Origin of the sequence: Peptoniphilus sp. DNF00840 (assembly GCF_001553125.1) — a bacterium.
Classification (GTDB): domain Bacteria; phylum Bacillota; class Clostridia; order Tissierellales; family Peptoniphilaceae; genus Peptoniphilus_A; species Peptoniphilus_A vaginalis.
Map to the genome: position 1 here is coordinate 57,672 of NZ_KQ960196.1, position 57,671 is coordinate 115,342.

General features: G+C 32.1%; 55 protein-coding genes and 2 other annotated features (2 of these 57 cut by a window edge). Of the genes, 6 read left to right on the top strand and 49 right to left on the bottom strand.

Annotated elements, in window-relative coordinates:
• From truB to HMPREF1864_RS02460, 28 genes are all read right to left on the bottom strand, one after another.
• A protein-coding gene (gene truB / locus HMPREF1864_RS02325; RefSeq protein WP_369817834.1) for a tRNA pseudouridine(55) synthase TruB crosses the window boundary here: on the bottom strand, nt 1-662 show its 5' portion. The gene continues 229 nt to the left of window position 1, outside the view; 662 of the gene's 891 nt are visible here — the first part of the coding sequence; the start codon lies at nt 660-662; its stop codon lies beyond the left edge, outside the window.
• A complete protein-coding gene (locus HMPREF1864_RS02330) occupies nt 659-1,633 on the bottom strand; it encodes a DHH family phosphoesterase (RefSeq protein WP_062571237.1) in 975 nt (324 codons plus the stop codon). The genes truB and HMPREF1864_RS02330 overlap by 4 nt, the downstream gene beginning before the upstream one ends.
• Nucleotides 1,626-1,979, bottom strand: a complete 354-nt coding sequence (rbfA, locus tag HMPREF1864_RS02335; RefSeq protein WP_062571238.1) for a 30S ribosome-binding factor RbfA — start codon at nt 1,977-1,979, stop codon at nt 1,626-1,628. The genes HMPREF1864_RS02330 and rbfA overlap by 8 nt, the downstream gene beginning before the upstream one ends.
• Nucleotides 1,979-4,243: a translation initiation factor IF-2 gene (infB, locus tag HMPREF1864_RS02340; protein ID WP_062571239.1), complete on the bottom strand. Its 2,265-nt coding sequence runs from the start codon at nt 4,241-4,243 to the stop codon at nt 1,979-1,981. The genes rbfA and infB overlap by 1 nt, the downstream gene beginning before the upstream one ends.
• Before the next feature lie 24 nt (nt 4,244-4,267).
• A complete protein-coding gene (gene rnpM, locus HMPREF1864_RS02345; RefSeq protein ID WP_062571240.1) occupies nt 4,268-4,531 on the bottom strand; it encodes an RNase P modulator RnpM in 264 nt (87 codons plus the stop codon).
• 25 nt (nt 4,532-4,556) lie between these two features.
• Nucleotides 4,557-5,795 carry a transcription termination factor NusA gene (gene nusA / locus HMPREF1864_RS02350; RefSeq protein WP_062571241.1) on the bottom strand — a complete coding sequence of 413 codons (1,239 nt, stop codon included), beginning with the start codon at nt 5,793-5,795 and terminating at the stop codon, nt 4,557-4,559.
• 11 nt (nt 5,796-5,806) lie between these two features.
• Nucleotides 5,807-6,268, bottom strand: a complete 462-nt coding sequence (rimP, locus tag HMPREF1864_RS02355; protein WP_062571242.1) for a ribosome maturation factor RimP — start codon at nt 6,266-6,268, stop codon at nt 5,807-5,809.
• A gap of 106 nt (nt 6,269-6,374) precedes the next feature.
• Nucleotides 6,375-10,634, bottom strand: a complete 4,260-nt coding sequence (locus tag HMPREF1864_RS02360) for a PolC-type DNA polymerase III (RefSeq protein WP_369817835.1) — start codon at nt 10,632-10,634, stop codon at nt 6,375-6,377.
• Nucleotides 10,627-11,682 (bottom strand): flavodoxin-dependent (E)-4-hydroxy-3-methylbut-2-enyl-diphosphate synthase, encoded by a 1,056-nt coding sequence (ispG, locus tag HMPREF1864_RS02365; RefSeq protein ID WP_082718898.1) that lies wholly within the window; start codon nt 11,680-11,682, stop codon nt 10,627-10,629. The genes HMPREF1864_RS02360 and ispG overlap by 8 nt, the downstream gene beginning before the upstream one ends.
• Nucleotides 11,679-12,689, bottom strand: a complete 1,011-nt coding sequence (rseP, locus tag HMPREF1864_RS02370; RefSeq protein WP_062571243.1) for an RIP metalloprotease RseP — start codon at nt 12,687-12,689, stop codon at nt 11,679-11,681. Before rseP ends, ispG begins: the two co-directional genes overlap by 4 nt.
• Nucleotides 12,690-12,698: 9 nt before the next feature.
• Nucleotides 12,699-13,487, bottom strand: a complete 789-nt coding sequence (locus tag HMPREF1864_RS02375; protein ID WP_231723493.1) for a phosphatidate cytidylyltransferase — start codon at nt 13,485-13,487, stop codon at nt 12,699-12,701.
• On the bottom strand, nt 13,484-14,209 hold the full coding sequence (locus HMPREF1864_RS02380; RefSeq protein ID WP_062571244.1) for an isoprenyl transferase: 726 nt from the start codon (nt 14,207-14,209) through the stop codon (nt 13,484-13,486). The genes HMPREF1864_RS02375 and HMPREF1864_RS02380 overlap by 4 nt, the downstream gene beginning before the upstream one ends.
• Nucleotides 14,210-14,254: 45 nt before the next feature.
• Entirely contained in the window at nt 14,255-14,812 is a 558-nt protein-coding gene (gene frr, locus HMPREF1864_RS02385; protein WP_062571245.1) for a ribosome recycling factor, read from the bottom strand.
• Between the two features lie 9 nt (nt 14,813-14,821).
• Entirely contained in the window at nt 14,822-15,526 is a 705-nt protein-coding gene (gene pyrH, locus HMPREF1864_RS02390) for a UMP kinase (RefSeq protein WP_062571246.1), read from the bottom strand.
• Between the two features lie 16 nt (nt 15,527-15,542).
• Entirely contained in the window at nt 15,543-16,187 is a 645-nt protein-coding gene (tsf, locus tag HMPREF1864_RS02395; RefSeq protein WP_062571247.1) for a translation elongation factor Ts, read from the bottom strand.
• Nucleotides 16,188-16,258: 71 nt separating this feature from the next.
• The gene (gene rpsB, locus HMPREF1864_RS02400) at nt 16,259-17,032 is read right to left on the bottom strand and encodes a 30S ribosomal protein S2 (RefSeq protein ID WP_062571248.1); all 774 of its coding nucleotides are present in this window, start codon (nt 17,030-17,032) and stop codon (nt 16,259-16,261) included.
• 244 nt (nt 17,033-17,276) lie between these two features.
• Nucleotides 17,277-17,819 (bottom strand): rubrerythrin family protein, encoded by a 543-nt coding sequence (locus HMPREF1864_RS02405; RefSeq protein ID WP_062571249.1) that lies wholly within the window; start codon nt 17,817-17,819, stop codon nt 17,277-17,279.
• A gap of 114 nt (nt 17,820-17,933) precedes the next feature.
• Nucleotides 17,934-19,001, bottom strand: a complete 1,068-nt coding sequence (prfA, locus tag HMPREF1864_RS02410; protein WP_062571250.1) for a peptide chain release factor 1 — start codon at nt 18,999-19,001, stop codon at nt 17,934-17,936.
• A gap of 8 nt (nt 19,002-19,009) precedes the next feature.
• Nucleotides 19,010-19,840, bottom strand: coding sequence for a peptide chain release factor N(5)-glutamine methyltransferase (gene prmC / locus HMPREF1864_RS02415; protein WP_062571251.1), 831 nt, complete (start codon nt 19,838-19,840; stop codon nt 19,010-19,012).
• Between the two features lie 42 nt (nt 19,841-19,882).
• A complete protein-coding gene (gene rpmE / locus HMPREF1864_RS02420) occupies nt 19,883-20,086 on the bottom strand; it encodes a 50S ribosomal protein L31 (protein ID WP_005956574.1) in 204 nt (67 codons plus the stop codon).
• 143 nt (nt 20,087-20,229) lie between these two features.
• Nucleotides 20,230-21,660 (bottom strand): transcription termination factor Rho, encoded by a 1,431-nt coding sequence (gene rho, locus HMPREF1864_RS02425; RefSeq protein ID WP_062571252.1) that lies wholly within the window; start codon nt 21,658-21,660, stop codon nt 20,230-20,232.
• 8 nt (nt 21,661-21,668) lie between these two features.
• Nucleotides 21,669-22,634, bottom strand: coding sequence for a class II fructose-bisphosphatase (glpX, locus tag HMPREF1864_RS02430; protein ID WP_062571253.1), 966 nt, complete (start codon nt 22,632-22,634; stop codon nt 21,669-21,671).
• A gap of 1 nt (nt 22,635) precedes the next feature.
• The gene (fsa, locus tag HMPREF1864_RS02435; protein WP_062571298.1) at nt 22,636-23,289 is read right to left on the bottom strand and encodes a fructose-6-phosphate aldolase; all 654 of its coding nucleotides are present in this window, start codon (nt 23,287-23,289) and stop codon (nt 22,636-22,638) included.
• A 4-nt stretch (nt 23,290-23,293) separates the two neighbouring features.
• Nucleotides 23,294-23,770, bottom strand: coding sequence for a 2-C-methyl-D-erythritol 2,4-cyclodiphosphate synthase (gene ispF, locus HMPREF1864_RS02440; RefSeq protein WP_062571254.1), 477 nt, complete (start codon nt 23,768-23,770; stop codon nt 23,294-23,296).
• On the bottom strand, nt 23,767-24,468 hold the full coding sequence (ispD, locus tag HMPREF1864_RS02445) for a 2-C-methyl-D-erythritol 4-phosphate cytidylyltransferase (protein WP_082718900.1): 702 nt from the start codon (nt 24,466-24,468) through the stop codon (nt 23,767-23,769). The genes ispF and ispD overlap by 4 nt, the downstream gene beginning before the upstream one ends.
• Before the next feature lie 4 nt (nt 24,469-24,472).
• Nucleotides 24,473-25,915 (bottom strand): peptidoglycan D,D-transpeptidase FtsI family protein, encoded by a 1,443-nt coding sequence (locus tag HMPREF1864_RS02450; protein WP_062571255.1) that lies wholly within the window; start codon nt 25,913-25,915, stop codon nt 24,473-24,475.
• Nucleotides 25,908-27,173, bottom strand: coding sequence for an FtsW/RodA/SpoVE family cell cycle protein (locus HMPREF1864_RS02455; protein ID WP_062571256.1), 1,266 nt, complete (start codon nt 27,171-27,173; stop codon nt 25,908-25,910). Before HMPREF1864_RS02455 ends, HMPREF1864_RS02450 begins: the two co-directional genes overlap by 8 nt.
• Nucleotides 27,174-27,177: 4 nt before the next feature.
• Entirely contained in the window at nt 27,178-27,618 is a 441-nt protein-coding gene (locus HMPREF1864_RS02460; protein ID WP_062571257.1) for an FHA domain-containing protein, read from the bottom strand.
• 128 nt (nt 27,619-27,746) lie between these two features.
• Here HMPREF1864_RS02460 and HMPREF1864_RS02465 point away from each other — a divergent pair, with 128 nt between their 5' ends.
• Both HMPREF1864_RS02465 and HMPREF1864_RS02470 read left to right on the top strand, forming a co-directional pair.
• On the top strand, nt 27,747-28,355 hold the full coding sequence (locus tag HMPREF1864_RS02465; RefSeq protein WP_062571258.1) for a regulatory protein RecX: 609 nt from the start codon (nt 27,747-27,749) through the stop codon (nt 28,353-28,355).
• On the top strand, nt 28,356-28,652 hold the full coding sequence (locus tag HMPREF1864_RS02470) for a GIY-YIG nuclease family protein (protein WP_062571259.1): 297 nt from the start codon (nt 28,356-28,358) through the stop codon (nt 28,650-28,652). It begins immediately after the preceding gene.
• A gap of 39 nt (nt 28,653-28,691) precedes the next feature.
• Here the strand turns inward: HMPREF1864_RS02470 and HMPREF1864_RS02475 are convergent, their stop codons facing one another.
• From HMPREF1864_RS02475 to HMPREF1864_RS02525, 11 genes are all read right to left on the bottom strand, one after another.
• The gene (locus tag HMPREF1864_RS02475; protein WP_062571260.1) at nt 28,692-30,524 is read right to left on the bottom strand and encodes an ATP-binding protein; all 1,833 of its coding nucleotides are present in this window, start codon (nt 30,522-30,524) and stop codon (nt 28,692-28,694) included.
• An 8-nt stretch (nt 30,525-30,532) separates the two neighbouring features.
• A complete protein-coding gene (locus tag HMPREF1864_RS02480) occupies nt 30,533-31,477 on the bottom strand; it encodes a DNA double-strand break repair nuclease NurA (protein ID WP_062571261.1) in 945 nt (314 codons plus the stop codon).
• Nucleotides 31,474-32,268 (bottom strand): 16S rRNA (cytidine(1402)-2'-O)-methyltransferase, encoded by a 795-nt coding sequence (rsmI, locus tag HMPREF1864_RS02485; RefSeq protein ID WP_062571262.1) that lies wholly within the window; start codon nt 32,266-32,268, stop codon nt 31,474-31,476. Before rsmI ends, HMPREF1864_RS02480 begins: the two co-directional genes overlap by 4 nt.
• The gene (locus HMPREF1864_RS02490) at nt 32,265-32,954 is read right to left on the bottom strand and encodes a tRNA1(Val) (adenine(37)-N6)-methyltransferase (RefSeq protein WP_062571263.1); all 690 of its coding nucleotides are present in this window, start codon (nt 32,952-32,954) and stop codon (nt 32,265-32,267) included. The genes rsmI and HMPREF1864_RS02490 overlap by 4 nt, the downstream gene beginning before the upstream one ends.
• On the bottom strand, nt 32,951-34,129 hold the full coding sequence (locus tag HMPREF1864_RS02495) for a CapA family protein (protein ID WP_062571264.1): 1,179 nt from the start codon (nt 34,127-34,129) through the stop codon (nt 32,951-32,953). The genes HMPREF1864_RS02490 and HMPREF1864_RS02495 overlap by 4 nt, the downstream gene beginning before the upstream one ends.
• On the bottom strand, nt 34,126-34,737 hold the full coding sequence (locus HMPREF1864_RS02500; RefSeq protein ID WP_062571265.1) for an epoxyqueuosine reductase QueH: 612 nt from the start codon (nt 34,735-34,737) through the stop codon (nt 34,126-34,128). The genes HMPREF1864_RS02495 and HMPREF1864_RS02500 overlap by 4 nt, the downstream gene beginning before the upstream one ends.
• A gap of 42 nt (nt 34,738-34,779) precedes the next feature.
• Complete coding sequence (gene lgt, locus HMPREF1864_RS02505) at nt 34,780-35,535, bottom strand: prolipoprotein diacylglyceryl transferase (RefSeq protein WP_062571266.1); 756 nt, start codon at nt 35,533-35,535, stop codon at nt 34,780-34,782.
• Nucleotides 35,532-36,191, bottom strand: a complete 660-nt coding sequence (deoC, locus tag HMPREF1864_RS02510) for a deoxyribose-phosphate aldolase (RefSeq protein WP_062571267.1) — start codon at nt 36,189-36,191, stop codon at nt 35,532-35,534. Before deoC ends, lgt begins: the two co-directional genes overlap by 4 nt.
• A complete protein-coding gene (locus HMPREF1864_RS02515) occupies nt 36,191-36,916 on the bottom strand; it encodes a YebC/PmpR family DNA-binding transcriptional regulator (RefSeq protein WP_062571268.1) in 726 nt (241 codons plus the stop codon). The genes deoC and HMPREF1864_RS02515 overlap by 1 nt, the downstream gene beginning before the upstream one ends.
• Before the next feature lie 106 nt (nt 36,917-37,022).
• Nucleotides 37,023-38,333 carry a sensor histidine kinase gene (locus tag HMPREF1864_RS02520; protein WP_062571269.1) on the bottom strand — a complete coding sequence of 437 codons (1,311 nt, stop codon included), beginning with the start codon at nt 38,331-38,333 and terminating at the stop codon, nt 37,023-37,025.
• Nucleotides 38,327-39,031, bottom strand: coding sequence for a response regulator transcription factor (locus HMPREF1864_RS02525; RefSeq protein WP_062571270.1), 705 nt, complete (start codon nt 39,029-39,031; stop codon nt 38,327-38,329). Before HMPREF1864_RS02525 ends, HMPREF1864_RS02520 begins: the two co-directional genes overlap by 7 nt.
• 134 nt (nt 39,032-39,165) lie before the next feature.
• Between HMPREF1864_RS02525 and HMPREF1864_RS02530 the strand changes: the two genes are divergently transcribed.
• Genes HMPREF1864_RS02530 through HMPREF1864_RS02540 form a run of 3 tightly spaced genes read left to right on the top strand, consistent with a single transcriptional unit; the run spans nt 39,166 to nt 41,545 of the window.
• Complete coding sequence (locus HMPREF1864_RS02530; protein WP_062571271.1) at nt 39,166-40,062, top strand: ABC transporter ATP-binding protein; 897 nt, start codon at nt 39,166-39,168, stop codon at nt 40,060-40,062.
• Between the two features lie 4 nt (nt 40,063-40,066).
• Nucleotides 40,067-40,822: an ABC-2 family transporter permease gene (locus HMPREF1864_RS02535; RefSeq protein WP_062571272.1), complete on the top strand. Its 756-nt coding sequence runs from the start codon at nt 40,067-40,069 to the stop codon at nt 40,820-40,822.
• A gap of 9 nt (nt 40,823-40,831) precedes the next feature.
• Nucleotides 40,832-41,545: an ABC transporter permease gene (locus HMPREF1864_RS02540; RefSeq protein ID WP_062571273.1), complete on the top strand. Its 714-nt coding sequence runs from the start codon at nt 40,832-40,834 to the stop codon at nt 41,543-41,545.
• An 85-nt stretch (nt 41,546-41,630) separates the two neighbouring features.
• Here the strand turns inward: HMPREF1864_RS02540 and ilvD are convergent, their stop codons facing one another.
• Genes ilvD through HMPREF1864_RS02565 form a run of 5 tightly spaced genes read right to left on the bottom strand, consistent with a single transcriptional unit; the run spans nt 41,631 to nt 47,234 of the window.
• Nucleotides 41,631-43,295: a dihydroxy-acid dehydratase gene (gene ilvD, locus HMPREF1864_RS02545; RefSeq protein WP_062571274.1), complete on the bottom strand. Its 1,665-nt coding sequence runs from the start codon at nt 43,293-43,295 to the stop codon at nt 41,631-41,633.
• Between the two features lie 7 nt (nt 43,296-43,302).
• Nucleotides 43,303-44,298 carry a ketol-acid reductoisomerase gene (ilvC, locus tag HMPREF1864_RS02550; protein ID WP_062571275.1) on the bottom strand — a complete coding sequence of 332 codons (996 nt, stop codon included), beginning with the start codon at nt 44,296-44,298 and terminating at the stop codon, nt 43,303-43,305.
• An 11-nt stretch (nt 44,299-44,309) separates the two neighbouring features.
• Nucleotides 44,310-44,792 (bottom strand): acetolactate synthase small subunit, encoded by a 483-nt coding sequence (ilvN, locus tag HMPREF1864_RS02555; protein ID WP_062571276.1) that lies wholly within the window; start codon nt 44,790-44,792, stop codon nt 44,310-44,312.
• Between the two features lie 4 nt (nt 44,793-44,796).
• Nucleotides 44,797-46,458, bottom strand: coding sequence for a biosynthetic-type acetolactate synthase large subunit (gene ilvB / locus HMPREF1864_RS02560; protein ID WP_062571277.1), 1,662 nt, complete (start codon nt 46,456-46,458; stop codon nt 44,797-44,799).
• Nucleotides 46,455-47,234, bottom strand: coding sequence for an ABC transporter ATP-binding protein (locus tag HMPREF1864_RS02565; protein WP_062571278.1), 780 nt, complete (start codon nt 47,232-47,234; stop codon nt 46,455-46,457). The genes ilvB and HMPREF1864_RS02565 overlap by 4 nt, the downstream gene beginning before the upstream one ends.
• A gap of 48 nt (nt 47,235-47,282) precedes the next feature.
• Nucleotides 47,283-47,511, bottom strand: a binding site (T-box leader).
• 211 nt (nt 47,512-47,722) lie between these two features.
• Nucleotides 47,723-47,965: a binding site (T-box leader), on the top strand.
• A 90-nt stretch (nt 47,966-48,055) separates the two neighbouring features.
• On the opposite strand from HMPREF1864_RS02565, the gene HMPREF1864_RS02570 reads away from it, so the two are divergent.
• Nucleotides 48,056-49,336, top strand: coding sequence for an O-acetylhomoserine aminocarboxypropyltransferase/cysteine synthase family protein (locus HMPREF1864_RS02570; protein WP_062571279.1), 1,281 nt, complete (start codon nt 48,056-48,058; stop codon nt 49,334-49,336).
• 141 nt (nt 49,337-49,477) lie between these two features.
• Here HMPREF1864_RS02570 and HMPREF1864_RS02575 read toward each other — a convergent pair whose 3' ends face one another.
• From HMPREF1864_RS02575 to HMPREF1864_RS02595, 5 genes are all read right to left on the bottom strand, one after another.
• On the bottom strand, nt 49,478-51,271 hold the full coding sequence (locus tag HMPREF1864_RS02575) for a stalk domain-containing protein (protein ID WP_062571280.1): 1,794 nt from the start codon (nt 51,269-51,271) through the stop codon (nt 49,478-49,480).
• Between the two features lie 314 nt (nt 51,272-51,585).
• Entirely contained in the window at nt 51,586-53,865 is a 2,280-nt protein-coding gene (locus HMPREF1864_RS02580) for an S-layer homology domain-containing protein (protein WP_062571281.1), read from the bottom strand.
• 546 nt (nt 53,866-54,411) lie between these two features.
• Nucleotides 54,412-55,755: a C1 family peptidase gene (locus tag HMPREF1864_RS02585; RefSeq protein WP_062571282.1), complete on the bottom strand. Its 1,344-nt coding sequence runs from the start codon at nt 55,753-55,755 to the stop codon at nt 54,412-54,414.
• A 115-nt stretch (nt 55,756-55,870) separates the two neighbouring features.
• Entirely contained in the window at nt 55,871-56,605 is a 735-nt protein-coding gene (locus tag HMPREF1864_RS02590) for an AAA family ATPase (protein ID WP_062571283.1), read from the bottom strand.
• A gap of 101 nt (nt 56,606-56,706) precedes the next feature.
• A protein-coding gene (locus tag HMPREF1864_RS02595; protein WP_062571284.1) for a hypothetical protein crosses the window boundary here: on the bottom strand, nt 56,707-57,671 show its 3' portion. Its footprint extends 553 nt past the window's final position; only the last 965 of its 1,518 coding nucleotides appear in the window; its start codon lies beyond the right edge, outside the window; its stop codon occupies nt 56,707-56,709.

The window sequence follows — 57,671 nt, forward strand, 5'->3', positions numbered from 1 at the left end:
TCTTTTATTTCATCAAGAGACATTTCTTGAAAGGATGAAGTCGTTATAGAATCTTCAATTTTAAAATCTCCAGTCCTAGTTCTTCTAAGTTCAGTAAGTGTTCCATAAGTGCCAAGAAATTCTCCAATATCATTAGCAAGAGATCTAATATAAGTTCCTTTAGATACCTTTACTCTTATCAAAAACTCGTCACTCCCATTGAAGTCTAAGAGATCATTATTATAAATTTCAATATCTCTTTTTTTGATTTCAACATCTTTGCCTTCCCTAGCATATTCATAAAGTTTTTTTCCTTTTACTTTTAAGGCAGAGTATATTGGAGGTTTTTGAGTCATTTTACCAGTGAAGTTCTTAAGTGCATTTGTGATTTCGTCTATTGTAAAAGTTACTTTTTCTTCTTTTAAAATTTCGCCAGTAATATCATAGGTATCTGTTAGAACACCGAGTTTGACTCTAGCCTCATATTCTTTGTCACTAGAAATTATATAATCACTAGTCTTAGTGGCCTTACCAATAGATATAACTAGGACACCTGTTGCCATTGGGTCAAGGGTTCCAGTATGTCCTACTTTTTTTATACCTAACTTGCGTCTGACTTTATACACTAAGTCGTGAGAAGTGATTCCTTTTTCTTTGTCAAATATTAATAGACCATCAATCATAACTCTTCTTCTGCCACTTTTATCAAGTCTTTTTTAGCCTTAATTAGGTTGGTGTGATTAATTGTTCCACCTGAAGCTCTTATATGACCACCACCATTAAATTTTGAAGCTATTTTTGTGCAGTCTACATAAGATTTTGACCTAAGAGACAATCTTATACAATCATCCTTTTCTTTTAGAAGTACAGCAAGTTCAACTGAATCGATATCTCGAACAAACTCAACAATCCCATCCGCATCTGATTTTGCAGCTTTAGTTTTTTCCATGTCGTCTTTAGTAACAATAACTACTGCTATTTTATCTCCATCAAAGTATTCAATAGAGTTCATAGCTTTAATTAAAAGGTCGGTTTTTTGTCTAGACCTACTTTGATAAACATTTTGTGTTACTTCATTAATATCAATATTATATTCAAATAATTCTGACGCTATTTCAAAGGTTTGTGATGTAACAGAGCTATATTTAAATGATCCTGTATCAGTTGAAAGACCAGTAAATAAAGAAGTCGCGATTTCCTTATTTAAATTAAGTCCAAGACACTTAAAGACCCTAGCAAGTATTTCACAAGTAGCTGGTGATTTTTCATCAACAATATTCAAATCGGCATAATTTTTATTGCTAAAGTGGTGGTCTATATTAACAGTTTTAATTGATTTATTAAAGATTTCTTTTACCCTATCTCCCATCCTATCTTCGTCTGATGAGTCAAGAGCAATAAATAAATCAAAACTTGTGTCAATATTGTCAGGATTTTTTGCAAAGGAGAGATTTGGTAAAAATTCAAAGGTCGATGGTATAAGGTCATCCAGAACAAAAATAGGATTTTTACCAAGTTTATTAAGCATGCCAATCATTGCAGTTACAGAACCCAAATTATCTCCATCTGGATTTAGGTGGGATGCAACTGCAATAGTTTGGCTACTATCTATTAAAGTTTTTAATTCAGAGGATACTTCCTTTAAATTAATCATTTTTGTTATTTACCTCTTCTATAAGTTTGTCTAGTTCCATAGCTTTTTCTATAGAGTCATCTTTAATGAAAATTAATTCAGGCATAGCCCTAAGTTTTACTCTATGTGCTAATTCTTTTTTAATAAAGCCCTTAGCAGAATTAAGTCCTTCAACTGCTTCATCTCTATCATAATCATCCCCTAAGACAGAAACATAAACTTTTGCAAAGGATAGATCGTTAGTCACTTCAACATGAGAGATACTTGTAATAGATGGTATTCTAGGATCCTTTAATTCATTTTGAACAATATTGGAAATAGTTTTTCTTACTTCTTCAGAGATTCTATTTATTCTTTTATTATTCATTATGATCTCTCAACTTCCTTCATGATATATGATTCAAGAAGGTCGCCCTCTTTTATATCATTAAATCCATCTATAACAAGTCCACCTTCAAAACCTGTTGCAAGTTCTTTAGCGTCATCTTTGAATCTCTTAAGTGAAGCAATATCACCTTCATGAATAACAACATCATCTCTTAGTACTTTGACTTTTGAATTTCTTAAGATTTTGCCACTTAACACATAAACTCCTGCAACCATTTGATTGTTAGGTAATTTAAAGGTTTGTCTAATTTCACATCTTCCGAGAATTTCTTCAACGATATCTGGGTCAAGCATACCCTTAGCAGCTTGTTCGATATCATTTATAATTTCATAGATAACTCTATAAGTTCTTATTTCTACATCTTCAGTTTTTGCAAGTTCAATGGCATTAATATTAGGTCTAACGTTAAATCCTATAACAATTGCATTAGATGCAGAAGCTAATGTTACGTCAGATTCATTAATTCCACCAACTCCAGAGTGAATAACAGAAATCTTAACTTCATCAGTAGAAAGTTTTAATAGTGATTGGTTAAGCGCTTCAACAGAACCTTTTACGTCGGCTTTAACAACAATATTAAGTTCTTTTACATCTTCTTCTGAAATTTTTTCAAATAAGTTGTCAAGGCTAATCTTAGTTGTTTGACTTAGTCTCTTTTCTCTTGAGATCTCTTTATTCTTGTCAGCAATAGCCTTTGCAGTTTTATCGTCGTTTACTGCATAGATTGTATCTCCAGCATTAGGAACATCATTAAGTCCTAGAATTACAACTGGCATTGAAGGGCCTGCTTTTTTAACTCTTTTACCCTTGTCATCTTCCATAGCCCTAATTCTACCTGAGCAAGTACCTGATACTACAGCATCACCAAATCTTAAAGTACCATTTTTAATAAGAATAGTCGCCATAGGTCCCTTAGCTTTATCTAGATTTGCCTCGATAATTGTTCCTACAGCACGTCTGTTAGGATTAGCCTTTAGTTCTTTCATTTCAGCAACTAATAGAATCATTTCAAGCAAGTCATTTATACCTTCTCCAGTTTTAGAAGAAACACCAACAACGATTGTATCTCCTCCCCATTCTTCAGGAACAAGGTTTTCGTTCATCAATTCTTGCTTAACTCTTTCAGGATTTCCTTCAGGTTTATCAATTTTTGTAATTGCTACAATTATTGGTACATTTGCTGATCTTGCGTGCGAAATAGCTTCAATAGTTTGTGGCATTACCCCGTCATCTGCTGCTACAACAAGAATAGCAATATCAGTAGTTTGAGCCCCTCTTAATCTCATAGAAGTGAAGGCTTCGTGACCAGGAGTATCAAGGAAAGTTATCTTCTTTCCTGAAAGGTTAACAGTATATGCTCCTATATGCTGAGTAATTCCACCCGCTTCTGATTGTGTAACGTGTGTTTTTTTAATTGAGTCTAGTAAAGAAGTTTTACCGTGGTCAACGTGACCCATAACTGTTACAACAGGTGGTCTTGGCTTAAGGTCTCTCTCTTTATCTCCCTTTAAAAGTCCGTATTCTTCCTCAACAGATTGGTCAAGATTTGGGGCTTCAATTTCTATTTCTATTCCAAGCTCATCGGCTAGTAAGACACAAGTATCTTCATCAATACTTTGATTTTGATTTGCCATAACCCCAAGTCCTATTAGCTTTGTTATAACTGTTGAAACTGATACTCCTAATTGGTTAGCAAAATCTTTAACTGTAATAGGTGCAATCACTATTATAGAATCATCTCCCTTATCTTCCTCTTCAACTTTATGTTTTGATCTAACTTTTTTCTTAGGTTTTTTCTTAGTTAAATCTCTTTTAAAGAAGTTGTTATTATCATCTTTATCATCTTTATTCTTAGACTTATTCTTCTTCTTATTTTTTTTGTCAAGAAGTTTTTTATCCTCCTTTAATTCATAAGAATTAGAATTTAAGTCTTTTTTAAAATGTCGGTCTTTGTTTTCTTTCTTACTCTTTTTGTTATCTAAATTTTTTACGTCTTGTTTTTCCTTATTAGGATTGTTTTTTTTGCTCTTATCTCTCTTTTTATTCGAATTTTCATTCTTTACAGGAGATTCATTTTTTGAAGAAGTTTTATTGTATAAATTTCTTACTTTTTTTTCTTCAGCACTGTCTAATGTTGACATGTGATTTTTTACTGATATTTCAAGTTCCTCTAATTTTAAAAGTAGTTCTTTACTTGTAATACCAATTTCTTTTGCCAACGCATGTACTCTAATTTTTGACAAATTGAACACCTCCTAAAAAGAAGCTTAATCTACAGAATTAATTAGTTTTTCATAAACTTCCTCACTAATTTCTGTTGTAAATGCCCTATTTAAAGCCTTTGACTTTATCGCTTTTTCCAAACAACTTTTGTCATTACATAAATAAGCTCCTCTTCCATTTGCCTTTCCAGTTTTATCAATAAAGATTTCATCTTCTTTGTTTTTTACTACTCTGATTAAATCTTTTTTTGCCTTTTGTTCTCTACATCCTATACATGTACGCATAGGTATCTTCCTAATTTTAGCCATTATTTACTCCGTTAAATTAAGAATTTTATATTTCATTTTCTTCAACAGAAGATTCTTCATTTGCATCCTCTAAATTGTCAGAATCTTCATTTGTTATGTTATCTTCTCCTAAAGCTTGTTCTTCTTCAGGCATATTAATATCTTCTGTTACTTCTTCTGTACTCTCTTTTACAGAATTTTCGTATTCTTCTATTAATTCCTCTTCTGTCATATTTCTTTCTTCAAGATACTCTTCAAACTGAAGATTTGACTTAATATCTATCTTCCATCCAGTCAATTTTGCAGCAAGTCTAACATTTTGACCTTCTTTACCAATTGCAAGAGAAAGTTGATAATCAGGCACAATCGCAAGAGCAGATTTTTCTGCTTCGTTTACAAAAACCTTCTCAACTTTAGAAGGACTCAAAGAATTTGCAATAAACTTATCAATGTCTTTTTCGTATATAACAATATCAATTTTTTCATTGTCAATTTCATCTACAATTGCATTAACTCTTTGACCCTTGTAGCCTACACAAGCTCCAAGTGGATCAACTTCTGGGTCTCTAGAAAAGACAGCTATTTTTGTTCTTGAACCAGCTTCTCTAGAAATTGAATAGATTTCTACTATTCCTTCACTAACTTCTGGAATTTCTAATTCAAAAAGTCTTTTTACTAAATCTGGGTGAGATCTTGAAAGAACTATTTGAGGACCTTTAGTAGATTTTTCTACTGATAAGATTAGCATCTTATATCTATCTCCGTGATTATAAGATTCTCCACTAATTTGCTCACTGTAAGGAAGTATTGCCTCAGTTGTACCTAAATCTACGTAAACATTATTGTAAGATTTTCTTTGAACAAGTCCTGTTATAATTTCCTTTTCTCTTTCAACATACTCATCAAATACTATATCTCTTTCAGCATCTTTAATTCTTTGAATTACAACTTGTTTAGCTGTTTGAGCAGCAATTCTTCCAAAATTTTTTGGATGAATTTCTTGGTTATATACATCTCCAATTTCATAGTTTGGATTAATTTTCTTTACTTCTTCTATAGAAACTTCAAGTTGAGGATCCTCAACTTTTTCTACAATATTTTTAGAAGCAAATAATTTAATTTCTCCAGTTTCTCTATCCATGTTTACAATAACATTTTCTGATGTACCATAGTTTTTTCTATAACTAGAAACTAAAGCTGATTCCAAAGCTTCAAAGACGATTTCTTTAGAAATTCCTTTTTCTTTCTCGATTTCACTTAAAGCGTCAATAAACTCTTGATTCATTTATTCCTCCATTAAAATTTAATAGTTTGTTTCATTGATGAAATTGACTTAATTGGTATTGCAAATTCTTTTTCATCAAGAGTACAATATACATTTTCATCGTCATACTTGTCTAAAACAAAACTAAATTCTTTTCTTCCGTCTATTGGAGCATAAAGTTTAACATCTACTTCATTTCCAATATTTCTTCTGTAGTCATCTTGTGTTTTTAAAGGTCTATCAAGTCCCGGCGAAGAAATCTCAAGATAATAAGGATTTTTTAAAATTTCTAAATTGTCTAGTTTTTTTTCTAGACTTCTACTCATATCAGTGCAGTCATTTAAATCAATTCCTTCTTTCTTATAAATAAAGATTGATAACAAATCATGCTTTGATCCATTTTGAAATTCAATGTCTACAATTTCGTAGCCAAGTTCTTCTGCTACCTCTTCAGCTAGTGGGTAAATTTCTTTTTTTAATTCTTTTTTATTCACTTAACACCTCACTACTAAAAAACAAAGAGTGGGCTCACCCACTCTTTACTCTAAAATATCTTTCTTAATTAAGATTATAACATAAAATGCTATAAATACAAGTTTTTCAAAAATTAAATAATGAAATTTGGTTTGTTTCATCTAAGTTATCAAGCATTCCATTTTTTTGTAAAATTGTTATAACAGAATTTCCTGCACCAGTTCGTTTTGAAAAGTCTTCAATGGATAGATAGTTTGATTTTTTTGATTCTTTTTCTATCTTACTAGCACAATTTTCTCCGATTCCAGGAACTGCTCGTATAGGCATTCTGATTTTTCCATCTTCAATGGTGAACTTAGATGCCATTGACTTATAAATATCTGCTTTTAAAAATTGGAAACCTCTAGCATACATCTCAAGTGCAACTTCTGAAACTCTAATTTCTCCCTTATCCTTAGCTGTTGGTTTTTCAATTTCTCTTAAGATTTTAATCCTATTCTTCAAAAAGTTCGGTCCTTCAATAATATTTTCTCCATTAAAGTCTGTTAACTTAATAGTGAAGAAGGTTGCATAGAAGGCCAAAGGATAGTTTAATTTGTAATATGCGATTCTAAAAGAAAGCATAACATAGGCTACTGCGTGAGCTTTAGGGAACATATACTTAATTTTTTTACAAGAATCAATATACCACTCAGGCAAGTCTAAGTTCTTCATTATACTTTCTTGTTCTTCAGTAAGTCCCTTGCCCTTTCTAACTTTTTCCATTGTGTCAAAGGCCATTTTATTTTCAGCACCAGCATTAATAAGATAAACCATGATATCTTCTCTTGTAGCTATAACGTCTTTAAGCTCAGCTCTGCCAGAATCAACTAGCTCTTGTGCATTAGAAATCCATACGTCAGTGCCATGAGATAGACCAGAAATTCTAACGAGGTCTGCAAAGTTCTTTGGATTTGTTTCTAAGAGCATTGATATAACAAAAGAAGTTCCAAACTCTGGTATTCCAAGAGTCCCTGTTTTACAAGAAAAAATTTCTTCGTCCATATTAAAGGCATCGGCACTATTAAAGATTGAGAGTGTTTTTTTATCGTCAAATCTTATTGTATTGGAATCTATTCCAGTGAAGTCCTCCAACATTTTAATAATTGTTGGACCATCGTGCCCAAGTATATCTAGTTTTAAAATCTTTCCATGGATAAAGTTATAATCAAAGTGTGTTGTTATTACTCCAGAGCTTGGATCATCTGCAGGATACTGAATTGGTGTAAAATCAAAAATTGAATTTGATTTAGGAACAATCATTACACCACCTGGATGCTGTCCACTAGTCCTTTTTCCATCAGTTATGGCTCTTGATAATCTATCAATTTCTATAGGAGAAATATGTTTATTTTCAAAATATTTCTTCACATAACCATAAGCAGTTTTATCTGCAATTTTTCCAATAGTCCCTGCTCTAAATACATAACCTTCACCAAACAATTCTTCAGTGTACTTATGTGCCCTTGGTTGGTATTCACCGGCGAAGTTTAAATCAATATCTGGTTCTTTATCACCATAAAAACCTAAGAAAACTTCAAAAGGAATGTTGTGTCCATCCTTTTTAAGAGGACTGCCACACTTAGGACAAACTTTGTCTGGCATATCAACTCCACTACCATAAGTTAAGTCTTCTGTGAATTCAGAATATTTACAATTTGGACAAATGTAGTGTGGTGGAAGTGGATTTACTTCTGTTATGTCTGCCATTGTTGCGACAAAGGATGAACCAACAGAACCTCTTGATCCTACTAAGAAGCCATCATCATTAGATTTTTTTACAAGCTTTTGAGCAATTATATAGAGGACTGAGTAACCATTTGAAATAATTGACTTTAGTTCTTTTTCTAATCTATCCTCGACAATTTTTGGAAGTTTATCTCCATAAATATCATGTGCTTTTTTGTAGGTCATTTCTCTTAAACTTTCATCAGAACCTTCAATCACTGGAGGATAAGTTCCATCTGGAATTGGCTTAATATCATTTATAGAATCCTTTAACTTTTTAGTATTTGTTACGACAACTTCATAAGCCTTGTCTTGTCCTAAATAAGAAAACTCATCAAGCATTTCTTCTGTAGTTTTAAAATAAAATTTTTGATTTCTGCTGGCTCTAGGATCTGGTCTTCCTGGTTTACCATTAAGCACTATTCTTCTAAGTACATCTTCAGATTCTTCAAGATAATAAGTGTCAGAATCAGCAACCACAGGTATATTTAATTCTTCACCTAAGGATATTATTCTTTTATTAATTTCTCTTATATCATCAATAGTGTATTTTCCGTCTTCAATTGCAAGAATGTTATCGCTTGCTGGCTGTATTTCTAAAAAGTCATAATATTTTGCAATCTCAAGCAATTCTTCTTGAGGGCACATCCTGTAAATAGCATCGAATAATTCTGAATTAGCATTACCTGAGCCTACTAATATTCCTTCACGATATTTATCCAGAAGGCTTCTAGGCACTTTAGCTACAAAATTAAAGTATTTCATGTGAGAATCTGAAATTAGCTTGTATAAATTTTTCAAGCCAATTTCAGTTTTAACTAACAACAACAAGGATGACTCGAATAAACGTTTAGAATCTATGTTTATTATTTCTCGATTTAGATTTTCAAAATTAAATTCTTCTTCTCTCTTTATCTTTTCAATTAACTTAATAAATACTTCAGCAGTAGCCTCTGCATCATTCACTGCTCTGTGTGCACCTACAAGGGATACGCCAAGATTTTTACAAAGGGTTCCTAGGTTAAACCTCTTCATATCTACCATCGTTGCTCTTGCAAGGACCAGAGTATCTAAAATAGGATGATTAAATATTAAATTATTGTTTGCGTACTCTCGTCTTATAAAAGAAATATCAAATTTTGCATTGTGAGCTACTAAAACTGCATCTTTAGAAAAGTCATAGAATTTAAGAATTACTTCTTCTATAGTGGGTTCATTTTCAACTAAAGCATTGCTAATCCCTGTTAGTTCAACAACAACTTGCGGTATTTCCTTTTCTGGATTAATAAGTTGTGAAAATCTATCTACTATTATTCCGTTTTTAATCTTAACGGCACCAATTTCTGTAATTTTATCATTTCTTGAAGAAAGTCCTGTGGTTTCTATATCGAATACGACATAGGTATCATAAGTTTTTCCATCTTCATAGTTAGTAACAATTTTTTCTTTGTCATCAACAAAGTTAATATCAGTGCCGTATAAAATTTTCAATCCAGTTTTTTCTGCAGCCTCCATAGCTTCTGGAAAACCTTGAACATCATTTGTATCAGCTATACCGATAGAATCATGTCCCCAAAGTTTTGCTCTTTTTGCGAAATCAGTAAAAGAAGTTACACCGGACATTTGTGACATCTTAGAATGTATCCTAAGTTCTGTTCTTTTCTCATCTGAATAATCCATTCTAAGAACCTTATCTTTTTTTTCAATGTATCTAATCATGATAGTTTCGCATCTAGAAAAATTATCATAAGAAACATTTCCTGTTATTACTACATGGTCTCCTTTATTGAAGCTTTCTAAAAACTCTTCTGCCTTATCAGGTTTCAAAAATATTTTTGCTAGGGTAGAAGATGTATAGTCTGTAATAGACAGTGATATTAAGAGATTTCCATTTTTTAACTCTCTGTTTTCAACATTAAATATATCAACTTCAACACTAACTTTTTGTGAGTTTACATTTACATCGATTAATTTTTCTATTGTTCCAAGGTCTTTTTTACCATAGGAGTCAGATTTAGTTGTTTTTTTCTCTTTTGATTTTTTTTCAATCTTAGTCTTAACATCTTCTTCATGTTTTGTGGAAATTACTTCTTCAGCTTCTTCAATTTGAGATAAAAAGTCCTCAATATTTTCTTCTTCAAATTCATTTTTGACAAAATCAAATTTAATAGTAAAATCTCCAAAAACTTTTAATTCTTTTTGAAGATAGTTGGCAAAACCATTTTGACTTAAACTATAAAAGGCTTCTTCACTAGGAAGAATTATGTCAATTGTTCCTATTTTTTTATTTTTATTTATTTTAATATCATTTATCCAAATTTTTGAAGATGGATTGTATTTTAAAATTTCTGCACAAATTAAATCATCTTCACTTGTATATAGAGAAGATGATTTAAAGTCAATATATATATTGTATTCATCTAGATATTGGGAAAAGATATCTTTAATTTCGCCTTTAAAAGTTGCATCTAAATCATTTTTTGAATTAATTACAAAATAAACTTCATTAGTGTTTTTATTTCTTTTAATGGTTTCTATAAAAATTTCCTCAGAAATATTTTCGTATGAAGTATTTAATTTTTGTAAAATATCTTTTAATAAAATCAAATTATCACCCATTTTTTTCTATCTCAGATAAAAGCTCCGATAATAGTTTATCTTCAGGGATTTTTTTTATTATTTCTCCCTTTCTAAATATTAATCCTTCACCGTGTCCACAAGCAATTCCTATATCGGCTTCCCTTGCCTCACCAGGTCCATTAACAGGGCATCCCATTATTGCTACCTTTAAATTTTTGTTGATACTATAAAGCCTTTCTTCTGCTTTATTAACTATTTCAATTAAATCAACCTTAGTCCTAGCACAAGTTGGACATGAAATTAAATCTATACCCTCTCTTCTTAAGTCAAGAGCTTTTAAAATATCCTTTCCAGCAATTACTTCATCAAGAGGGTCTGAAGTTAAAGATACTCTTATAGTATCTCCTATACCCTCAGCTAAAAGTGTTCCAATACCAATTGCTGACTTTACTATACCCTTCTTTGGACTTCCAGCCTCAGTAACTCCTAGATGTAAAGGATAGCTTGACATTTCAGAAAACTTTCTATAACTTTCTATAGTTAAGTTTACGTTAGAAGCTTTTAAAGATACTGCTATATCATAAAAATTATTTTTTTCTAATAATTCAATTTCTTCTAATGCACTATAGCATATAGAAGATGCGTTCACTCCTTTAAACTTATCCAAAAAAGCTTGCTTAACTGATCCTGAGTTTACACCGACTCTTATGGGGATGTTATGAAACTTACAAGCTTCAACAACTTCTTGAACCTTCCACGGTGCTCCTATATTTCCTGGGTTAAGTCTTATAGCATCAGATTCATTCTCACAAGCCGCAAGAGCAAGTTTATAATCAAACTGTATATCCGATATTATTGGAATGTTAATTTCTTTTTTTATTTCCCTTAGAGCAGCTGCATCATCAAGGTCATTGACAGCCATTCTAATGATGTCGCATCCTGCATTTTCAAGTTTTGTTATTTGGGAAACAGTAGATTTTACATCTTTAGTGTTGGTGTTTGTCATTGATTGGATTGAAATAAAAGAATCTCCACCAATTGGAACATTTCCAACATAAATTTTTTTTGTTTCTTTTCTATTTATCATTTACTAAACAACCTTCCAATATCATTAAAAATAGTTACATATATCATCAAAGAAAACAAAAGGCTCATACCAATTAAGGAAAGTCCCTGCTCAATTTTTTCATTAATTGGTTTACCTCTTAAAGCTTCTATTAACAAAAATAAAAATTTCCCTCCATCAAGTGCTGGAATAGGAAGCAAATTAAATACACCAAGATTAACTGAAATTAAGCCCAAAATTTGTAAAAAATTCAGGAATCCCTTTGATGATTCAGAACCTATTAGTTGAACAACTCCAACTGGTCCTGATAAGTATTCCAATTTAAAGGAACCGCTAAACATCATCTTAATGCTTTGAATAATCATTTTTGAAATTTGTAAAGTCCTATCGGCACCTAGACTTAGTGACTTTAAGATTGAATGATTGATTTTTGATGTGATTCCAATAAGATACATTTTATTTTCTTCAGAATACTCTGGTTTAATTTTAATATTTAAGATTTCTCCTTTTCTATCAATTGAAAAATTTAATTCTTTTTCATTATTTTTAGAAATAAGAGAATTTATATCATATATATCCCTAGTAATTGATTCATTAATTTTAATAATTTTATCACCAGATTTTAGTCCTGAAATCATAGCCGGAGTATTTTCCATAACTTTATCTATTTCATTAGAACCATATCCAACTATAGAAAAAATAATGGTGAAGGCTAGAAAGGCCAAAACAAAGTTCATAAAAACACCAGCCAAAACAACTGCCATTCTTTTTAAAATATGAACATTATTAAAGGCTCTAGGGTCTTGTGAATTTTCTTCTTCCCCTTCCATAGCAACATAACCTCCAACTGGAAGGGCTCTTAGACTATATAAAGTTTCCCCTTTTTGCTTTTGATAAATTTCTGGACCCATTCCTATTGAGAATTCATTTACTTTAACGCCAGATAACTTGGCAACTGTAAAGTGGCCAAGCTCATGAAGTATAACTACAAGTAAAAATACAAGTAATGAACTTATTAAGGTTATCATTTTTCCTCCTTAAATAAAATGGTACAAAATAAAAACAAGAGGGCTTATAAAAATCAAACTGTCAAATCTGTCTAGAATACCTCCATGGCCTGGTAAAATTTGTGCATAGTCTTTTATTCCTGTATATCTTTTAATTTTTGATGCAAATAAATCACCAAACTGACCAGCTATTGATGCAAGCATTATTATAAAAATAACAAGAAGGTTAATATCGTATATATAATTGTACTTATTAAGCATTATGAAATAGACAGAAGTTAAAATTATAGCAAAAAATGTTCCACCAAAAGCTCCTTCAATGGATTTGTTTGGACTTACTCGCTCAATTAACTTGTGCTTTCCAAAAGTTGATCCTACAAAGTAGGCAAAAGTGTCTGTAGAGAAGGCTATTACAAATGCTGAAATAATTATATAAATGTCATCTAGACTTCCAAGTAAATTTAGAAAAAACACAAGATAAAAATAAGCCATATTTGTAAAAGAGTAGTTGCTCAAAGTATAGTCTCTTGAAATAACATATAATGAAGAATTAAATATAAAGTATAAGACTAGGGCAAAAGTTAAATTTTTATCCAATATAGAAAATAAAAATGTTATAAAAGCACCAAAAAGCAAGCTTGGTAAATAGAGTTTTATACCTTTATTAATAAGAGCATTATTAAGTTCTCTTATTGCTTCTATTGTTACAATAAAAATCGAAAATTTAATTGCATTTAAACCTAAATAAAAAATTAAAATTAATACAGCAATACCCACTATACCTGTGGAAACTCTTTTTTGTAAGTCTGTCAAGATCATAATCCTCCATACCTTCTATTACGATTTTGAAAATCGCAAATGGCCTTATAAAATTCTTCTTCATGAAAGTCTGGCCACAATATATTTGAGAAATAGAACTCACTATAGGCCAACTGATAAAGTAAAAAATTTGAAACTCTAAGCTCGCCGCTTGGTCTTATAAGTAGGTCTAAGTCATCTTGTCCTCTTGTGTATAAATAATTTTTAAAAGATTCAGTACTTAATTCTTCCAAAGAAATTTTACCAGCTATGACATCTTCACAAATCATTTTACTAGCCCTAACAATTTCGCTTTGACCACCATAATTTAGACCAATATTTAATATCATTTTATCATTTGATTTTGTTTCCTGCAACGCAGCGTCAATTAGCTTTACGATTTTATCGGGTAATACTTTATAATCTCCTAATACATTTATCCTAATATTATTTTTCTTTATTTTTTCTAGTTGACTTTTTATATAAAAGGCAAGTAAATCCATTAGCTTAGAAATCTCCTCTTTCGGTCTTTTCCAGTTTTCAGTTGAAAAAGCATAGAGGGTGAGAGATTTGACATTAATCTTATAAGCTGCCTCAACAATCTCTATAACTCTTTCACTTCCTTCTCTATGACCGTAAGTTCTAGGCATTTTTCTGTTTTTTGCCCATCTACCATTTCCATCCATAATGATCCCAATATGTTTTGGTATATTGTTTAGATCTAATTTTTCGAAATAATTCATAAAACTCCTTAAAAAAAGAGCCTTAGAATAATCTAAGGCTAAAAATTAAATTTCCATAAGTTCTTTTTCTTTTTCTACTGCTACGCCATCAACATCCTTAATGAATTTATCAGTTAACTTTTGAATATCTTCTTCATAAGTCTTTCTGTCATCCTCGGATATTTCCTTAGCTTTTTCAGCTTTTTTAATATCCTCCATGGCGTCTCTTCTAATGTTTCTTATCGAAACCTTAGCTTCTTCAGCATATTTTCCTACTAACTTAGTGAGATCTTTTCTTCTTTCTTCAGTTAGTTGAGGTATAACAAGTCTAATAACCTTACCATCATTTGAAGGAGTTATTCCTAAGTCAGATTTTTGAATTGCTTTCTCAATTTCTGGTATTAAATTAGCATCCCAAGGTTGAATAGCAAGAAGTCTAGCCTCTGGTGCAGAAAGACTTGCAACTTGATTAAGTGGAGATTGTTGTCCATAATAGTCAACATAAATCCTATCTAGTAAATTTGTATTAGCACGTCCTGCTCTTATTGACTGAAGTGATTCAGTAAGTGAGTCAATTGATTTTACCATTCTTGACTCAGTAGTTTTTTTAAGATCAGATATCATAATATCCTCCTATTTAACATTAGTACCAATGTCCTCGCCACAAACAACCTTGTACATTGCATCTTCTTCGTCAATTCCAAAAACTTGAAGTGGAATTTTGTTATCCATGCAAAGTGTAGTTGCTGTGCCATCCATGATTTTTAAGTTTTTATTTAAAATTTCCCTATATGTTAACTCATCAAATTTCTTAGCATCAGAATTAATATTAGGATCAGAATCGTAGATTCCATCAACACCCTTCTTTGCTAATAATATTATATCAGCATCAATTTCCGCTGCCCTAAGTGCAGCAGCTGTGTCTGTTGAGAAGTATGGATTACCTACTCCTGCTGAGAATATAACTACACGACCCTTTTCCAAGTGTCTTATAGCACGTCTTCTAATATAGGGTTCAGCAACTTGCTTCATTTCGATAGCAGTTTGCACACGAGTAATAACGCCTAATTTTTCTAAAGAGTCCTGCAATGCCAAAGCATTCATTACAGTACCTAGCATGCCCATATAATCAGATGTAGCACGGTCAATATTGTTTTCGTCACGTCCTCTCCAAAAGTTTCCGCCACCAACAACAATGCCAGTTTCTACTCCTGAGTCATAAATCTTTTTAACTTGCTTGGCAATTAAATTAACATAATCCATGTCAATACCAAGAGTATTTGATCCTGCTAGTGCTTCTCCACTGAGTTTTAAAACAATTCTCTTATATTTTGGCATTTACTCCTCCAATTTGTTATCTTATTTGTTTTGCTACTTCTTCAGCAAAGTCTTCTTCTTTCTTTTCAAGACCTTCGCCAACTTCATATCTAACAAATCTTCTGATTTTAATATTTTCTCCAATTTTTGCAATAAGCTCATTTAGAATGTCTCTAATTTTCTTATCCGAATCTTTAATGAAGGCTTGGTCGAGTAGACAAATTTCTTCATAGAATTTTTCAAGCCTTCCTTCAACCATTTTTTCAATGATGTGTTCAGGTTTATTTTCTCCTCTTGCTTGTTCAGTTAATACGTTCTTTTCGTGCTCAACTTCTTCAGCAGGAACTTCTTCACGACTAACGTATTTTGGAGCAACTGCTGCGATTTGCATTGCAATGTCTTTAACAAAGTTTTTGAATTCTTCATTTTTAGCTACGAAATCAGTTTCAGAGTTAACTTCAACTAAAACTCCAATTCTACCACCGTGTATATAAGATTCAACAATACCTTCGGAAGCAATTCTTGAAGATTTTTTTGCAACAGAAGCTAATCCCTTTTCTCTTAAAAAGTCTACTGCCTTATCCATATCACCATTTGTTTCTGATAGAGCTTTCTTGCAGTCCATCATACCTGCGCCAGATTTTTCTCTTAATTCTTTAACCATTGCTGCTGTAATAGCCATTTTAATTCACTCCTTATTTATTTTAAAAAAAGAGAGTTATAAAGGATTACTTTAGAACTCTCGAAATATCTTTACTCTTCTATAGCTGACTTTTCATCCTCAACTGCTTCTTCTTCAGAAACTTCTTGAGTGGATTCATCATAATCTGTATCTTCAATTTGACTGCCTTGTTTTCCTTCGATAACTGCATTAGCAATTGTTTCAGTAATAAGTTTTACTGCTCTAATAGCATCATCGTTTCCTGGAATTGGAATATCAAGTTCTTCAGGATCACAGTTTGTATCAACAATACCGATAACAGGAATTCCTAAAATATGTGCTTCTTTAACTGCAATATTTTCTTTTTTAGGGTCTACTACAAATAAGGCTTTAGGCATACCCTTCATTTCCTTAATTCCACCTAAGAATTTTTCAAGCTTTTCTCTTTCATGAAGTAATTGAGCAACTTCTTTTTTAGGAAGAACATCAAAAGTTCCATTTTCTTCCATTTCGTATAACTTATAAAGTCTTTCAATTCTATTCTTAATAGTTTTGTAGTTAGTTAAAAGACCACCTAACCATCTTTGGTTAATGTATGGCATACCGCATTTAGTAGCTTCTTTTTCAATTGCATCTTGGGCTTGTTTTTTTGTACCTACAAAAAGAACTTCTCCACCATTAGCTGCAACTTCTCTTACAAAGTCGTAAGCTTCTTCTATTTTTTTAACTGTTTTTTGAAGGTCGATTATATAAATACCGTTTCTTTCGGTAAAAATAAATCTCTTCATTTTAGGGTTCCATCTTCTAGTTTGGTGTCCAAAGTGTACACCAGCTTCTAATAAGCTTTTCATTGAAATTACTGACATTTAAGCCACCTCCGTGTTTTTTCCTCCATTTTCATCATTTATCATAGGGACCGATTTGGCAACTCCAGTGATATCAGAAAATGTGTGTATTTCTTACCGGATAAAAGTATACCACAGGCAAGAGAAATTAGCAATAAATACTTTATTTTATAATTAGTTTTTAAATTGTATAGATAATTATTTCTTCATTTTTCATAAAAAAGTCTCCCCATCACAATGATGAGGAGACCTTCCCTAACAAGAATTAATAAGCAACAAATTTGCTTCCTGCACATCCGCAGATTGGACATTTATCTTCTTCTTCAAAAGTAATATATCCACATACTGGGCATAGGTAGATGTTTTCAACATCTAAATCTTTTCCAGCATCAACAGCTTCTTTAGCTGTTGCAAATCTCTTAGCATGAACTTCTTCAGCTGCTGTAGCAAATTTCATTGCTTTAACAGCTCCTTTTTCGCCTTGCATATCTGCAACTGCGATAAAAGCTGGATACATTTGAGTTGATTCAAAAATTTCTCCGCCTCTTGCAGCTTCAAGATTTTCAGAAGTTGAATTAATTCCAAATCCTGCCATTGATGTTACAGCGAAATCGCCTGAAACATCTTTCATAGCCTTGAAGTGTAGTGTAGCGTGAATTTTTTCTGCATTAGATGTTGCGTCAAAAAGTCTTCTAACGTTTTTGAAGCCATCTTTTTCTGCTGCTTCTCCCCAGATATTGTATCTAGTACGTGCTTGAGATTCTCCGCCGAATGCTGATCTTAAATTGTCACTTGTCATTTGATTCATAATATTACCCCCATAATATTTAATAATAAAACTACCATAATTATTATAGAATAGTATTTATGAAAAATCAAACAATGTATTAAAAATATACTAGTAATATTTTAAAAAATACTCTTAAGATATTTTTTCAATTTTTTGTGTTTGATCATAAGTGATCAATGCATCAATTATTTCATCAAGGTCGCCATCATTTATTGCATCGATTCTGTGAGATGTTAAGTTGATTCTATGATCAGTTACTCTTCCTTGAGGATAGTTATAGGTTCTTATTCTTTCAGACCTATCGCCAGTTCCTATTTGAGACGATCTTTCCATGGATTCTTTTTCACTTTGCTCTTGAAGTTTTAAATCATAAAGCTTTGATCTTAAAAGCTTCATCGCCTTTTCCTTGTTTCTTAGTTGAGACTTTTCGTCTTGACATGAAATTACTATTCCAGTTGGAATATGAGTAAGTCTAACAGCAGAGTCAGTTGTGTTTACACATTGTCCACCATTTCCAGAAGCACGGAAAACATCAAACTTTATTTGTGTTGGATCTATTTCTATATCAACATCTTCTGCTTCGGGTAGCACGGCAACTGTTGCAGTAGAAGTATGAATCCTTCCTCCACTTTCAGTTTCTGGTACTCTTTGAACTCTGTGTACACCAGATTCATATTTAAGTCTTGAATATGCTCCGTTTCCAATTATCATAAAGACAATTTCCTTGTAGCCACCAATTCCTATTTCATTTGATGAAATGGTTTCAACTTTAAAACCAGATCTTTCCGCATACCTAACATATTGTCTGTAAAGAACACCAGCAAATAAGGCAGCTTCGTCTCCACCTGCTCCAGCTCGTATTTCTACCATTACGTTCTTGTTGTCATTTTTGTCCTTTGGAATCAAAAGAATTTTCAGCTCGTTTTCAAGTTTTTCAATTTTCTTACTTGCTTCATTAATTTCTTCTCTTACCAATTCTTTAAAGTCATCATCTAATTTTTCTTTTATTAATTCCTTATTTTCATTCAGTGATTTTAAAGTTTCTTTATAAGCCCTATACTTTGTCACAATAGGTTCAATTTCGGCATGTTCAATTGCCTTTTGTTGATAAAGTTTTGAGTTATTAATAACCTCAACATCACTAAGGTCTTTTTCTAATTTTAATAATTTATCTTCAAAAACCGAAAGTTTTTCGTACATATTTACTCCTACATTTTTAACTGTCCAACTATTACTCTATCTAGTTTGTTTAAATCTTTATAAACTTCAACCTTAAAATTATCTTTCATCAAGTTATAGATATCTTCTGCCTCATCATAACCTATTTCAAAAACTAAAAATCCCTTGCTATTTAAGAATTTAGGACAGGTTTTTATTATACTTCTATAAAAGAAAAGTCCATCTTCTCCTCCATCAAGGGCAAGCCTTGGTTCGTAATTTTTTACCTCGACTTGTAGTTTTTCGATATCAATTGATTTTATATAAGGTGGATTCGAATAGATCAAGTCAAACTTCCCTATAACATTAGAAAATAAATCACTCTTTAATATTTTTATATTTGAATTCAGCATATCTCTATTTATAGTTGTATTTTCTATAGCTTTGTCACTAATATCAACAGAAGTTACATCAACTTTTGTTTCTAAATCAATACTAATACTGACTATGCCACTCCCACAACCAATTTCTAACATATTGTTTATAGGATTGTTTTCTATTATATTTAAGAGTTTTTCTACTGATATTTCTGTATCCTGTCTTGGAATTAAAACTCCTTCAATAACCTTAAAGGTTCTCCCATAAAAATCTTCTTTACCTAAAATATATTGAAGTGGAATTCCTTTTTTTCTTTTTGCTAAAATTTCAAAATATTTATTTTCTATCTTTGAATCTAATAAGTCATCGTCATGAGATACCAAATAAGATAAATCCTTCTTTAATAATTCACTTAAGATTCTTCTAGTTTCATAAATTGGATCAGTGTATTCTAAATCTTTTAAATAATCTCTGCCTTCTATTAAGGCTTTTTTAATTTTCATAAATTTAAGTAATAAAAAAGGTTAGCTATGCTAACCTCATTGTCATTTATTTCTCTTATATCTGCTATTGAATTTTTCAATTCTTCCGCCGTGATCAGAGAGTTTTTGCTTTCCTGTAAAGAAAGGATGACAAGCTGAACAAATTTCAACTTTTAAATCTTCTTTAACGGATCCTGTTTTAAAAGTATTGCCACAAGCACAAGTTACTGTAGCTTCTTTATAATCTGGATGAATTCCTTTTTTCATTGTTTAGCCCCCTTAAACTTATTTTATAACTCAATTTTAATATTATAACATAATTTTCACTCTAGTGCAAACACAACTATTTGCTTAATTATTATACAATATTCAAATAGATTTATCAAGATTATGAAAAATAAAATCTCGATTTAAGATTTCTTCATTAGAAATTCTTCATTGTTTTTTGTTTTTGATAATTTATCTAAAAACTTTTCTGTTACTTCCTCTATATTTTCTTGACTTAATTTATTTCTAAAATCATAGTTAAATTCTAACTCTTTTTTATTCAATAGAAGTTCTTCCTTTCGAGTTCCAGACTTTAAAATATCAATTGCAGGAAATATTCTTTTTTCAGATAAGCTTCTATTTAAATGGAGCTCCATATTTCCTGTGCCCTTAAACTCTTCAAAGATTACATCATCCATCCTTGAACCTGTGTCAACAAGGGCTGTAGCAAGTATAGTTAGACTTCCACCCTCTTCTATATTTCTAGCAGCTCCAAAAAATCTCTTTGGTTTGTGAAGTGATAAGGGATCAAGACCTCCTGATAAAGTTTTGCCACTTGCTGGAGTAATTAAGTTATAAGCTCTTGATAGTCTCGTTAGTGAGTCAAGTAAAATTACAACATCTTCCTTGTTTTCTACTAATCTTTTCGCTCTATCAATTACCATCTCTGCTACCCTAGTATGATTCTTTGGATTTTCATCAAAGGTTGAATATACAACTTCTCCCTTGACAGATCTTTTCATATCAGTAACTTCTTCAGGCCTTTCATCAACTAGTAATACTATAAGGTAAAGATTTGGATAGTTTGTGTTTATAGATTTAGATATTTTTTTAAGTAGAGTTGTTTTACCTGATTTTGGTTGGGAAACAATAAGCCCTCTTTGACCAAGGCCAACTGGAGATAAGAGATCTATGACCCTCATAGCAGTATCCTCAGTCTCTAAATCTAATTTCTTTTTTGGATAGATTGGTGTCAAGTTATCAAAAAATGGTCTATTAATAATTTTTGAAGGATGAAGTCCATTTACTGACTTAATATATAAAAGAGCATTAAAGTTTTCGCCATCTTTTGGTGGAGATTTCACTCCAAGAACTTCATCGCCATTTCTAAGTCTAAATTTTCTTATCTGTGAAGGAGATACATAGATATCATCCTCGCTTGGTAAATAGTTTATCCTTCTTAAAAAACCATATCCATCTTGATGTAACTCTAAAATTCCTTTTACATAGTCTTTATCATCAAGATTTTTTAAAGCTTTTGCTGCATTATCTGATAAGTCAAGTTCATCTATTTTTTTAGATTCTCTTTTTTCTTTTATAACTTCAACAAGTTGTTCTTTTTTTAAAGAATAAGCTTTTTCAATGCTATATTCCTTTGCTAAGTCTCTAAGCTCTGAAACTTTCAGCTTGTTTAAGTCTTCATCACTTAGTGATTTATTTGGAAGTTTACCCTTCTCAATAAAATGTTTTAATTCTTCAATATTATAATTATCTGCATCTTGAAGACCTAAAGAAGAAGAAATTTTTCTCAGGTCTTCAATTGATTTATTAATCAATTCATTATTATTAGTCATAATTAGAATTATTTAGCATAATCTGGCTTTAGATCAAGAGAGTGAACAGATTTAATAAATCTTTGAGTTCCACTTGGAAGTCTTAATACAAGAGTATCTGTCTTAGCCTTGTTGTCGCCATAGTATTTTACTCCATCAAGGATTTCTCCTGAAGTAATACCTGTTACTGAAAAGATAACTTCATTTCCCTTTACAAGATCATCAATTGAATAAATCTTTTTTAAATCTGAATGAAGATCTCTACATCTAGCTTCTTGTTTTTCGTCTGTTGGATGAAGTCTTCCTTGGAAGTCACCGCCAAGACACTTAAGAGCAGCTGCAGCAATAACTCCTTCTGGTGCTCCTCCCCTACCAATAACAAGGTCAATACCAGAATCTTCATAACAAGTTTCAATTGCAGTTACTATATCTCCGTCAGAAATCTTTTTAACTCTTGCACCAACAGAAATAATTTCATTTATGATTCCTTCATGTCTTGGTCTATCAAGTACTGCAACTGTTATTTCATCAATATTCTTATTAAGTGCCTTAGCTACTCTTTTAACATTTTCAGATGGAGAATCATCTAGCTTGATTGCTCCTTTGGCCTTTGGACCACATGCAATTTTATCCATATAAATATCCGGTGCATTTAAAAGGCATCCCTTAGGTGCAACTGCAAGAACAGCTATTGAATTGTCAGTTCCATTTGCTATGGAGTTTGTTCCATCTATTGGGTCTACAGCAATATCTACTTGATCGTCACCTTCTCTAGTACCAATCTTTTCTCCAATGTAGAGCATAGGAGCTTCGTCGATTTCTCCTTCACCAATAACAACAGTTCCATCAATATCAACTGTGTCGAACATTCTTCTCATTGCATCTACTGCGGCCCCATCTGCGGCATTCTTGTCACCTTTTCCAAGCCATTTACCAGCTGAAAGTGCTGCTGCTTCTGTTACTCTTGCTAAGTTTAATGCTAAATTTCTGTCCATCTTACTTCTCCTTTGTCTTTACGTTTTTAAAATCTTCTAAGAATTTTTTCAAACCCTTATCTGTTAACTCATGCTTAATCATTTCTTTAAATATCTTATAAGGAATAGTCCCTACGTCTGCACCCGTTTTTGCTACATCTTCAACATGCTTAATATGTCTAATACTTGCTGCTATGATTTGAGTATCATATCCATATTCTTTGAAAATATAAGCAATATCTGCTACAAGATCTATACCAGACTCTCCTATATCATCAAGTCTACCCATAAAAGGGCTGACATAAGTAGCACCAGCATTTGCTGCAAGAAGGGCTTGTGAAACTGAAAATATTAATGTCACGTTAGTCCTTATACCTTCTTTACTAAGGATACTTACAGCCTTTAGTCCTTCTTCAATCATTGGAATCTTAATTACAATATTTTTTGAAATTTTTGCAAGTTCTCTTGCTTCCTTAAGCATTCCATCTAGGTCTGTAGAAATTACTTCAGCAGATATATCTCCATCAACAATATTAGTAATTTCTTCAATTACATCTTCAAAAACTCCCCCATTTTTTGCTATTAGGCTAGGGTTTGTTGTAACTCCTGACAGGACTCCCCAGGAGTTAATTTCTTTAATTTCTTCAATATTAGCAGTGTCAATAAAAAACTTCATTTTATTAATCATCCCTTTCAAGTAATACAACAGCTTGGGAAGATATTCCTTCTCCTCTTCCAACAAAGCCAAGTTTTTCTGTAGTAGTTGCTTTTATAGAAATATTTTCTATATTTGTATTTAAAATATTTGCTATTGTCCTTCTCATTTCGTCAATATGGCTTGCAAGTTTTGGTGCTTGACAAGCAACAACAGAATCTACATTTCCGATTTTATATTTCTTTGATTTCATTATTTCATAAACTCTATTTAATAAAACTTTTGAATCAATATCCTTGTACTCATTGTCATTATCTGGAAAGTGATATCCAATGTCTCTTAAGGCAAGCGCCCCTAAAATAGCATCCATTATGGCATGGATGAGTACATCTGCATCAGAATGACCTAAAAGTCCCTTGTCATAAGCTACCTCAATTCCACCAAGTATAAGTTTTCTATCTTTGACTAGTTTATGAACATCATAACCAATACCAATTCTCATATTTTCACCTTCTTCACTAATATCTGTGCAATAGATAAGTCTTCTCTTGTTGTAATTTTTATATTGTCATAGGAGTTGTATATTAGTTTAACTTTGACTCCAGTTTTTTCAACTAAGGAACAGTCATCAGTACCATAATAGCCTTCTGAATAAGCCTGACTGTATGCCTTCATTATAATTTCTTTTTTAAAGACTTGCGGCGTTTGCACCTGCCAAAGTTTATCCCTGTTTGGAGTATAGTCTACAGTTTCTCCATCAGTAGAAACTTTTATAGTATCTTTAACTGGGTTTGCAAGAACGCAAGCACCAGTATCCATTACACTCTCAATAGCTTCGTCTATTTTATCAACTGATACAAAAGGTCTCGCTCCATCGTGGGTTAAGACAATATCAGTTTCATAAGGCATATTTAATAGTCCATTGTTAATTGAGTCTTGCCTCTCCTTACCTCCATAAACTATTTTATATGCCATATTAATCTTATATTTATCAATGATATCATCTACATATATCATGTCGCTTTCTTTTACAATTAGAATTAAAAAGTCAACGTATTTGGATTTTTCAATTTTTTTAATAGTGTGGGCAAGAATTGGAATTCCATCAATTGTTAGGAACTGCTTGTTAATCCCCATTTTCATTCTTTTGCCCATACCTGCTGCTGCAACTATGGCAGTAACAAATTTTTCCTTATACACAAAATCACTCTTCTTCAAGTTGTAAATTCTTAACAGCGTACTTTAAAAGTTCTCCAGCAATAGGTGCTGCGGCTTGAGATCCATAATCTTTTACATTAGGTATAACTACTGAAATAGCGACTTTAGGATCATCTGCTGGTGCAAATCCAACAAACCAAGCATTATTAGTTCCTTCCTTAAGGTCTAGTTGTGCAGTACCAGTTTTACCTGCAACCTTTATACCTGATACATAGGCTTCTGTACCAGTACCATTGTTTACTACATTAACCATATATTTTGTAATTAGGTCGGCATTTTCTTTAGATGTAACTTCACTTAAAACTGTTGGAGTATTTCTCACTACATTTTTGCCATCAGATGAATCAATTTTTTTAACTAAATGAGGCTGCATCATAACACCATCATTTGCAATAGTAGATGCAATCATACACATTTCAAGAGGTGTTACTAGAATAGTATCATGACCAATTCCACCTGCAGCAAGTGCAGTCCTGTCAAAGCCATTTCTCTTGTAAGTCCAAGTTGAAGTTTCCAATGGAAGTTCAAAATTAACTTTTTTATTAATCATATACTTTTCAGAAACCGGACCCATTATGTCAATTCCCATATCAACAGATTTTCTTACAAAGTAAGTGTTAAGAGAGTTTGTAAAGGCCTTTCTAAGATCAACTCTTCCGTAGGATTTGTTTTCAGCATTCTTAAATTCTCTACCATTGTCTATCTTTTCTACTCCCTCATCAGTATATTTTTGAGAAATTCCTGACTCAAGAATTGCTGTTGTTGTTACTATCTTATATACTGATCCAGGTGCAAACTTACCCTTTGTAGCACTGTTAAAAAGAGCTCCATTGTTTGCTTCATTAATTTTCTGCATGTCCTGTGCAATATTTTGAGAATTGAAGTCTGGTAGAGATACCATTGAAAGAATCTCACCAGTTTTTGGATTCATTATTACAACAGACCCCTTATCTGAATTTGCAGATAAAACTGACCTAGTCTTTTCTTGCAAGTCTGTGTCTGTTGTAAGAGTGATATCATCTCCCGTATATGGATCGTAATTTTTATTTACTATTGACTTGAAGGTTTTTAATAACTTCGATCCTTCTTTACCAACTAAATAATCATTTAATTCCTTTTCAAGTCCATACTTGTCAACTATCTTATCTGAATAACCTATTATGTGAGAATAAATTATTGGCTGATTGTATATCCTGTGATAATTATATTTTTCTCCATTAGAGTAGGCTAAAACTTCGTGATTTCTATCATAGAAAGTCCCTCTTTTAACAGAGTTTTCTCTTAGCTCACTTCTCCTATTAGCAGGGTGCTTTACAATATCATCTGCCTTAAATACAGTGAAATAAGTTAAGTATATTATTGGAGCAACTAAAAGAAACATTAAAAAAACAAGTAGGAATAAAATTCTTTTATTATCTTTACTATTCATTGTCCACTCCTTTATCGTATTTGTATGATAAATCCTCACTAGTAACCTGCAAAATCCCTAGGGAAACAAAACTTGAAATTAAGGAACTTCCTCCATAAGAGATAAAAGGCAAGGTTAAACCAGTCATAGGTATAAGCTTTATAACTCCACCTATGTTTAAAAAGGCTTGCACTGTAAAAAGAATTGCTACTGATAGGGCAAGAATCCTATAAAATAAATATTCTTGATTAAGAGCAATCTTAATGGCCCTATAAACTAATAGCATATAGAGCATTATTATTCCTATTCCAGTTAAAACTCCCATTTCTTCGCAAATAGCTGAGAATATTACATCTGAATAGGCAAAGGCGATTTGCTTTGGATAACCCAAGCCTATACCCTGACCTATAAATCCTCCCTCTCCTATTCCGAATAGAGATTGGACAATCTGTCTTGCAGAATTAACTACCTTATCAGCAGTCCAAGGGTTTAACCATATATCTACCCTGTTCCTAACATGGGAGAATAAAAAATATCCTGCAACAGATCCTACTACCATTAAACCAACATTCAAAAGAATAGACTTCCTATCCTCATCATATATATACTGGATAAGTGTGTAAATAGCAATGAAAATTGCAGCAGTACCTAAGTCCCTTTGTATAAACAAAAATCCCACAAAAATATATATTACTCCCATTAAGTAATATGAAGTATATTTATAATTTAATTTTTTTAATCTTGTTTGGAAAGTTGTATAAAAAGAAGCTATTAAAAATATAACTAAAATTTTAGTGAATTCGGATAACTGAATGGTTATACCTTCAGAAATTTCTATCCAGTTTTTAGCTCCGTACTTAGATGGAGCAAGAATAATCGTTAATAAGAAAAATAAAATAGAAAGTCCTAAATAAAGACCCGTCATATACTCTAGTCTTCTCATTGCCCTTATTATAAAATAAGTCAAATAAAAAACTAGAATACCAGCCAAAACCCATATAAGCTGTCTTAAACCAAGTTTTGGCGACAACCTATATATAGTTATTATCCCAAGGCTCAAAAGCATTGATACTATTAAAAATATATAATTATCCCCAGTAGAAACTTTACCAAGGACTAAATTTGAAATATAAACAATTAAAATTAGACCTAAAAATAAAATCACTATGTACCTATCAATATTATTGTCGTTGAAATTAAATAGTAATAAGATACTTAAAATTTCAAAAATTAATAGTAGGTTTCTAGGTTTTCTCTGTTTAAAAATTTTATCTAACACAATTTCACCTTTTATCTACAAAAATAAATTGAATGAAGCCAACTCCAATTTTGTCATTGTTTTGGAGTTCAATTAGCTCATTAGGATCAATTTTTACACCATTTAAAAAAGTTCCATTGGCAGAACCCAAATCTTCTAAATAATATCTTTGGTTCTTTTCACGGATTAACAAATGATTTTTACTTACGAATTTATCTTTTATCACAACATCGTTCTTTGAACTCCTGCCAAGACTTATATCACCTTCTATGACATAATACTCCTGCATTTTAAAGTTCAAGGAATCAAGTCTATTTACAACTTTTAGATAAGCCTCATCAAGGGAGCCTCCCCCACTTGTTATGCTCTTAACATCGAGATACATAAGTCTTAAAATACTAAAAATAAAAAGATATATTAAGATTATGAACACATACCTCAACACTTGCGAGATTAACTCAAACATTTTACACCTCTCTCAGTCTTAAACTCTATCTAATTATATACTTTTTACTCTTAATTTTCCAATATTTTGTTAAATATGATGAATTGGGGAATCTTATGATTTATGATAAAATAACTTTGGTGATATAAATGATTATTTCTAATATAAGTTTTGAAAAGAAAAAATTTCACGTTAGCTTTGATAATGGCGAGGAGATAAAAATTTCTGAAGATACTCTCGTTAACTTTGGACTTTATAAGGGACAAGAAGTTGAAGAAGTCTTCGTTGAAAATTTGAAGTTTGAAGATGAGAAGTCTGAAGCCCTACTCTTGTCATACAAATTTTTACAAAGGAACAAGACTAGGCAGCAGTTAGTGGATTATTTATATAAAAATAAAATTCAAAGAGACATAATTGATCTTATCTTACCTATCCTAGAAGAAAAAAATTATTTAAATGATGAGGACTACGCAAGGAGATATCTTAGTGATGCATTAAATATAAAGAAATACGGCAAGATTAAGTCAAGGTACATGCTTATGGCAAAGGGTATTGATAAAAGTATTATAGAAAAAGTTATGGAAAGCTATGACTACGAGCTTGAATATATGAATGCCCTTGAACTAATAGAAAAACGAATATCAAAAGATGAGACTGATCCTAAAAAAATTAATTCTGCAAAGAATTATCTTCAAGGACGTGGTTTTGAGTTTGAAATAATTAATTTCACTCTTGATGACTACTTAAGTGGTGAGTAGATGACCGCTTACGTTTATATTTTAAAATGTTCCGATGGAAGTTTATATACTGGCTACACAGTCGACCTTGATAAAAGATTAAAAACTCATAAGACCGGCAAGGCATCTAAATACACTGCAATAAGGCTGCCTGTAGAGATGGTCTTTAGCGAAGAGTGTTTAGATAAGTCTGACGCCCTAAAGAAAGAACACTTTATAAAAACTTTATCGAGGAATAACAAATTAAAAATAATCAATAAGAAAAAATCACTACAAGACTTATATGATGCATATCTTATAAATAAACCCAAAAAATAAAGACCTAAGTTTAAATCGAATTAAACCTAGGCCTTTTCTTTATTTTATCTTATACATTTCTGTTAAGAAGTTTGTCTCTTTTTCAATCATTTCAATTTCACATAACTTATCCAAATTGTTTTTAAATTCATCATAGGACAAATTATCTCCAGATTTTTTGTTGTAATTCATAAGAGCTCCATTTAAATTGGAAGTGTCAATTGGAAGCAAGTCTTTTATGTCTAAGAAGAACTTTTCATAAACTTCATTGTCGTGAGCTGTCAATTCGTCAAAGGGATTTTCAGTATGAGGTGAAACTGTATTAGCAGCCCTAATCCTCACAAAGGAAGTCCTTCCCTTCTTTGCTGAAGAAATGAAAACATCTCCTGAACTCAAATAAGGAAGTCTCTTTGTCTCATCTGATGACAGGTCAGTCTCTTCTCTAATAGTATCAATATCTGATGCTCTTACTGTTCTGAAAATTAGTTTTGTATTTAGCTGAGCAGTTATTGTTTCATCAAGGAGTGTTGGCCTTTGTGTTGCAAGTATCAAAAACACGCCATACTTCCTTCCCTCTTGTGAAATTTCACGCAGGATAGACTTTGAGGGAGTATCAAAACCCTTAGGAGCAAAGTTGTGAGCCTCATCAGTAATAATTATAAAAGGTGGGAAATAATCTACCTTAACATTATTTCTATAAAGTTCGTCTCTATATTCCTTTCTCAAATAATATAATTTTGACAAAAGATAAGTAGAAAAAACATTTATCATCCTTGTTGACCCTTGAAGTACAACTAACTTTCTTCTCTTTAATAGGTCCAAGAGCTCGTCAATATTATGCGAAAATATTCCTTCGCCTTGGAGGGTCATAAGCCTCCACAAGACTCCACGCACACTCATTGAGTTGCAAGTCTTGTCATATCTTTCATAAATATCTAAAACTTCTTCAAGTCTATCTCTTCTTGTTTGGTCCTCTTCGATTGCTATCTCTGATAAAATTTTATCTCTTGAACCTATTTCTTGTCCTTCTAATAATAAGTCCAACTTATTTTTAAAGGATTCAAAGCTTGCGCCCTTTGAAAGCATAACATCAATTACGTTGTTCATGGAATCAGTTAAAGGAGATGCTGCATTTAAAAGATTTTTTAAGTCTCTTTTTTGTAGCTCTTGAAATTTTATTCCTGTTTGAATTCCAATTTCTAAACACTTAAATTTATCAGTGTAGTCCTTATTAGAAATTTCAGAATTATTTGTAAAGTCCATTTCATAATGAGGGTCCATTACAATTGCAGGCACACCCATTTCCATAAGTTCTTCTAAAAGAACTCTAATGCCAAAGGACTTACCACTACCTGAGCCACCAAATACACCTATGTGAGGGTACTGGTGCATAGACTTATAATCAAATAAATAAGGAAGTTCCCTTTGCTTTATAAATTCTTTATTTTGAAAAGTTGAAAATAAATCCCTATAAACATCATCCATTCCTTGGGCTATGTTATCAGTGTTTTTTATAGAACCTAAAATAAGTGATTCTTTTGGAAGGGTGTCAATTAATAAATTTTTTATTTCATCAAAGACTGGAGCTCTTAAGTCACTACCTGTTAGAGGTGGATATAAAAGTTCTTCAAAGAATCTTAGCTTGGCTACATAAACTGTTTCATCTCCAACATCATATCCCATTGAACCAAGGGATGATAAGACGTCGCTGTCAACAAAGTCTCCACCAATATCAAGAGGAATGAAACGGTTAAAAGTTTGCGAGTCCACAACTTCTCCAATGATATCACCTTGAACTGGGTCTTCAACTATTAAAAATTCATTGTTCCTAAAGTTTTTGTCCTTAGAACCAATATATACTTCTCTTGTTGTTGTTACTCCAAGTACCTTCATATTTCCTCCTATAGGCTTCTCTTATCTCTTTCAGAAATAAAAAATCTTTCATAGACATCTCTATCTAGGTATTCTTCTAAAAGAGTTGTCAATATTTCATCGGTTATCTTTACATCCCTATCAACTATATCAAGCCAAAGGGGAACTCCCCTTGATGACATTGGTGTTAGGGTGTAGATGAGGCTAGATATTTCTTCCAAATATCTTTCTTGTGTGTCTAAGATATCAAGACCTACTGCACCAGGGAACTTTGATGTCCTCATAAAGGCTGATGAAAATCCTTCCCCCAAACCATCCTTGATAAACTTTTTATTAATTTCATTACGAATTAAAACTGCTTCACCAGTCTTAAGTCGATTAAATAAAATTTCTCGGTCATAAATACTTTCGTCGATTTCAAGACTTCTTGCAATTACATTTGTCTTTAAGTCTTTTATTACACCAAAGAGTATTATATTTTTTGCTTCACAAGTTTCTCTTAACTCCGTAAACAAATTAAGACAGTTGATCTTATATCTTATAAAGCCACCATCCATCATTAAGTAATCAAAATCATATTTGTCTATATATTCAAGTGCAGTTTCAATTTCAATTGTTGCAAGATATTTTTGCGAAAGATTTTTATCCTCATAAATATCATTTAGCGTGGGTGTGTAGACCTTATTTTTATAAATTTCATTACCATCAGTTGACTTTGCAAGTCCTTGGAAAATTTCTATGAAGTGAGGAAAGGCGCCACCAGACCTGTTGTTAGATCCATCTACTCCAACAGTCCTCTTATATTTAGAAAGTTTTTCTTTAGGAAACTTTTCCATTTTAATAAGTCTTCCAACGTTTTCTGTAATCTCTTTTCTAAAAGCATCATTGTCTAGGCTAAATATAAAATTATACTTATCTTTCAGACTCTTATTTACTTCTCTAAGCTGACCTTCAAGATCTTGTAAATTAATCATAGGTCTAAACTCTCCTTGTAAACATCATTTTTAGGAAGATTGTATTTTTTTGAAACTTCTTTTACTGCTTGAGACTTTTTCTTTCCAGACTTTAATTCTTCTTCAAGAAGACTTTTAATATCGTAAACTTTTTCTTCATTATTTCCTTCAAGAACTATAACAAACTCTCCCTTTTCTACAATATCCCTTTCTAGAATTTTTGATGTTGTAGTCCTAATAGTTTCTTCAAAGACCTTTGTAATTTCTCTCGAGATAGAAATTTTTCTTTCGCCAAAAATTTCATATACATCTTGTAAAAAGTCTCTTATCCTGTGAGGTGCTTCATAAAAAATCAAAGTGAAATTTAAATCTTTAAGGCCTTCAAATTCTTTTTTTCTGCTACTAGATTTACTTCCAGTAAAGCCATAAAAAGTGAAATGATCTGTATCAAGTCCTGATAAAACTAAAGCTGTTAAAGCTGCGTTAGCTCCTGGCAAAACCCTAAAGTCAATATTTTCTTCAATAAGTTTTTTAACTAAGACTGAACCAGGATCACTTATACCAGGCATACCTGCATCAGTTACCAGGGCAATATTTTTGTTGTCTAAATGTTGAATAATTTTTTCAGACATTTCTGCCTCATTAAACTTATGATATGTCCTAAGTTCCTTATTAATATCATAGTGATTTAAAAGTTTTAAAGTAACTCTCTTATCTTCTGCATATATTATATCAACTGACTTTAAAATTTCCATTGTCCTAAGACTTATATCACCTAAGTTTCCTATGGGAGTTGGACAAAAATAAATCACAAAACCACCTCATTTCTATAAACTCTCTTCATCTCGTCTGTATAGACCTCCCCTTGTCTTATGTAAAAATCTCTAAAATCATTGTCAAAATTTCCCTGCTTTCTAGCAATGACAATAGAGTTCTTTGGGTTCTTATGAATGTTACCATGGATGTTTATTATGTGTTTTACTCTCAAGCCAGCTAGATTAATCTTATAAACAAGTTCAGCCAACCTATAAGTTGGATAAATAATATAAAGATTTCCAGAGTTCTTTAAGAGATAATTAATTATGTAAAGGCTCTTTTCGATATCAAAAAAGTGCTTTGCCGGAATTGTTTCAAATTTTATATTTTCATAATCATAGTAGGGTGGATTAAAAACTATAGAATCAAAATAATTTGTTTCATAAACTTCTTTTAAATCGAAAATATCTTTTTCTAATATTTTTATCTTATCTTCTAGTTTATTTTCTTTTACAGATTCCCTAAAGTTTTCTAAAACTATTTTGTTAATGTCTACAGAATGAATTTCAAGGAACCTATCAGCTAGTCTTAGAGAAAGTATTCCATTACCACAGCCTAGATCAAGAGCCCTTTTCCCCTTTTTAACAAAGGAAGAGAGTATTAAAGAGTCTGTGGTGTATTTAAATTCATCTTCATCTTGAAAAATTATAAAATTTGTACCTGGTACTTGGTCCTTTTTCATATCTCACCTTGTAAAACCCCAAGGGCATCCTTGTATTTTTTATCAGCAGAATTTTGTAGAGTCTTATCTATTCCTCCACTTAATTTTCCACCAGGCCTTATATCTTGAAGTTTAACCACATCATAATTAAGCCTTCCCTTTGTCCTATACCTATTGACATAAGTTGGTTGGACTTCATATGATTTTAAAGTAGTAAGACCACTTATATTGTCCTTTTCGATCTCAAGTTTAACAAGGACGCCTGTGTCAACTCCAGATTTTTTTAAATTTTCAACTCTTTGGCTGGAAAGAGCATTTCCCATAGAATAAATAGTGAAGAGTTTTTTATTATTAATCTCTTCTACTTCATATCTTTGCAAAACATGAGGATGAGATCCTAGAATAATATCTGCCCCATACTCATGTAGCTTATTTTTTAAGTAAATTTGTCTTTCGTTTGGATGGACTTGGTATTCATTTCCCCAGTGAGGATAAACTATTACAATGTCACACTTGTCCTTAAGTTTTTTTATATCTCCAGCGACATCTTGTGAAAAAGTGTTGACGGAATACTCCTTATTTCTCATTAGCGAGTCCATACCATTTAAGGTATCTGTAAAGGAGATTAATCCAATTTTTATTCCATTCTTTTCAACAAGAATCCCCTTTTCCCCATCTTCTGTTAGGGTACCAAAGGACTTCATACCACTATTTTTAATGTGACTTAGAGTTTCAGCTACTCCTTCAAGACCTGTGTCAAGAGCATGGTTATTAGCAGTAGATAAAATATCAAATCCAGCATTTTTTAAAGAATAAATAGACTCCTTGGGAAAGTTAAACATAGGAAAACCAGATAATTTTCTGTTTGAATTTACGGATCCTTCGAAGTTTGCAATAGCAAGATCTGCTCCCTTAATATCTTCTGATATATTTGCAAAAATAGGTGTGAAATCATAAGTATTACCAGTCCTATAATTTTTAACAATGGGCTGATGAAAAATCATGTCACCCATGGCAAGAATTTTAACTTGAGTCTTGTCTTCTTTTAAGCTAGCCTTATCTTTATTTTTTTCTATCTTTTCATTACTTACATTATTTATATTCTCAAATTTAAAATCAGTTTTATATGCAACAAATAAGCTCAAACTTAAAAAGAAAACAAGAGAAATTATAAAGATGTTTTTAAAATTTTTCAATCTTTACTCCTTGAAAATTCACAACCACAATAATCTTGCCTATACATATTAAACTTTTCTGTTAACTCTACAGATCTTTTAAACCCATTTTTTTTCTTAAAGTCTGAAAATAAATATTTAACATTGTATTCCTTGGATAAAAAATCTCCCAATTTATTTAAAATTTGTGAGTCCTTGTGAGGAGAAATAGAAAGTGTCGTTGTAAAATAGTCGTACTTATTTTCAGTAGCAAATTCTGCCGCCCTCTCCATTCTCTGCCTGTAACACTTAAAACATCTAGGACCACCTTCACGATATTTTTCAAAACCCTTGATGTAATCAAGAAACTCATGGTGATTATACTTAATTACTTGTACTTGAATTTCATCGTCTAGTCCTAAGTTCTTCACAAGTTCCACCTGCTCCTCAGCTCTTCTGTAAAATTCTTCTTCCCTATCAATGTTTGGGTTGTAATAAAATACATCAATGTCGAAGTATTCATTAATCCTTTCCAAGATTGCAGAAGAACATGGACCACAACAAGAGTGCAAAAGTAGCCTTGGCTTATGGTTTTTGTCTATAGTTTTTATTACTTTTTCCATTTCCAAATTGTAATTAATCTTATTCAAAATACCACCTATAAAATTAGACTAGTCGCCTAGTCTAAAAAATCATTTATTTTCTTGTCTACTTTTTGCTATAAATCTTATGGCAAGTCCAAAGACAATAAGTCCAAGACTCACAAGTTGGGAAACCCTAAAGGCACCAACATAGAGAGAATCAGTTCTCATTCCCTCAATAAAGAATCTTGCAAGACCATAGCATATTAAATAAAAAGATATTAATTGTCCTTCAAACTTTTGCTTTTTTGAAAGATAAAAATATAAAAATAAAAATATCAAAAAATTTACAGAGGATTCATAAAAAAATGTTGGATGAACCCTTTGTCCATCAACTAAAATTGCCCAAGGCACATTAGTAACTCCACCGTGAGCTTCTCCATTAATATAGTTCCCCCACCTGCCAATTGATTGGGCAAGGGCAAGACCAGGTGCAATACAATCTGTCAAAGTCCAAAAATTTACTTTTTTCACTCTTGTGAATATATAAATTGTTAGACCGCCAGCAATAATGCCTCCGTAAACTGCTAGTCCACCATTTCGGATTGCAAAGATTTCATTTAAATGTTGGCTATAGTAGTCCCATTCAAATATTACATAATAAAGCCTTGCTCCCAAGACTCCAATTATAACTGCAAATAGTGAAACATCATTTGCAATATCCTTGTAAAGTCCGTTTTTGTAAGATTTCTTCTTTGCCATGGACTCTGTTATAAGGATAGCCAAGAAAACTCCAAGAGCAATTAGAATTCCGTACCATTTAACTTCTAGTCCAAAAATTGTAAAGGCAACGGGATTTATATTCATAGTGACTTGCTTTCTTTGTAAATATTAACTCCAGCAGATACACCAAGTCTATCGGCTCCCTTTTCAATCATTTCTAGGGATTTTTTGTAGTCTCTTATGCCTCCGCTAGCCTTAACCTTTACTCTTTCTGATACAGATTTTCTCATCAAGGCAACATCATCAGGGTCTGCTCCTGAAGTTGAAAAACCAGTAGAAGTTTTAACAAAATCTGCTCCAGCTTCATCTGAAAGCTCACAAGCCTTAACAATTTCTTCTTTTGTTAGAAGACAATTTTCAAGTATAACCTTTAAAAGGGCCCCATTATTATGACAAACTTTTGCAATTTCTTGGATTTCTTCTTTAACTAAGTCGTATTTTTTTGACTTAAGAAGTCCAATATTTATTACCATGTCAATTTCATTGGCTCCATTTTTTATAGCATTTTCTGTTTCAAAAACTTTTACATCTTTTGTGTTAGCACCTAGTGGAAACCCAATAACTGTACAAACTTTTACATCAGTGTCCTTTAAACTTTCAGCACATTTTTTAACCCACACTGGGTTTACACAAACTGAGAAAAAATTATATTCTTTTGCTTCTTCTATTATTTTTTCAATTTGTTCTTCTGTAGATTCTGGTTTTAATAAAGTATGGTCAATAATTCTATTAATTTCCATTAGTCTCTCTCCCATGATGTGAACACATCTGTTACATCATCGTTGTCCTCTAAGGCATCAATTAACTTTTCCATATTCTTAATATCATCTTCATCATCTAAAGCAGTTTCAGTTTGAGGGATGTAAGTTATATCAGATTCAATAAAGGAATGACCTTCATCTTCCAAAGCCTTTCTTACATTGTGATAGTCTTCTGGCTCAGTAATAATTTCAAAGGCTTCTCCCCTGTCGACTACATCTTCTGCTCCAGCATCAATTGCAATTAAAGTAAACTCATCTTCGTCAAAGTCCTCTTTCAACACACCAAGTATTCCCTTTTTATCAAACATAAAAGATACACAACCTGGTTGACCAAGATTACCTGCATATTTATCAAATAAATGTCTTATTTCAGGTGCAGTTCTATTTCTATTATCTGTTAGGCAGTGGACCATAACAGCAACCCCACCTGGGCCATATCCTTCGTAAACAATTTCTTCGAAGTTATCGTCGTTGTCGCCACCGCCGGCTTTAGCAATAGCTCTTTCTATGTTGTCATTAGGCATATTTTCTGCCTTAGCCTTATCTATAGCAACCTTAAGTGATGGATTGTAATCTGGATCAAGTCCACCTTCCTTAGCTGCTACAGTTATTTGTCTTGCAAGTTTTGTAAAAATTTTACCTCTTCTTGCATCTTCCTTACCTTTTTTATTTTTAATATTATTCCATTTAGAATGTCCTGACATCTAATCACCTTTCTATATAAATCGATTTTTAAGCATATAGATTATTATATTACATCACTTTAGTAATCGTCAATATTATGGGCATAAGATGATGCGGCTTAGTAGTTTATTTTAAATCAAAAATAAAAGACACAATTACAGCTTGATCATAATTTTCTATTTTCATCACGCCCTTGTGCAAGTTACAAATTTGTTTTGATACGAACAAACCCATTCCATGTCTTTGAACATCGGATAGGTTTTCTTCGTTAAGTCTTTTTATAACACTATAATCAATTGGTCTTCCTTCATTTTTAATAGATATAAGTAAGCTGTCATATAAAATCTCATAATTTATATAAATTTTTCCCTCTCCATATTTAATACTGTTGTTTAAAATATTTTCTAGCATCCTATAAAATAAATGATTATCCATTTTTATTTTTATTTCTTTATTTATTTTATTTTCAAAAATAATTTCTTTATTAGGATTTTCATTTAAACTATTTACAATTAACTTTCTTATGACAGAGATTGGATCCTTACACTCAAAGTGTTTATCACTAAGGTTCTCAAGACTATTTGTCAAATTTAAGTCCTCGATTATTCTACTTATTTTTATAACTTGATTTTCAATTCTTTTGACTTCATCAAAATTTTCCTTGTTTTTAATTCCTTCCATCTCCCAAGAGATTTTTGTGAGAGGAGTCCTTATGTCGTGACTTATTCCTCTGAGCCAACTTGCTTGACTCTTTTTAAGGTTAATAAATTTCTCATTTGCTTCATTAATTGTTTTAGAAATTTCTTTTAACTCTCCCTCTTCTTCAAGCCCCTTAAAATCTTCATCAAAAACATTATTGATAGCTTCTTGAAGTGGGTTCAACTTCTTAAAAATGCTTTTGACTTCATAAACATAAAATACATAAACGAGTATAGAGAACAAAAGAATGCTAACAAGCAAAATAAAAATATTTATCTTTGCTAAATCGTAGGAATAATAATTAAAGGGAAACTTGTCTAAAGAATTTTTTGGATAAGCAAGGACTAATACTCCATCATCTACTACAAAAGTAAAGACAGGATAATCATTTAAGTAATATCTTGTAAACCTAACAACATCACTTATTTCAAATTTATTTTTAACTTCATGAGGCTTTTTAAAGCTCTCAACAACTTGTCCATTTTTATCAATTCTTATTGCCCAAATATTTTTATCTTCTAAGTATTTCTTATTTTCCTCTGTAAAATAAATTTCTTCAGCCTTATTTTCCTCTTTATTATTTTCTACAAATTCAAATACCTTGCTTGGCTCTGTATATTTTTTTGAAAATTTAAAACTTGTATAAAAATTTCCAATTAAACTCAAAATCATTAAGACCAATAAAATTAATATAAATAGAACAAATTTCTTTAGTTTTTTAAAAAAATAATTTAACATTCTTTATTATCTCCAAGTAACTTGTAGCCCAATCCCTTAACTGTAATAAGAGTTTTTGGATTTGCAGGATCTTTTTCAAGCTTATCCCTTAGTCTATAGATGTGGGTTATTAAAGTATTTTCGTAACCAAAGCTATCTTCCCAACATTTTTCTAATATTTGGTCTATTGAAACAATTTTATTTAAATTAGTAGCAAGATAATCTAAAATTTTAAATTGTTTTGCCGTCAATTGTATCTCCTCTTCATTCTTTATTAGCATTGCCCTCTCTCTATCAAAAATAATTCCACCTGATAAAACTATTTTTTCATTTTTATTCTGATAGGTTCTCCTAAGGACTGCCTCTATTCTCCACAAGAGGTCTTCAGGCAAAAAAGGTTTTACAATATAGTCGTCCACTTCTAAATCGAAGCCTTCTTTTTTGTCATCAATACCGCTTAGGGCTGACAATATAATTACAGGTAGGCTTGACTTCTTCCTAAGGTCCTTCAATAAGTCAAAGCCACTTCCATCTGTTAGCATTATATCTAATATCATTAAATCAACTTTATTGTTATTAAGTTTAAATCTTGCTTCTGCAATATTTTTTGCTGTGAATATCTTTTGATATCCCTTGTTCTTTAAAAACTTATACATACTATCAATCAAATAGGACTCATCATCAACTAATAAAATACTTGCATCTCTAAAAATATTCATTTCATTCTCCTTTAAATCAATTTTATCACATAAAAATTTGAATTCATAAAATGTGATGCAAAAGTAATCTACTTAAAATCTCTAAGTTATTTTAATTTTTTATAATCATTTTGAATTTGAGAAAGGAGAACATCATGACAAATATTTTAAAAATTGAAAATCTTACGAAATCCTATGACAAAAACACAGTATTAAAGAATGTTAACTTAGAAATCCAAGAAGGAAGTATCTTTGGACTTATTGGGCCTAATGGTGCTGGCAAGTCCACACTTATGAAGTCTATTCTTGGTTTAGTTAAAAAAGATTCTGGAAAAATAAGCTTGTATGGAAAAGAGGTAAATGAAAAAAATCAAAAGGAAACAAATAAAAATTTGGGTTCTTTAATTGAAGCCCCGTCCTTTTATGACCACCTCACTGCCTATGATAACCTAGATCTTATCTGTGACATGAAAAATATAAATAAAGACAAGATTGATAAAACACTTAGAGATGTTGGACTAATAAAAAGTAAAGATAAGAAGGTCAGAGAGTTTTCACTGGGAATGAAACAAAGGCTAGGTATTGCCATAGCCCTTATTGGAAATCCAAAATTTTTAATCTTAGATGAGCCTATCAATGGACTTGACCCTTATGGTATTGAAGAGATGAGAGACCTGTTTAAAAGTATTGTAAAAAATTCTAATACTAGTATTTTAATTTCTTCGCATATTTTGGATGAAATTGAAAAAATATCGACTCACATTGGAATACTTAAAAATGGGTCCTTAACTTACACTGGTTCTTTAAGAGACTATAGGGACCTCCATCCACCAGTGATTGTTTTAAAGACATCTGATAATCTTAAGGCCTCAAAGTTACTAGAACTTCCTCAGTCAAATATTGTTGACGACTATTTAGTTCTTGGAAATAAAAGTAAAGAAGAAGTTGCAAGAATAATAAAAATTCTTGTCAATGACCTTGATATCTATAGGGTCGAAAAAAGAAAAGAAAGTCTTGAAAAGTTATTTATTCAAGAAACAAGTGTAAGGTGATTGAATGAAAAATTTAGAAAAGAAAAAGAATAAGGGACTGAAATTAAATTTAACAATTTTAATTTTGTTTGCCATACATTTATTTTCAATCCTTATAGCCTTCAAGACAAAAGACTTTCAAGTTAATAAATATCCCCTTGCAAGAATATTGGATTCTTATTTAGTAATCTCTTTGTTTTTTAATCCCATCGCCCTATCATCCCTTGTTAAGAAAGTAATAGAGATTGAAGAGAAGAATAATATGTGGCAAATGCAAATGAGCCTTGGTTTAAAAGTTCAGAAAATTTTATTGGATAAAATTAAAAACTTGTCCATAAAAGTTTTCTTACTACAAATTGTTGAGTGGTTAATAATAATATTTTTAGCAAGTAAAAATATAAACTTTGACTTAGATATGGAGATAATAAAAAGAATAATAATTTACTTTTTAACAACTTTATCAATTAACATTTCTATGCTATTGATCTTCACAATAATTGAAATTAAAAGTAAAAAGATTTACTTCTCCCTCTTCTTTTCAATTGTGGGAGCAATGTCTGGAATAATTACCATGCTAACATCAAAAGTTTTATCGCAAATAAATCCCTTTGGACTCCTTGCTACTATCTTAAATATAAATTATGTAAAAGATGGACAAGTATACACACAGACTATGAATAATATAAATTATATCACATTGCTTGTAAGCTTAATTTATATCATCCTCAGTCTAATTTACATCACAAGACTTAATAAATTTACACTCTCTAAGGACATATAGGAGGCATAAATGTTAAAAATAGAATTTAAAAAATTAAAATTGTTTTCACTCTTAACTACAGTATTAATAATCCCCTTGCTTGCAAATATTTTTGGGACTATAAACTATTTACTAAATCAAGAAGTCTTAAAAAACAAATGGGAAAGTCTTTGGACTCAAACATCACTCTTCTACTTTATGTTTTTTATTATCCCCCTTATATCCATAATAGTTTCAAGTCTTTGGTCTGTTGAACACAAGGCTGGCTTAAAATTAATAAGAACAAGTCCTATTAAAAATATAAATTTCATTAGGGCAAAGTCTTTTATTGCCTTTATCATAATAGCCTTCACTCAAATTTATTTTTTATTACTATTTGTATTAAGTGGCAAATTTATATGTGGTTTTAATATTGAAAGGTTAGGATTATACATCTACTACATTGGAATAAGTATCCTATCCTCCCTTCCAATAATTGCCATAATGAATTACCTTAGTTTAAAAATAAAATCTCTAGGCTTAATAGTTCTTGCGTCAGTCTTGATTTCAATTTTTGGCTTTGCACTTGTGGCACAAAATATATTGCCAATATTTCAAAATATTATTGCTTCCAGCAAGCTCGCTATTACAACAAATCATTTTGACTTAATTAATAAAGTTGATGGAATAAAAATGCTTCTATTTTCATTAATTGAAATCTTAATATTTACAAAACTGTCTAATAAATTATTAAAATATGAATAAGAAAAAGGGTAGGTCCAATTTTAGACCTACCCTTTTATATCCTATGAAGTTATTAATCTTATTAAGTTAATAAAAAATTTTTATTTTACTTTAGAATTGCACCCTTGTCTGAACTTGTTACGCATCTTCTATACCTATCAAGCCATCCTGAAACCTTATTTATTTCTAATGGTTTAAAGTTATCCATTCTTTTATTTAACTCCTCTTCAGAAATTTTTAAATTTATTGAATACTTAGGTATATCTATTTCAATAATATCTCCTTCTTCAATAATTCCTATTTCGCCACCGAGGGCAGCTTCAGGAGATACATGACCTATTGATGCTCCTCTTGAAGCTCCAGAAAACCTGCCGTCAGTTATAAGTGCTACTTCCTTGTCAAGCTTCATACCTGCAAGAGCTGATGTTGGGTTAAGCATCTCCCTCATACCAGGACCACCCTTTGGTCCTTCATAACGAATAACAACTACATCACCCTTATTTATTTTTCTTCCATAAATAGCCTTAATCGCATCATCTTCTGAATTGAAAACTCTTGCTGGTCCAGAGTGTCTTAACATACTTTCGTCTACAGCAGATCTTTTTACAACGCAACCTCTTCTTGCAATGTTACCAAATAAAATTGCTAAGCCACCAACCTTTGAATAAGGATTTTCTAAAGGTCTAATGACATCATGACTTTTAATCTCGACACTTTTTAAATTTTCAGAAAGTTTTTCTCCACTTACTGTTATAACATCTGTATCGAGAAAATTTCCCTTTAGAAGTTCCTTTTGCACTGCCCCTATTCCACCACTTAAATATAAGTCTTCCATGTGATGAGGTCCTGCTGGAGCAAGATGACACAAGTTTGGAACTTTTTCGCTTATTTCGTTAAACAAGTTAAGGTCTACATCAAGTCCAGCTTCAGATGCAATTGCTAAGAGGTGGAGAACGGTGTTAGTAGAACAACCTAGGGCCATGTCACAAACTATTGCATTCCTAACTGACCTATCAGTTATTATGTCCTTTATTCTGATGTCCTTCTTAAGTAGTTCCATAATTTCAAATCCAGACTCTTTTGCAATTCTATATCTTTCAGAATAGACTGCTGGGGTTGTGCCATTACCTGGCAAGGCTAAACCTATCGCTTCTGAAAGGCAGTTCATTGAGTTGGCAGTATACATCCCTGCACAAGATCCACAAGTTGGACAAACTGATTTTTCAATTTCATATAGGTCATCATCACTTATCAAGTTAGCCTTGTTGGCACCAACAGCTTCAAAGGCATAAGAAAGAGAAATTTCTTTTTTATTATTTTTTCCAGCAAGCATTGGTCCACCGCTAACAAGTATAGTTGGAAGATTTAATCTAAGAGCACCCATAATCATACCAGGAACTATCTTGTCACAATTGGGAACTAGAACAAGGGCATCAAGTCCATGGGCAATTGCCATAGTCTCTACACTATCTGCGATTAAGTCTCGACTTGGAAGAGAATACTTCATTCCAAGATGACCCATGGCTATACCATCGCATACTCCAATTGACGGAATAGTAATTGGTGTTCCCCCATTCATTAATACTCCTGTCTTTACAGCATCTGCAACCTTATCAAGATACATATGTCCTGGTACAATCTCACTATAAGCAGAAATTATTCCAACAAGAGGTCTCTCAAGTTGCTTTTTTGTATATCCAAGGGCGTAGAAGAGAGACCTATTTGGTGCTCTCTCTGGTCCTTTTAATACTTTTTCACTAGTTAACTTCATACTTGACCTACTTTTTTAACCAAGTCATCATTGATCTAAGTTCTCCACCAACTTTTTCAAGTTGATGTTCTGCTTCCCTTCTCCTTGTTGTTAAGAATTGGATTTTTCTTCCACCACTAAATTCTTGCATAAACTCACTTGCAAAGGCACCGGATTGAATGTCATCTAATACTTTTTTCATATTATCACGAGTTTCTTTTCCTATGATTTTTTTACCAGCATGATAATCTCCATACTCAGCCGTGTTAGAAATTGAATTTCTCATATTTGCAAATCCACCTTCAACTATCATATCAACAATTAACTTCATTTCATGGATACATTCAAAGTATGCCATTTCAGGTTCGTAACCTGCCTCAACAAGAGTTTCAAATCCTGCCTTCATAAGTTCAGTTATGCCGCCACAAAGAACAGCTTGTTCACCAAATAAATCTGTCTCAGTTTCTTCCTTAAAAGAAGTTTCCAAAATTCCAGCTCTTCCTGCTCCAAGGGCAGATGCATAAGCAAGAGCTACATCCTTGGCCTTGCCACTTGCATCTTGATAGACTGCAACAAGTGAAGGAACGCCATATCCTTGTTCGTATTGACTTCTAACAGTATGACCTGGTCCCTTTGGTGCAACCATAGACACATCAATTCCTTCAGCAGGCTTAACAAGATTGTAATGAACGTTAAATCCATGAGCATACATAAGTGTATCTCCAGCTTTTAAGTTTGGTGCAACTTCATTATTATATATATCTGCAGAAACTTCATCAGGAACTAACATCATAACAATATCTGCTCTCTTTGCAGCTTCAGCAACTTCCATTACCTCAAGACCAAATTCTTCAGCCATCTTTCTTGACTTAGAAGATTTTCTAAGTCCAACGATTACATTAACTCCACTTTCTTTTAAGTTCATTGCATGAGCATGACCTTGAGATCCAAAACCCATTATAGCTACTGTCTTTCCACTTAATAAAGATAAGTCACAATCTTTGTCATAATATTTTTTTATCATTTTCTTTCCTCCTAAAATTTTTTAATTCCTGTTATACCAGTTCTTATTACATCAACTACTTTATACTTAGAAATAATTTTTAAAAAATCATCTAAGTTTTTCTTATCCCCAGTCAATTCTAAAAATAAATTTTCTGAAGAATAATCAACAATTTTTGCACCATACAAATTAGTCAGTGCATTTAGCTCCAAATAATCTCCACTAGAAATTTCAAGTCTAATTAATAGCATCTCACGAGATATGAAGTTTTCATTATTCATAATTTCCAAATTAATTACATCTTCTAGTTTTTCAATTTGATTTACAACTTGCCTAACTGAATCAGGTTCTTCTGATATTGTGGCAATGATCCTTGTCTTGTTATCATCTTTATTGACAACAGCAGCATTAATACTTTCAATGTTGAAATCTCTCCTTGCGAGAATAGATGAAATTCTCGTAAGAATACCTGCATTATTGTAAACTAGAATATTTATTGTGCTTAAACTTTTCATCTCTTCACTCCATTATCACATCCTCAACAGAACCACCTGCTGGTATCATTGGCAATACTAATTCATCCTTATCTATTTCAACTTCAATCACAACAGGTTTATTCGCCCTTATTGCCTTATCAAAAGAAATTTTAAATTCATTAAAACTCTTACAAGAATAGGCATCTGCACCCATAGCTTTTGAGAGATTAACGTAGTCAAGACCACTTACCATATTTGTTCCTGAAAATCTATCATTATACAAGATATGCTGCCACTGTCTTACCATTCCAAGAGCACTGTTATTCATCACAACTGTTATGATGTTTACATGATTATTAACAGCTGTTATGACCTCGTTAAAGTTCATATTAAAGGAACCATCTCCTGTAATATGCACCACAGGTCTATTAGGATTTCCAACTTTAGCTCCTATGGCTGCACCATACCCAAATCCCATAGTCCCAAGTCCACCACTTGTCAAAAAAGATCTCGGATGTGTTCTTCCACAGTACTGGGCAGTCCACATTTGATGTTGACCAACGTCAGTAACAAAAATCAAATCTTCCCCCAGTGTCTTTGAAATATATTTTATTACTTGATGAGGTTTAATCTCGTCTTCAGAAGATTTTGGAACGTAGTCGTTTTTTCTTAATTCATTAATTCTACTTATCCAATCTCTTCTCTCCTTTGAATGAATATGAGGTAAGAGCCTAGTTAATATTTCCTTTACATCTCCAATTAAGCTAAAATTTGTAAAAATATTTTTATCAATTTCAGACTTATCTATGTCGATGTGAATTATATATGCGTTTTTTGCGAATTTTTCTGTATTAAGTGCAACCCTATCAGAAAATCTAACTCCACAAGCTATTAATAGATCGCACTCATCAATAGCCTGGTTAGTACTGTATCTCCCATGCATTCCAAGCATTCCAAGATTTAATTCATCTTCATATCCAAGAACGCCAATTCCCATTATTGTGTTGCAAGCTGGAATGTTAGATTCTTGAATTAATTTTCTGAGTTCTTTAAAACTTCCCGAGGCTGTTACACCACCTCCACAGTAAATAATTGGTTTCTTTGAATTGTTAATATAATTAGCAACTTTTAATATGTCCACTTCTTTTATATCAAAGTTATTTTTTTCACTTAATTTTTCTTTTGGTTCATAATAAGTAAAATCTGCCATTACATCTGATGGAATATCAATAAGTACAGGTCCCTTCCTTCCAGAGTTTGCAATTTTAAAAGCCTTTCTAATTGTTTCTTGAAGTTGAGATACATCTCTTACAATAAAATTGTGTTTTGTAATTGGCATTGTAATACCAACTATGTCTATTTCTTGAAAGGAATCCTTTCCAATTAATTTCCTGCTTGCATTTCCTGTGATGCAAACAAGAGGAATTGAATCCATAAAGGCAGTGGCTACTCCCGTCACGATATTTGTAGCTCCAGGTCCTGATGTTGCAATAACAACTCCAACCTTGCCAGTGGATCTTGCAAAACCATCAGCAGCATGAGCAGCCCCTTGTTCATGGCTTGTCCTAATTAATTTTATTTTGTCCCTGTAGTCATAGAGAGAATCAAAAACTTGTATTACAGAGCCACCAGGATAACCAAAGAGGGTATCCACGCCTTCATCTATTAAAGTTTTTAAAATAATCTCCGAGCCTTTAACTTTCATTTTCCTTCACCCCTTAACACATGTATTATTGGTCTTTCATCCCTTGGGAATTCTATATTCAAATTCAAACCGTAAAGTTCTGAAAGATTTTTATCTGTTAACACTTCTTCCCTTTTCCCCTTTTTAAATATTCTTCCATCCTTAATTAGGACAACGTGAGTAATGGTTGGTAATATTTCTGATATGTCATGACTTATATAAATTAAATTAGTCTTTATATCCTCAATAAAATTTAAAATTTTTTCTTTTTGGAACAAGTCTAGACTTGCACAGGGTTCATCTAAAACTAATATCTCAGGTCTTGCGATTAAACTTCTTAAAATCAATACCTTTTGCTTTTCTCCAGCAGATAAAACTTTGTACTCCTTATCTTTCATATAATAAAAATCAAAATCTCGCAAAAAGTTCTCTACTAGATTTTTTTCATCCTCACTTTCTTTCTCATAAATCCCAATTTTATTTTTTAATCCTGATAAAACAATCTCGTAGACCGATTCCTTATAAAGAACATCCTTAAACTTGTCCATAGTAGAAGATACAAGTCTTATCTTTTCTTTTACACAGTTCCAATTATCAAAGCCAAAGCTTTTACCAAATACTTCAATGTCTCCGGCACTGGCAATTGTGTAAGCCTTTAACAAAGAAAACAAGGTAGACTTTCCTGACCCATTGGGCCCTAAGACCAACCAATTTTCATTTTTATTTATTTTTAAATTAATATCTTTCAAGATGTAGTCACCATCTCTTATAAAATTTATATTTTTAAACTCTATCATGGTTCCTCCAATAATTTTAGGTATAAAAAAAGTCCTCTGTCAGTTATGACAAAGGACGAAAGTTCCGCGGTACCACCTTTATTCTTATAAAAAAATAAGCGCTCAAGCATCAATCAATGCTGGGTAATGATAACGCCTACCACTGCGACAAGACTTACTATTATTTCTGCCCTGCATAAGAAAAAGGATTTTCGAATTCACTCCAACTATAAGCTTTCACCAAACGCTTACTCTCTATAAGTCTTTATGAGTCTACTCGTTTTTTCTAATATTTTTTATATTGCATATCATATTAAGGCCTTCAAGAAATAAAGTCAAGCAATTTTTTAAAAATTTTACAAAAATATTTTTTAAATATTTAATAATATTAAAAGCAAAAGCTTCTATCTCTCTAATTTAATTTAACAACCCATCACTTATAAAAAAATTCTTTAAAAAAATTTTTATTATCTTATTGACAAATAGATTTACCCAAATTATAATTCAATGCATAGACTTTGAAGAGGAGAGTACATTGTAAAAGTTTTTACAGAGAGATTTCGCTTGGTGAAAGAAATCAAAATGGATACTTTGGAACATGGCCTTGGAGTTATCGCACCGAGACAAAAGTTTAGGCTGCGACAGGTACGCCTGTTATAGCGTTCGGAGTATGTTGGTACTCTATGAGGTTATTTTAGCGATAAAATAATAAAAAAAGGTGGTAACACGAAGCTCAAGCTTTCGTCCTTTATGGACGGGAGCTTTTTTTATTTTATTAAAGCTTAATTATAAGTTACTTACCTTTGAGTTGCCGACAAGTATATAAAATCTAGGAGGATAAAATGACAAAGAAAAATTTAGGAACCTTATGTGTGCAAGCAGGATATGAACCAAAGAATGGCGAACCAAGAGTTGTGCCAATTGTTCAATCCACAACCTTTAAATACGATTCATCTCAGCAAATGGCAAATCTTTTTGACCTAAAGGAAGCTGGATATTTTTACACAAGACTAGCCAACCCAACAAATGATGCAGTGGCTAATAAAATTACAGCACTTGAAGGTGGTGTTGCTGGAATATTAACATCATCAGGACAAGCTGCAAACTTTTATGCCCTACTTAACATTGTAAATGCAGGTGATCACATAGTAGCATCATCAGCAATCTACGGTGGAACATACAACCTAATTGCTAACACAATGAAAAAGCTTGGCATTGAAGCAACTTTTGTTGAACCAGATGTGAGCCTAGAAGAATTAAATAAGGCCTTTAAAGAAAATACAAAAGCAGTCTTTGGTGAAACTCTTTCAAACCCATCCCTAAGTGTTTTAGACATTGAAACTTTTGCTAAAGCAGCACACGACCATGGAGTGCCACTTATTGTGGATAACACCTTCCCTACACCAATTTTCTTAAGACCAATTGAATGGGGTGCAGATATTGTCACTCACTCAACAACAAAATACATGAATGGATTCGCTAACTCAGTTGGTGGTGTCGTTGTTGACTCAGGTAACTTCGATTGGTCAAAGCACAAGGACAAGTTCCCTGGACTAACTGAACCAGACGAATCTTATCATGGTGTTGTCTACACAGAAACCTTTGGCAAGGGCGCTTATATAACTAAGATGACTACAACTTTAATGAGAGACTTAGGAAGTATTCCTTCCCCACAAAACTCTTTTTACTTAGGAATCGGACTTGAAACCCTCCACCTAAGAATGCCAAGACACTACGAAAATGCACTTGCACTTGCTAAATATTTAAAGGCTAACGACAAAATTTCTTGGATCACTTTCCCTGGTCTTGAAGGCGACTCACAATATGACCTTGCACAAAAATACTTGCCAGAGGGAACCTGCGGAGTAATTGCCTTTGGTATTAAGGGTGGAAGAGAAGCTGCAACAAAATTCATGGATAGCTTAAAACTTGCTGCTGTTGTAACTCATGTTGCTGATTCAAGAACTTGTGTCCTTCACCCTGCATCAACAACACATAGACAAATGAATGATGAAGAACTTGCTCATGCTGGAATAAGCCCTGACCTAATAAGAATGTCAGTGGGCATAGAAGATGCTGAAGACATCATTAAAGACGTAGAGCAAGCATTAGCAAAGTTATAATAAATATAAAAATATAAAACTACTTCAATACCCTCACATAAACTTCCCCATGAGATTAAATTCTTATGAGGAAGTTTTTTATTTATCCCTTAAAGAAAGTAAAAAAAGAACTTAGCTCTTGACTAAGTCCTTTAAAAGTTTTTATTTATTTAAGTTTATTTCCACTGTCTTAGTGTCGCCATCCCATTCGATGTTTTGGTCAACGCCGTCTTTTGTATTTCCATTTGTAAGTCCAAATACATTGGCAACGTTAGATACTGGAAGTAAAATTCTTCCCTTGATGTTTAATGGTTTAGAGTCCATCTTGATGACCTTGCCATTGGAAAGGACTATTTCATTTCCATCGATTTGGATTTTTGCTACCATATCCTTGTTTGTAAAGATTGCTGTCCTTGTTTCTTGATCCCATTCAACTTTTGTGCCAATCATTTCTGCAAGGCTTCTAAGTGGAAGCATAAGTCTGTCATTTTTTATAAGAGGCTTAACATCCATTTGTCTTTTAATAACTTGCCCATTTATAAGGACTTCATACTCTCCACTATTTAAAGTCAAAGTATATTTTGCAGTCTTAGAAAAAGTCTCTTTCTTTGATTCTGTCTTAGATTCTTTTTTTGTAGTTCGAGTGTAAATCTTATTGGAAGAAGACTTATTTTCATTTGCTTTTATTCTTGGGAAAGTATTATTAGACTTATTATTGTTTTTATTGTCCTCTACCCTTGAATTATCCTTTGGCTTCTTTTCTTCTTGTGGGCTTTCTTTCTTGTCTTCTGCCTTTGAATTATCCTTTGGTTTATTTTTATTTTCTGGGCTTTCTTTCTTGTCCTCTTCTTTTCCAGGACCAGGCTTTACTTCTGGATTAGAATTTTCTTCTACTTTGCTCCTAGTCCAAGTTCCCTCAAAATTTTTATTTTCATTTATAGATAGAGGTCCAGTAAGATTCCAACCATTAAATTTCCACTCGTACTTATTCTCTCCACTATTTTCATTTATTGTATCTTCAAACTTATCAGGATTAAATGATTCTCCCTCTTTAATTTTTTGCTCTTGAGGTAATTTATCCTTTATAGCTTTAGGTAAATTTTCAGAGTCGATGCCATTTTTTGAATCCCTATCATAGCCAACAAATTTGAAAGTCATAGTAAATAACTTACTTGCAGTAGCTGTAAAAATATTATTATCTTTACTTACAACAAAATTCTTTTTATTAGCACTTCCACTAGTCCATTGCGGATCAACATATTTATCTGGATCTGATACTTCAAGTTTTACTAAATTAAAAAGAGAATCTTTAATTTGCGGATGTTCTTCATTTAAAATATTTACTCCAGGTTTAATTCTATATGACCCATACTCTACTGGTTTATCTTTTTGACCTATAGTCCCGTTTGAATCCTTTACACCTTCACCTAACTGTAACTTTACATCTACAGCATTTTTAGGAGCCTTGTTATTATTTATATTCGTCATTTTGCTAGTTACATATAACTTTTGATCAGCAATCTCGATTTCTGATTTATCTTTAAACGTAACTTTAAGTTTACCTTTAAAAGCCCTATCATCATTAGTATCAGTATTACTATTACTAGTATTTCTATTATCTAAATCTGTAACAGAAGCTTCATCTAAGTAACCCTTAAATTCTTCATTATCTGTTTTTAACTTAACTCCATCTTTCCAATTAACGGTATCATTTTGCCATACAGTAATATCCTTAGCCTCTAGTTTGCCTTCTATCTTTTTAGCGATTGTATCTTCCTTGGCTTTATTATCTGCGTCAGCTCCACTTTGAGGTCCATCTCCACCATTAGGTTGACTTACCTTCTCTAAGACTTGAGAATTTGCACTAACCTCATTATCGGGCAAAGCAAAGGTGTTAACCGGAAATGAAAGCCCAAATAACAAAGTAGCCATAGTAGTTGCTACAACTTTTTTCATATTTTCCTCCAAATTATATTTTGGTATCCATAATAAATTTTTAGAAGCATTAAATTAACTTAAAATTTGTCAGAATAAATTAAAATAAATTGCCTACTACTTTATCTTAAGTTACCTAAATAACAAATAAAAAAATAAAATTAACTTAATGTAAAGATACCAAAAAAATATTAGCATAAGTTTACTTTAGGGTAAATAAAAAATATTTTTCTCAATAAAAAATTTAACATTTCTTTGACATTGTTTAATTTTTCTTAATAAAAAATATCCATTAAGGAATTACTCCCTAATGGATATTCAAAAACACAAAGTTATTAATCATTTAAAAGTTTTGTCCATCTTTCAAGGTCACGGTTATATGAATCTTTTCCATTTCTAGTTTCTGATTCATGATTATTTGTTGCTTCTACCATTTCATAATAGTACCAAGCATTTTTATCTAAGTCACTAAACTTATGAATCTTATCTTCAAAGCCCTTAAGTGCTTCAGCATCTGTTACTCTATTGAAAACTCTGTTTAAAATAGATGCAGCTTCTGCTCTTGTCAAGAAGGCATCAGGCTTAAAGCTTCCATCTTCATAACCAAAAATACGTTTGTTGCTATAAAGTTGGTTTATTTCTTTTTCATACTTATGACCTGCAATATCATTAAATGGTGCCTTTTCATTTCCAGCCTCATCTATTGCTGCAATCATCTTTACAAATTCTCCCCTAGTTACTGCTTCATTAGGTCTTAAATTTCCCTTTTCATCAGCATCTAGCATACCAGCCTTTAAACCAGCATTGATATTTGGTAAATACCAAGCCTTATCCTTTAAGTCTGCATAAGGTGCTCTTGATTTATTAGATAGATCTAATTTAGAAAGACGAGTAACCATAGCTACTGCTTCTGCTCTAGTTAAAGTATTATTTGGACGAACTGTATTGTCAGGATAACCCATGATATATGCAATGTGGGCTTCCTTAACTACTTTAGTCTTTTCTTCTTTAACTGTTTTAGTTTCTTTCTTATCTTCATCTCTCCTGCTTACACTTACATAAACTGGTGTGCTTGGAGTAGAATCATGATGTCTAAATGTTATATATTCCCAATCATGATTTACTTCTGGTTCAGGTTGAGGTTCAGGTTGAGGTTGTGGATTTGGATCAGGTTGTGGTGCATTTATTTTTTCATAAATATACTTAACGCCATTTGCAGTGGCTTCTTCTCTTAAGAACTTATAACCATCAATTTCCTTAGTGCCCTTTTTTTCGCCGACAAAGGGGTCTTTTATATCCTTACCCTTATCGTCTACATATTGGGTTGTAATCTTGTTTTTTTCATAAATATACTTGACGCCTTTTTTTGTGTCTTCTTTTTTCACAAAAGTATAACCATCGAAAGTCTTTTGTTCGCCTTCTTTTTCATCGACAACCGGATCTTGTAGATTATTGCCCTTATTGTCCACATATTCAGTTGTAATATTCCAAATAGCTTTTAAGGTTACCTTTGACTTATTTTCAGTAAGTGTAATTTTAGCACCTGGAGCGTAATCAGTATTTCCATCTCTCCAACACTTAAATTCTCCACCTTTTTCTGTTCTTGCAACTCCAGCTGCAACATCAATATCTTTAGATTTTATAGACAAATCATTAAGGTTAAGACCAAGCAATCCTTTTTCTTCGCTTACGACATTAGTTTTGCCATCCACATCATATTTTAGACTGTATTCCTTGTCCCATGCAGCCTTTAATGTCTTAGTTCTGCTTACGTTAAACAATGACATCTCATAAATAGTAAAGTGTTTTCCATCTGGAACTGGATATACCTCTGTGTCAAGAGCTTGGTCTGTATAGACTTCTTTGTCGTTAGGATAAAGTTCTTCTTCATACCAAAAGGCAAACTTATAGCCCTCTCTTACAGGCACATCACTAATAATATCAATCTCTGCTTTTTTCCAAAATGCATTAGGATCTTTTGGTCCCTTACGGCCTTTTACATCATCAAATGTTGGTTTTCCTTTGATTGTGCCTCCATTGGCATCATAAATTAGACCACCAGTAATTGGTGTTACCTTAATCTTATAGCCGAGATAACCTCCACGAGTAATCTCTTGTCCATTAGCTGCCTTCCCATTTACAGAATAGTGGTAGTAAACATAGACTTCCTTACCTTCATCAGTGGCTTTATTTCCTGTAAATGCATAGCTAATTTCTTTTCCGCCGGTTTTATTCTTAATGTCGTAGTTTACAGAAACTGCAGAATTATAGTCTTGACTCACATATTCCATCATCTTACCGACACCGCTGGGATCATTTTGTATGTCATAATACTTCCCATCAACTACAACGCCTGAAATAGAAGTTGAAAAAGTTTTTGTGCCATATTCCAAATCTCCTGCTAGGGCCTCCTTTGTCTTAAAGGTGTTGATAAAACCCGTATCCTTGACAGTCTGTCCTACTTCAACTGTAATTTCTCCAACCGGTCCTGCTACTGCTGTTGGTTTATTTGTGCCAAGAGTTTTCGTGCTTTCTAGTTTCTTGTCACTGGAAAAGATACTCTTATCAACTTTACTTACGTTCTCTTCCGCGTAGATACCCCCCCCCCCACGCATGTTAGCATGGTCATCGTAGCTAAGAAAGCTACAAAAAATCTTTTAAATGTTTTTTTCATAAATCCTCCTATTCTCAAATATATAAAATTCTTTCTATTTCATTGTATACCACTTATAATTTTTATTCAATCGTTTACACCTTATATTTATATTTTATTTTATATTTCAACTTAATTTATTCTTTTTTGATTTCCTATATCAATTAATATTTTTAAGTATTTTCAAGTATTTACACCTTAATGTTTATTAAGTTGATAAATGGGGAATATTTTTCTATCCTAATGTTTTATAAAGTTTTCATAAATTATTACTTTTATAAGACTTCTTATAATAATTATTTTTTCTAATTTACTTTGTAAGCTTTAAGATCTTACTTTATTGATAACCTCTTTATCCCTTCCACTTTAAAATGTTCTTCTTTTATAAGTTATATGACAGACTTATTAGGTGCAATTGATTTAGTGTTTTAATAAAGTCTAAATAATTTTTGAACATAAAAAATCCTCCCTACTGTTTCCAGCAAAGAGGATGTTATTTCTCTTCTATTTAAAATTTTATACTTGCAAGTGAACCCATTGGGTCCCAAGGTTTTAGGTGTCTTGCTTCTTCTTCATAGGCCTTTATGACCCTTTCATCTAAATATTTTTTGTTGATTAGGACTTGATACATATACTCGTCAAACCACTGGTCACTCATTACAAGATAACCCCTATCTCCTGCATCCTTGCCCCAGGAGTTTTCTACCTTGTACCTATTTATCTTATCAGTTGTTTCATCATAATCGCAACCTACAAAGACCATGGCATGGGTCATTAGTGATTCCTTGTAGTCAAGTCTATCTTCCTTAGAAAAATCATATTGAACATCTAATAGGTCGTAAATCTTTACTGTTGATAGGTCAAGATAGGATTCCTTTCTGTAGAAAAATTGTCCTACATCGCAACCAAACCAAACTGGTTCTCCATCTTTAAGTTGCTTTAGTATTCCACTTTTCATTACTTCTACTGGGACATTTACATATTTTACCTTGTCAAGTTCCATTACATTGCCAAGAAAGTCCACTGTGTATGATTTGTAATATTCTTTGTCCCTTGTGGGTGCATTAATTAGAGAAATATAATCATCTAGCTTGACTTCTATATGTTTCTTGAAAAATTCTTGTGGTGTCAAGTTTTTGTCTGAAATAAATTCTTCATCTTCGTTTCTAACTTCGAAGTCGAAGCGTTCTGGTGGTGTGCCTAGGGCTATGGAAAGTATGTCAAATACCTTTATCATGTATTCTTCTTGCATTATTTTTAATGTTTCTATATCTTTGTCCTTTTCATAAGACTTACGCAAGTTTTTGGCATACATCCTCAATACCTTTGTCAAGTAGTTGTTTAGGTTTGCTGTTGCAGATGAGTTTACCGATTCCTTCATTGCATATGCTGGCACAAGTCCATACTTGTTTATTATGTTTTTTATCATATCCCATTGTCCACCGTCGCCCATGGGATCTGTCAAGATGTGTGATACTAATCTTCCATCTAAATCCTCATCTACAGTCTTTATTATTGAATCCAAGAAGTAGTTGCATCTTTCTAACTTGTCATAGAATAGGGTATAATTTTTTGAAAGTTCAAAGCCCTTTAGCTTATACTTGGTGCAAAGTTTGTATTCCATTAAATTTAGGGCTGCAAACATCCAACATCTTCCTGATTGTTTTTGGTTTCTAATTTCTTTTTCTTTTAGTTCGATGTTAAAGGTATGTCTATTTGTCCTATCTTCCACCCTATCTATGGAAGCTTCTAAAAGTCCATTGTTTACCGCTGCTCTTTGTGCAATCCTGTTTCCTCTATTTTCAAAAAATCTTTTTCGGTTTTCTTCTAAAAATTCTCTAGTTATTTCCATAAAATATATCCTTTCTTATTTTTCTTTTATAATAAGATATTTTTTTATTAATTGTTCAATAAATTAACTTTCTTTTCTTATACTTTTAATTATTAGGGTCCTAAGGGAATCCTTCTTAGTCATCAAATAATAAATTCATCATTTTTTCTGGGTCATCTAAGAAGGTCTTAGTCACACTATAGGATTGTGTTTCCCTATAGGAGGTCTTTTCTATGCCTGCTTGACTAAATTCATAAATATCTGCATTGGGATAGGCAAGTATAATTGGCGAGTGACTTGCAATTATAAATTGAGTATCTTTTTTTACCAATTCATCTATTATGCAGAGTAGCGACATCTGTGAAGTTGGAGAAAGTGCTGCCTCTGGTTCATCTAGTAGGTAAATTCCTCTGGGTCTAAACCTATTTAAGATAAGGAATCTAAAACTCTCGCCATGGGATTGGTCATGAAGTGACTTACCTCCATAGGAATCATAAAAATTTGTGAAACCAGAGCTTGCGAGCTCCTCAACTTCTGTTGCAAGGTTGTAAAAGGACTCAGCTCTAAGAAAAAATCCATCCTCTTCTCTTCTTGGTCCTCTAGCAATTTCTAGGAGCTTACCAAGTTCTGAATGTGTTTCTTTTGTAGCAAAATTAAAATTTTTGGATCCACCCTCTGGGTTAAGGCCAAGAGCAATAGCTATTGCTTCAAGAAGAGTTGATTTACCACTACCATTTTCTCCAACAAAAAATGTTACTGGTTTTTCTATTTTTATTCCTTGAAAATTTTTTAAGGAAGGAATATTTCTTAGGTATGAATATTCTTTCAAGTCTTCTCTATTTATTTTATAAATTTCTTTTAAGTATTCCATAGTATGACCTCACAATCTTTAATCAATTATATCATTTTTAAAAATTTATTTTACGGGGTCACCACACTTTGAACTCCCCAGTCTTTCTTTTAATAACTCTTTTAATCATCATACTTTTCAAGTATAAACTTCGTCTTATTAAGTGGAAAGGGCACATCCTCTTTATTAAAGTATTCAACTTTAACTACTAGGGCTTCTGCTTCATGGTTGTCAGACCCCACAGGGACTATTACCAAATCGCCCTCTTCTATATTGTCATCTTCGGTTCTGTAATAGTAGGTCTTTTTACTACTTCCAAAGGCTAGGCTACAATAAATATATTGATCTTTTAATCTCCTAACTTTTTTATAAAATTTTGGGTTTAAAATTTCTTCAAAGTTACATAAATTTATAGAATCCTGAAGTCTTGCAGCGAAGTTGGAAAAATCTTTTGGCAAACCTCTCTTGTCAAAATCTCCTTCAATAACTAGCTGTGGCTTTTTCTCATAATCAATAGTAATCTTATATTTCCTTATATCGCAAGGTATATCTACAGCATCCCCTGGATTTCCTTCGACTTCTTTAAACAAGTCTTCTTCTTCAAAATCTTCAAAAATATTATCTATTAAGCCCTCTACTTCAAATTTTTGAGAAATTTTACGTCCTTCTCCAATTATTTTAATATGCTCAATAGTATCTTCTTCCCTATCAATTACTAGGGATTCCTTGTATTCATAAACTATCTTAAGGGGTTCCAAATAGTATAGAAGGTAGTTTATTGGGTCTTCTGTTGTTCTACTGTAGTCAATAGCAATCTTTTTAATTCTATCAGTCTTAGCATCACCGTTAAAAACAAATAAGTCCCTTCTCCCAAGCGAGGTCCTGATAAGGGTAGACAAATAGTCAAGATCCTTGTGATAGTTTTTAATCAGAGGTCCATTAAATGAATATTTTTCACCTGCTGTGTTTTCTATTACTGCATCCCAGCTTCCCGCGTCCATAATCATAAGTTCAAAGGGATCATATTTACATTCAAAATATTTTTTGAGTTCATAAAAAATTTTTAAAGTTTCCCTTATTCCAATTT

What these genes read in the sequence shown, in the direction of transcription:
- HMPREF1864_RS02330 (WP_062571237.1), bottom strand. Translation starts at nt 1,633, where the DNA reads ATGATTAATTTAAAGGAAGTATCCTCTGAATTAAAAACTTTAATAGAT.
- rbfA (WP_062571238.1), bottom strand. Translation starts at nt 1,979, where the DNA reads ATGAATAATAAAAGAATAAATAGAATCTCTGAAGAAGTAAGAAAAACT.
- rnpM (WP_062571240.1), bottom strand. Translation starts at nt 4,531, where the DNA reads ATGGCTAAAATTAGGAAGATACCTATGCGTACATGTATAGGATGTAGA.
- nusA (WP_062571241.1), bottom strand. Translation starts at nt 5,795, where the DNA reads ATGAATCAAGAGTTTATTGACGCTTTAAGTGAAATCGAGAAAGAAAAA.
- HMPREF1864_RS02360 (WP_369817835.1), bottom strand. Translation starts at nt 10,634, where the DNA reads ATGGGTGATAATTTGATTTTATTAAAAGATATTTTACAAAAATTAAAT.
- ispG (WP_082718898.1), bottom strand. Translation starts at nt 11,682, where the DNA reads ATGATAAATAGAAAAGAAACAAAAAAAATTTATGTTGGAAATGTTCCA.
- rseP (WP_062571243.1), bottom strand. Translation starts at nt 12,689, where the DNA reads ATGATAACCTTAATAAGTTCATTACTTGTATTTTTACTTGTAGTTATA.
- HMPREF1864_RS02375 (WP_231723493.1), bottom strand. Translation starts at nt 13,487, where the DNA reads ATGATCTTGACAGACTTACAAAAAAGAGTTTCCACAGGTATAGTGGGT.
- HMPREF1864_RS02380 (WP_062571244.1), bottom strand. Translation starts at nt 14,209, where the DNA reads ATGAATTATTTCGAAAAATTAGATCTAAACAATATACCAAAACATATT.
- frr (WP_062571245.1), bottom strand. Translation starts at nt 14,812, where the DNA reads ATGATATCTGATCTTAAAAAAACTACTGAGTCAAGAATGGTAAAATCA.
- pyrH (WP_062571246.1), bottom strand. Translation starts at nt 15,526, where the DNA reads ATGCCAAAATATAAGAGAATTGTTTTAAAACTCAGTGGAGAAGCACTA.
- tsf (WP_062571247.1), bottom strand. Translation starts at nt 16,187, where the DNA reads ATGGCTATTACAGCAGCAATGGTTAAAGAATTAAGAGAAAAATCTGGC.
- rpsB (WP_062571248.1), bottom strand. Translation starts at nt 17,032, where the DNA reads ATGTCAGTAATTTCAATGAAAAGCTTATTAGAAGCTGGTGTACACTTT.
- HMPREF1864_RS02405 (WP_062571249.1), bottom strand. Translation starts at nt 17,819, where the DNA reads ATGAATCAAATGACAAGTGACAATTTAAGATCAGCATTCGGCGGAGAA.
- prfA (WP_062571250.1), bottom strand. Translation starts at nt 19,001, where the DNA reads ATGTACGAAAAACTTTCGGTTTTTGAAGATAAATTATTAAAATTAGAA.
- prmC (WP_062571251.1), bottom strand. Translation starts at nt 19,840, where the DNA reads ATGAAAATTAAAAAAGCCTTAATAGAAGGCAGAGATTATTTAAAAGAT.
- rpmE (WP_005956574.1), bottom strand. Translation starts at nt 20,086, where the DNA reads ATGAAAAAAGGAATTCATCCAGATTATAAAGAAGCTACAGTAACTTGT.
- rho (WP_062571252.1), bottom strand. Translation starts at nt 21,660, where the DNA reads ATGACTAATAATAATGAATTGATTAATAAATCAATTGAAGACCTGAGA.
- glpX (WP_062571253.1), bottom strand. Translation starts at nt 22,634, where the DNA reads ATGGACAGAAATTTAGCATTAAACTTAGCAAGAGTAACAGAAGCAGCA.
- fsa (WP_062571298.1), bottom strand. Translation starts at nt 23,289, where the DNA reads ATGAAGTTTTTTATTGACACTGCTAATATTGAAGAAATTAAAGAAATT.
- ispF (WP_062571254.1), bottom strand. Translation starts at nt 23,770, where the DNA reads ATGAGAATTGGTATTGGTTATGATGTTCATAAACTAGTCAAAGATAGA.
- HMPREF1864_RS02450 (WP_062571255.1), bottom strand. Translation starts at nt 25,915, where the DNA reads ATGAATAGTAAAGATAATAAAAGAATTTTATTCCTACTTGTTTTTTTA.
- HMPREF1864_RS02460 (WP_062571257.1), bottom strand. Translation starts at nt 27,618, where the DNA reads ATGTTTGAGTTAATCTCGCAAGTGTTGAGGTATGTGTTCATAATCTTA.
- HMPREF1864_RS02465 (WP_062571258.1), top strand. Translation starts at nt 27,747, where the DNA reads ATGATTATTTCTAATATAAGTTTTGAAAAGAAAAAATTTCACGTTAGC.
- HMPREF1864_RS02470 (WP_062571259.1), top strand. Translation starts at nt 28,356, where the DNA reads ATGACCGCTTACGTTTATATTTTAAAATGTTCCGATGGAAGTTTATAT.
- HMPREF1864_RS02475 (WP_062571260.1), bottom strand. Translation starts at nt 30,524, where the DNA reads ATGAAGGTACTTGGAGTAACAACAACAAGAGAAGTATATATTGGTTCT.
- HMPREF1864_RS02480 (WP_062571261.1), bottom strand. Translation starts at nt 31,477, where the DNA reads ATGATTAATTTACAAGATCTTGAAGGTCAGCTTAGAGAAGTAAATAAG.
- HMPREF1864_RS02490 (WP_062571263.1), bottom strand. Translation starts at nt 32,954, where the DNA reads ATGAAAAAGGACCAAGTACCAGGTACAAATTTTATAATTTTTCAAGAT.
- lgt (WP_062571266.1), bottom strand. Translation starts at nt 35,535, where the DNA reads ATGAATATAAATCCCGTTGCCTTTACAATTTTTGGACTAGAAGTTAAA.
- deoC (WP_062571267.1), bottom strand. Translation starts at nt 36,191, where the DNA reads ATGGAAATTAATAGAATTATTGACCATACTTTATTAAAACCAGAATCT.
- HMPREF1864_RS02515 (WP_062571268.1), bottom strand. Translation starts at nt 36,916, where the DNA reads ATGTCAGGACATTCTAAATGGAATAATATTAAAAATAAAAAAGGTAAG.
- HMPREF1864_RS02520 (WP_062571269.1), bottom strand. Translation starts at nt 38,333, where the DNA reads ATGTTAAATTATTTTTTTAAAAAACTAAAGAAATTTGTTCTATTTATA.
- HMPREF1864_RS02525 (WP_062571270.1), bottom strand. Translation starts at nt 39,031, where the DNA reads ATGAATATTTTTAGAGATGCAAGTATTTTATTAGTTGATGATGAGTCC.
- HMPREF1864_RS02530 (WP_062571271.1), top strand. Translation starts at nt 39,166, where the DNA reads ATGACAAATATTTTAAAAATTGAAAATCTTACGAAATCCTATGACAAA.
- HMPREF1864_RS02535 (WP_062571272.1), top strand. Translation starts at nt 40,067, where the DNA reads ATGAAAAATTTAGAAAAGAAAAAGAATAAGGGACTGAAATTAAATTTA.
- HMPREF1864_RS02540 (WP_062571273.1), top strand. Translation starts at nt 40,832, where the DNA reads ATGTTAAAAATAGAATTTAAAAAATTAAAATTGTTTTCACTCTTAACT.
- ilvD (WP_062571274.1), bottom strand. Translation starts at nt 43,295, where the DNA reads ATGAAGTTAACTAGTGAAAAAGTATTAAAAGGACCAGAGAGAGCACCA.
- ilvC (WP_062571275.1), bottom strand. Translation starts at nt 44,298, where the DNA reads ATGATAAAAAAATATTATGACAAAGATTGTGACTTATCTTTATTAAGT.
- ilvN (WP_062571276.1), bottom strand. Translation starts at nt 44,792, where the DNA reads ATGAAAAGTTTAAGCACAATAAATATTCTAGTTTACAATAATGCAGGT.
- ilvB (WP_062571277.1), bottom strand. Translation starts at nt 46,458, where the DNA reads ATGAAAGTTAAAGGCTCGGAGATTATTTTAAAAACTTTAATAGATGAA.
- HMPREF1864_RS02565 (WP_062571278.1), bottom strand. Translation starts at nt 47,234, where the DNA reads ATGATAGAGTTTAAAAATATAAATTTTATAAGAGATGGTGACTACATC.
- HMPREF1864_RS02570 (WP_062571279.1), top strand. Translation starts at nt 48,056, where the DNA reads ATGACAAAGAAAAATTTAGGAACCTTATGTGTGCAAGCAGGATATGAA.
- HMPREF1864_RS02575 (WP_062571280.1), bottom strand. Translation starts at nt 51,271, where the DNA reads ATGAAAAAAGTTGTAGCAACTACTATGGCTACTTTGTTATTTGGGCTT.
- HMPREF1864_RS02580 (WP_062571281.1), bottom strand. Translation starts at nt 53,865, where the DNA reads ATGCGTGGGGGGGGGGGTATCTACGCGGAAGAGAACGTAAGTAAAGTT.
- HMPREF1864_RS02585 (WP_062571282.1), bottom strand. Translation starts at nt 55,755, where the DNA reads ATGGAAATAACTAGAGAATTTTTAGAAGAAAACCGAAAAAGATTTTTT.
- HMPREF1864_RS02590 (WP_062571283.1), bottom strand. Translation starts at nt 56,605, where the DNA reads ATGGAATACTTAAAAGAAATTTATAAAATAAATAGAGAAGACTTGAAA.